General features: G+C 65.0%; 54 protein-coding genes (1 of these 54 cut by a window edge). 31 read left to right on the forward strand and 23 right to left on the reverse strand.

Annotated features, from left to right (window positions below):
• Positions 1–120: 120 nt before the first annotated feature.
• From GNZ21_RS00400 to GNZ21_RS00410, 3 genes are all read right to left on the reverse strand, one after another.
• Entirely contained in the window at positions 121–1275 is a 1155-nt protein-coding gene (locus tag GNZ21_RS00400) for a CaiB/BaiF CoA transferase family protein (RefSeq protein ID WP_157320305.1), read from the reverse strand.
• A gap of 76 nt (positions 1276–1351) precedes the next feature.
• Entirely contained in the window at positions 1352–2215 is an 864-nt protein-coding gene (locus GNZ21_RS00405) for an HpcH/HpaI aldolase/citrate lyase family protein (protein ID WP_157320307.1), read from the reverse strand.
• Between the two features lie 30 nt (positions 2216–2245).
• The gene (locus tag GNZ21_RS00410) at positions 2246–2980 is read right to left on the reverse strand and encodes a GntR family transcriptional regulator (protein WP_157320309.1); all 735 of its coding nucleotides are present in this window, start codon (positions 2978–2980) and stop codon (positions 2246–2248) included.
• Between the two features lie 145 nt (positions 2981–3125).
• On the opposite strand from GNZ21_RS00410, the gene GNZ21_RS00415 reads away from it, so the two are divergent.
• The 3 genes from GNZ21_RS00415 (at position 3126) to pth (ending at position 5982) form a co-directional block, all read left to right on the forward strand.
• Positions 3126–4478 carry a 2-hydroxycarboxylate transporter family protein gene (locus GNZ21_RS00415; protein ID WP_157320311.1) on the forward strand — a complete coding sequence of 451 codons (1353 nt, stop codon included), beginning with the start codon at positions 3126–3128 and terminating at the stop codon, positions 4476–4478.
• Positions 4479–4741: 263 nt separating this feature from the next.
• The gene (locus tag GNZ21_RS00420) at positions 4742–5380 is read left to right on the forward strand and encodes a 50S ribosomal protein L25/general stress protein Ctc (RefSeq protein WP_157320313.1); all 639 of its coding nucleotides are present in this window, start codon (positions 4742–4744) and stop codon (positions 5378–5380) included.
• A 23-nt stretch (positions 5381–5403) separates the two neighbouring features.
• Positions 5404–5982: an aminoacyl-tRNA hydrolase gene (pth, locus tag GNZ21_RS00425; protein WP_157320315.1), complete on the forward strand. Its 579-nt coding sequence runs from the start codon at positions 5404–5406 to the stop codon at positions 5980–5982.
• Between the two features lie 107 nt (positions 5983–6089).
• On the opposite strand, the gene GNZ21_RS00430 is transcribed toward pth, so the two are convergent.
• Entirely contained in the window at positions 6090–6593 is a 504-nt protein-coding gene (locus GNZ21_RS00430; protein ID WP_157320317.1) for a DUF2505 domain-containing protein, read from the reverse strand.
• A gap of 147 nt (positions 6594–6740) precedes the next feature.
• On the opposite strand from GNZ21_RS00430, the gene GNZ21_RS00435 reads away from it, so the two are divergent.
• Entirely contained in the window at positions 6741–7943 is a 1203-nt protein-coding gene (locus GNZ21_RS00435; protein ID WP_188503734.1) for a calcium/sodium antiporter, read from the forward strand.
• On the opposite strand, the gene GNZ21_RS00440 is transcribed toward GNZ21_RS00435, so the two are convergent.
• The gene (locus GNZ21_RS00440; protein WP_157320321.1) at positions 7940–8842 is read right to left on the reverse strand and encodes a DMT family transporter; all 903 of its coding nucleotides are present in this window, start codon (positions 8840–8842) and stop codon (positions 7940–7942) included. The genes GNZ21_RS00435 and GNZ21_RS00440 overlap by 4 nt on opposite strands.
• Positions 8843–8984: 142 nt before the next feature.
• Between GNZ21_RS00440 and GNZ21_RS00445 the strand changes: the two genes are divergently transcribed.
• Positions 8985–9653: a ClpP family protease gene (locus GNZ21_RS00445; protein WP_157320323.1), complete on the forward strand. Its 669-nt coding sequence runs from the start codon at positions 8985–8987 to the stop codon at positions 9651–9653.
• Positions 9650–10282, forward strand: a complete 633-nt coding sequence (locus GNZ21_RS00450; RefSeq protein WP_157320334.1) for a ClpP family protease — start codon at positions 9650–9652, stop codon at positions 10280–10282. The genes GNZ21_RS00445 and GNZ21_RS00450 overlap by 4 nt, the downstream gene beginning before the upstream one ends.
• Here the strand turns inward: GNZ21_RS00450 and GNZ21_RS00455 are convergent.
• Both GNZ21_RS00455 and GNZ21_RS00460 read right to left on the reverse strand, forming a co-directional pair.
• A complete protein-coding gene (locus GNZ21_RS00455; RefSeq protein ID WP_157320336.1) occupies positions 10261–10674 on the reverse strand; it encodes a helix-turn-helix domain-containing protein in 414 nt (137 codons plus the stop codon). The two genes, GNZ21_RS00450 and GNZ21_RS00455, sit on opposite strands and share 22 nt — an antisense overlap.
• Positions 10675–10735: 61 nt before the next feature.
• Positions 10736–11464: a PIG-L deacetylase family protein gene (locus GNZ21_RS00460; protein ID WP_157320338.1), complete on the reverse strand. Its 729-nt coding sequence runs from the start codon at positions 11462–11464 to the stop codon at positions 10736–10738.
• A 182-nt stretch (positions 11465–11646) separates the two neighbouring features.
• Here GNZ21_RS00460 and GNZ21_RS00465 point away from each other — a divergent pair, with 182 nt between their 5' ends.
• Entirely contained in the window at positions 11647–11955 is a 309-nt protein-coding gene (locus tag GNZ21_RS00465) for an MTH1187 family thiamine-binding protein (protein WP_157320340.1), read from the forward strand.
• On the opposite strand, the gene GNZ21_RS00470 is transcribed toward GNZ21_RS00465, so the two are convergent.
• The gene (locus GNZ21_RS00470; protein ID WP_157320342.1) at positions 11952–12683 is read right to left on the reverse strand and encodes an aminoglycoside 3'-phosphotransferase; all 732 of its coding nucleotides are present in this window, start codon (positions 12681–12683) and stop codon (positions 11952–11954) included. The genes GNZ21_RS00465 and GNZ21_RS00470 overlap by 4 nt on opposite strands.
• Positions 12680–12973 carry a DUF1905 domain-containing protein gene (locus tag GNZ21_RS00475; protein ID WP_157320344.1) on the reverse strand — a complete coding sequence of 98 codons (294 nt, stop codon included), beginning with the start codon at positions 12971–12973 and terminating at the stop codon, positions 12680–12682. Before GNZ21_RS00475 ends, GNZ21_RS00470 begins: the two co-directional genes overlap by 4 nt.
• A gap of 304 nt (positions 12974–13277) precedes the next feature.
• On the opposite strand from GNZ21_RS00475, the gene GNZ21_RS00480 reads away from it, so the two are divergent.
• Entirely contained in the window at positions 13278–14888 is a 1611-nt protein-coding gene (locus GNZ21_RS00480; RefSeq protein WP_157320346.1) for an HNH endonuclease signature motif containing protein, read from the forward strand.
• 142 nt (positions 14889–15030) lie between these two features.
• On the opposite strand, the gene GNZ21_RS00485 is transcribed toward GNZ21_RS00480, so the two are convergent.
• Together GNZ21_RS00485 and GNZ21_RS16125 are read right to left on the reverse strand one after the other, a co-directional pair.
• On the reverse strand, positions 15031–15744 hold the full coding sequence (locus tag GNZ21_RS00485; RefSeq protein WP_157320348.1) for a maleylpyruvate isomerase family mycothiol-dependent enzyme: 714 nt from the start codon (positions 15742–15744) through the stop codon (positions 15031–15033).
• Between the two features lie 46 nt (positions 15745–15790).
• Positions 15791–16009, reverse strand: a complete 219-nt coding sequence (locus tag GNZ21_RS16125) for a DUF1266 domain-containing protein (RefSeq protein WP_157320350.1) — start codon at positions 16007–16009, stop codon at positions 15791–15793.
• Positions 16010–16169: 160 nt separating this feature from the next.
• On the opposite strand from GNZ21_RS16125, the gene mfd reads away from it, so the two are divergent.
• Positions 16170–19775, forward strand: coding sequence for a transcription-repair coupling factor (mfd, locus tag GNZ21_RS00495; RefSeq protein WP_188503733.1), 3606 nt, complete (start codon positions 16170–16172; stop codon positions 19773–19775).
• A gap of 9 nt (positions 19776–19784) precedes the next feature.
• Here mfd and GNZ21_RS00500 read toward each other — a convergent pair whose 3' ends face one another.
• From GNZ21_RS00500 to GNZ21_RS00525, 6 genes are all read right to left on the reverse strand, one after another.
• Entirely contained in the window at positions 19785–20120 is a 336-nt protein-coding gene (locus GNZ21_RS00500) for a hypothetical protein (protein ID WP_157320351.1), read from the reverse strand.
• Between the two features lie 45 nt (positions 20121–20165).
• The gene (gene deoC / locus GNZ21_RS00505) at positions 20166–20861 is read right to left on the reverse strand and encodes a deoxyribose-phosphate aldolase (protein ID WP_229659545.1); all 696 of its coding nucleotides are present in this window, start codon (positions 20859–20861) and stop codon (positions 20166–20168) included.
• A gap of 83 nt (positions 20862–20944) precedes the next feature.
• Positions 20945–22807, reverse strand: a complete 1863-nt coding sequence (locus tag GNZ21_RS00510) for a phospho-sugar mutase (protein ID WP_229659544.1) — start codon at positions 22805–22807, stop codon at positions 20945–20947.
• Between the two features lie 2 nt (positions 22808–22809).
• Positions 22810–23649 (reverse strand): purine-nucleoside phosphorylase, encoded by an 840-nt coding sequence (locus GNZ21_RS00515; RefSeq protein WP_157320354.1) that lies wholly within the window; start codon positions 23647–23649, stop codon positions 22810–22812.
• Positions 23650–23666: 17 nt separating this feature from the next.
• Positions 23667–25337: a DUF885 domain-containing protein gene (locus tag GNZ21_RS00520; RefSeq protein WP_157320356.1), complete on the reverse strand. Its 1671-nt coding sequence runs from the start codon at positions 25335–25337 to the stop codon at positions 23667–23669.
• Between the two features lie 9 nt (positions 25338–25346).
• Entirely contained in the window at positions 25347–26804 is a 1458-nt protein-coding gene (locus GNZ21_RS00525; protein WP_157320358.1) for an NAD(P)H-quinone dehydrogenase, read from the reverse strand.
• A gap of 154 nt (positions 26805–26958) precedes the next feature.
• Here GNZ21_RS00525 and GNZ21_RS00530 point away from each other — a divergent pair, with 154 nt between their 5' ends.
• Together GNZ21_RS00530 and GNZ21_RS00535 are read left to right on the forward strand one after the other, a co-directional pair.
• On the forward strand, positions 26959–28074 hold the full coding sequence (locus GNZ21_RS00530) for a hypothetical protein (protein ID WP_157320359.1): 1116 nt from the start codon (positions 26959–26961) through the stop codon (positions 28072–28074).
• A gap of 13 nt (positions 28075–28087) precedes the next feature.
• The gene (locus GNZ21_RS00535) at positions 28088–29353 is read left to right on the forward strand and encodes an aminoglycoside phosphotransferase family protein (RefSeq protein WP_157320361.1); all 1266 of its coding nucleotides are present in this window, start codon (positions 28088–28090) and stop codon (positions 29351–29353) included.
• On the opposite strand, the gene GNZ21_RS00540 is transcribed toward GNZ21_RS00535, so the two are convergent.
• Positions 29307–31097, reverse strand: coding sequence for a hypothetical protein (locus GNZ21_RS00540; protein ID WP_157320363.1), 1791 nt, complete (start codon positions 31095–31097; stop codon positions 29307–29309). The two genes, GNZ21_RS00535 and GNZ21_RS00540, sit on opposite strands and share 47 nt — an antisense overlap.
• A 79-nt stretch (positions 31098–31176) precedes the next feature.
• Here GNZ21_RS00540 and GNZ21_RS00545 point away from each other — a divergent pair, with 79 nt between their 5' ends.
• From GNZ21_RS00545 to GNZ21_RS00555, 3 genes are read left to right on the forward strand one after another with little or no spacing between them, the layout of a single operon-like run.
• Positions 31177–32229 (forward strand): type 2 periplasmic-binding domain-containing protein, encoded by a 1053-nt coding sequence (locus GNZ21_RS00545; protein ID WP_198345930.1) that lies wholly within the window; start codon positions 31177–31179, stop codon positions 32227–32229.
• 54 nt (positions 32230–32283) lie between these two features.
• Positions 32284–33537 (forward strand): pyridoxal phosphate-dependent aminotransferase, encoded by a 1254-nt coding sequence (locus tag GNZ21_RS00550; RefSeq protein ID WP_157320367.1) that lies wholly within the window; start codon positions 32284–32286, stop codon positions 33535–33537.
• 19 nt (positions 33538–33556) lie between these two features.
• Positions 33557–34795: a pyridoxal phosphate-dependent aminotransferase gene (locus GNZ21_RS00555; protein WP_157320369.1), complete on the forward strand. Its 1239-nt coding sequence runs from the start codon at positions 33557–33559 to the stop codon at positions 34793–34795.
• Here the strand turns inward: GNZ21_RS00555 and GNZ21_RS00560 are convergent.
• Both GNZ21_RS00560 and xseA read right to left on the reverse strand, forming a co-directional pair.
• Positions 34792–35052, reverse strand: a complete 261-nt coding sequence (locus tag GNZ21_RS00560; RefSeq protein ID WP_229659543.1) for an exodeoxyribonuclease VII small subunit — start codon at positions 35050–35052, stop codon at positions 34792–34794. The two genes, GNZ21_RS00555 and GNZ21_RS00560, sit on opposite strands and share 4 nt — an antisense overlap.
• Positions 35045–36328 carry an exodeoxyribonuclease VII large subunit gene (xseA, locus tag GNZ21_RS00565; protein ID WP_157320373.1) on the reverse strand — a complete coding sequence of 428 codons (1284 nt, stop codon included), beginning with the start codon at positions 36326–36328 and terminating at the stop codon, positions 35045–35047. The genes GNZ21_RS00560 and xseA overlap by 8 nt, the downstream gene beginning before the upstream one ends.
• A 61-nt stretch (positions 36329–36389) precedes the next feature.
• Between xseA and GNZ21_RS00570 the strand changes: the two genes are divergently transcribed.
• The 5 genes from GNZ21_RS00570 (at position 36390) to GNZ21_RS00590 (ending at position 42273) form a co-directional block, all read left to right on the forward strand.
• On the forward strand, positions 36390–37301 hold the full coding sequence (locus GNZ21_RS00570; RefSeq protein ID WP_157320374.1) for a hypothetical protein: 912 nt from the start codon (positions 36390–36392) through the stop codon (positions 37299–37301).
• Positions 37302–37383: 82 nt separating this feature from the next.
• Entirely contained in the window at positions 37384–38505 is a 1122-nt protein-coding gene (locus GNZ21_RS00575) for a 4-hydroxy-3-methylbut-2-enyl diphosphate reductase (protein ID WP_157320376.1), read from the forward strand.
• On the forward strand, positions 38490–39680 hold the full coding sequence (locus tag GNZ21_RS00580) for an MFS transporter (protein ID WP_188503731.1): 1191 nt from the start codon (positions 38490–38492) through the stop codon (positions 39678–39680). Before GNZ21_RS00575 ends, GNZ21_RS00580 begins: the two co-directional genes overlap by 16 nt.
• A 35-nt stretch (positions 39681–39715) precedes the next feature.
• Positions 39716–40486 (forward strand): sulfite exporter TauE/SafE family protein, encoded by a 771-nt coding sequence (locus tag GNZ21_RS00585; protein WP_188503730.1) that lies wholly within the window; start codon positions 39716–39718, stop codon positions 40484–40486.
• A gap of 92 nt (positions 40487–40578) precedes the next feature.
• Positions 40579–42273 carry an SLC13 family permease gene (locus tag GNZ21_RS00590; protein ID WP_157320378.1) on the forward strand — a complete coding sequence of 565 codons (1695 nt, stop codon included), beginning with the start codon at positions 40579–40581 and terminating at the stop codon, positions 42271–42273.
• Here GNZ21_RS00590 and GNZ21_RS00595 read toward each other — a convergent pair.
• Complete coding sequence (locus tag GNZ21_RS00595) at positions 42263–43444, reverse strand: DNA recombination protein RmuC (RefSeq protein WP_157320380.1); 1182 nt, start codon at positions 43442–43444, stop codon at positions 42263–42265. The genes GNZ21_RS00590 and GNZ21_RS00595 overlap by 11 nt on opposite strands.
• A 110-nt stretch (positions 43445–43554) precedes the next feature.
• On the opposite strand from GNZ21_RS00595, the gene GNZ21_RS00600 reads away from it, so the two are divergent.
• Complete coding sequence (locus GNZ21_RS00600) at positions 43555–44601, forward strand: PPK2 family polyphosphate kinase (protein ID WP_157320382.1); 1047 nt, start codon at positions 43555–43557, stop codon at positions 44599–44601.
• Positions 44602–44684: 83 nt separating this feature from the next.
• Here GNZ21_RS00600 and GNZ21_RS00605 read toward each other — a convergent pair whose 3' ends face one another.
• Positions 44685–45473 (reverse strand): alpha/beta fold hydrolase, encoded by a 789-nt coding sequence (locus GNZ21_RS00605; RefSeq protein ID WP_188503729.1) that lies wholly within the window; start codon positions 45471–45473, stop codon positions 44685–44687.
• 9 nt (positions 45474–45482) lie between these two features.
• The gene (locus GNZ21_RS00610; RefSeq protein ID WP_157320384.1) at positions 45483–47948 is read right to left on the reverse strand and encodes an ATP-dependent DNA ligase; all 2466 of its coding nucleotides are present in this window, start codon (positions 47946–47948) and stop codon (positions 45483–45485) included.
• A gap of 105 nt (positions 47949–48053) precedes the next feature.
• Here GNZ21_RS00610 and ku point away from each other — a divergent pair, with 105 nt between their 5' ends.
• The 11 genes from ku to GNZ21_RS00665 form a co-directional block, all read left to right on the forward strand.
• On the forward strand, positions 48054–48884 hold the full coding sequence (ku, locus tag GNZ21_RS00615; RefSeq protein ID WP_157320385.1) for a non-homologous end joining protein Ku: 831 nt from the start codon (positions 48054–48056) through the stop codon (positions 48882–48884).
• Positions 48885–49015: 131 nt separating this feature from the next.
• Entirely contained in the window at positions 49016–49354 is a 339-nt protein-coding gene (locus GNZ21_RS00620) for a hypothetical protein (RefSeq protein WP_157320387.1), read from the forward strand.
• Between the two features lie 69 nt (positions 49355–49423).
• The gene (locus GNZ21_RS00625; protein ID WP_157320389.1) at positions 49424–50188 is read left to right on the forward strand and encodes a histidine phosphatase family protein; all 765 of its coding nucleotides are present in this window, start codon (positions 49424–49426) and stop codon (positions 50186–50188) included.
• Positions 50189–50298: 110 nt separating this feature from the next.
• Positions 50299–51294, forward strand: a complete 996-nt coding sequence (locus GNZ21_RS00630) for an ABC transporter ATP-binding protein (RefSeq protein ID WP_157320397.1) — start codon at positions 50299–50301, stop codon at positions 51292–51294.
• Positions 51291–52061, forward strand: coding sequence for an ABC transporter permease (locus tag GNZ21_RS00635; protein WP_157320399.1), 771 nt, complete (start codon positions 51291–51293; stop codon positions 52059–52061). The genes GNZ21_RS00630 and GNZ21_RS00635 overlap by 4 nt, the downstream gene beginning before the upstream one ends.
• A gap of 108 nt (positions 52062–52169) precedes the next feature.
• Positions 52170–53399, forward strand: coding sequence for a sensor histidine kinase (locus GNZ21_RS16130; RefSeq protein WP_157320401.1), 1230 nt, complete (start codon positions 52170–52172; stop codon positions 53397–53399).
• Positions 53396–54010 carry a response regulator transcription factor gene (locus GNZ21_RS00645; protein WP_157320403.1) on the forward strand — a complete coding sequence of 205 codons (615 nt, stop codon included), beginning with the start codon at positions 53396–53398 and terminating at the stop codon, positions 54008–54010. Before GNZ21_RS16130 ends, GNZ21_RS00645 begins: the two co-directional genes overlap by 4 nt.
• A gap of 2 nt (positions 54011–54012) precedes the next feature.
• The gene (locus tag GNZ21_RS00650; protein WP_157320405.1) at positions 54013–54396 is read left to right on the forward strand and encodes a YidH family protein; all 384 of its coding nucleotides are present in this window, start codon (positions 54013–54015) and stop codon (positions 54394–54396) included.
• Between the two features lie 19 nt (positions 54397–54415).
• On the forward strand, positions 54416–54736 hold the full coding sequence (locus GNZ21_RS00655; RefSeq protein WP_157320407.1) for a DUF202 domain-containing protein: 321 nt from the start codon (positions 54416–54418) through the stop codon (positions 54734–54736).
• A gap of 25 nt (positions 54737–54761) precedes the next feature.
• Positions 54762–55841 carry a redox-regulated ATPase YchF gene (gene ychF, locus GNZ21_RS00660; RefSeq protein ID WP_188503728.1) on the forward strand — a complete coding sequence of 360 codons (1080 nt, stop codon included), beginning with the start codon at positions 54762–54764 and terminating at the stop codon, positions 55839–55841.
• 409 nt (positions 55842–56250) lie between these two features.
• On the forward strand, positions 56251–56863 hold the 5' portion of the coding sequence (locus GNZ21_RS00665; protein ID WP_157320409.1) for a hypothetical protein. The gene runs 5 nt beyond the window's last position; the window shows 613 of its 618 coding nt (coding positions 1–613); it begins with the start codon at positions 56251–56253; its stop codon lies beyond the right edge, outside the window.

Genomic DNA, 56863 nt, shown 5'->3' on the forward strand with positions numbered 1-56863 from the left:
TGAGCCGCCACATCCCTTAGGAGTCAGACCAACCGGTCCACACCATCAATAGTGAAGAGCCCAATTGAGGGCCACACTTCCCACATTGAATCGTGCTGAGGTGCAGCGCTCCGACCGTCCCTACTTTCCCAGTCGAGCCATATAGTCTTCAACCTCATCGGGGTTATTTACTTCGGAAATTACCTCTCGCGTATGCTGACCGAGGGTAGGCGCGGGGCGATAGATCTTTCCCGGTGCAGTTTGAAGTCGAGGGACAATATTGTGCATAACGTTCTCCCCCTCGCCGACAAGGATCTCTCGACTTTCGAAGTACTCCGAGGAGGCTAGCTCACCGATATTAGAAACAGGACCAACTGTGACACCTTCATTCATGAGGTGGTTCAAGGCCTCTTCGCGTTCGTGTTCGGAAAAGTACTGAGAGATATAGTCATCCAACTCCTCGACGTTCTTCACACGGTCACTATTAGTTGCGAACCTCGGATCTTCGATGAGGGAATCTTGGCCAATGGCCCTGAAGAGCCGCTCTGTCATCGCCTGAGTTGAGCCGGACAGTGCAACCCATTTTCCGTCCTTACATTGGTATACATTGCGCGGAGCTGTGGAGTTGAGGCGGCTTCCCAGGCGCCTCGGAGCCTCCCCCGTCAAAGCGTAGTCAGCTGCTTGAGGGCCCATGATGGCAAAAAGTGGCTCGAAAAGCGATAGGTCAATGACTTCGCCATGATCTGCTGACCGTCCATATAGCGCGGCTGCCACTGCGAAGGCTCCAAAGGTGCCTGCCACCATATCTGCGAATGCGCCGGGAGGAAGTTGGGGCGGCCCATCAGGGTCTCCGGTGCGATCCGCCATACCTGACGCAGCTTCGATCAGCGTTCCGAATCCAGGCATAGTGGCGCGCGAACCAGTGCGACCCCACCCAGAGATATGAACAATGATGAGCGAAGGATTAATTTCTCGCAACACACTGTCCGAAAGTCCGAATTTATCCATATCTCCAGGTTTGAAACTGTCGATAATGACGTCTGCGACTGTGACCAGCTTCTTAAGGGTATCTAAGTGTCTATCATCCTTTAAATTCACCTCGATGCTTCGCTTGTTGCGTGCGTATGTCTTCCAGTAGGTCTCTACTCCCAGGGTTCTCCAATTCCGCAGGGTGTCTCCACTTCCTTGGGCCTCAGCCTTAATCACGTCGGCTCCAAAATCAGCAAGAAGGAGACTCAGCTGATTTCCTGCAACGAGGCGGGAAAGGTCAAGAACCCGAACGCCTTCCAAGATCATGTATTCCCCAATCTGTAGTCTAAGAACGGCGACGCCGCGTTCTTAGGTATGTCGTAGTTGGACTTAAATATTGGACTCACCGAGCGTGAAAAGCGTCATATGAGGCGATATGTTTTTTAGCCCTTTGATAGACCGGGTAGTCTATAAAACTACCATCTATAAGTCGAATAGAAGCAACGCCCTCTGCTTCGGCTTTCTCGAAGGCGTCGATCAGGGTGCAAAGGCGGGAGTACTCTTGATCTGTGGGGAGGAATGCCCGCCTCACAGTCGCCACTTGGTCAGGATGTATGCAGAGTTTGCCCTTCATGCCGTTCCGGACGATGGCTGGCATCCTCTGCGCAAGACCCTCTCGATCACGGACATTCATATGGGGTGTGTCGAGCGGACCATTGAGGCCGGCAGCGCGAGAGGCAATCACCAGTTTCTGCCGGGGGTAGTCGAATTCCACGGCACCAGGTGTTGGCTCGATCTCCCATTCGTTGGACAAGTCTGCTGCGCCGAGAGCTAGCCTTCTGACGGTGGGGTGTTCGGCGATTTCAGCAGCATTGATGAGACCTCGACTCGACTCAATGAGGGCGAGTATCGGGAGTTTATCGGGAGGGGTCCCGAGCTTATCATCCAGACTTTGAAGGCAATCGGGACCCTGAACTTCTGGCAGGACTACGAAGTCTAGAAGATCCTGCAACTCAGCGGCGAGCTCTGCATCGGCCGGAAAGTGCTCTGCAGCAACACTGTTGATGCGAAGACCTACAGGTACCGCGCCGGTGTGAATACTAGGTAGCTGCTGCCGGAGTAGGTTCCGAGCTGTCGCTTTCTCGGATTTGGCAACAGCATCCTCAAGGTCAATGATGATGGCATCGGCGCCGCTCACGCATGCTTTGCTTATGCGATCTGGGCGGGTAGCTGGCACAAACAGGGGGGCAGTGAGTTGGTCAAGCATTAGTTCTCCTTTGGGGCTGCAGCGGGCTCACTAAGCAAGCGGGTTGGTCTCTGGTAAACCGGCCCCGCTCGGGAGGTCTTCCGGTTGCGGGGTTTCTGTGCTCGGAGCGCGGCCTGCATCGTCACTCGCTTTTCGGGCGTTAAGCACATCGTCCCGCGCACCGAGGATATGGTCGCTCATACGTTTCTGCGCTGATTCCGGATTATGCGTGATGATCGCCTCCAGGATCATTGAGTGCTCCTGAATCGATGCATTTGCTCCGCTCGGAAGTAGTAGTACGCGGTATGGAGGGATCCCGGTCCAGAGTTGGTTGGCGATCGAGTAGAGTCTGGCGCTCTCTGCCGCCTCCCAAACTGCTCGATGAAAGATCTCGTTGGCACGTACCAGAGCGGAAGCGTCCGTCGAGTTCATGAGTTGCTCACCGATTAGATGCGCGTCCTGCAGTTCTTGTGGATCCTTCAGATTTTCGGCTGCACGGCGGGCCAGTGCGCCCTCGACGAGCGCTCGGACCTCATAGTGATCCTTCAGGTCTCCGTCCGACACTCCTGCCACGACTGCTCTACGGTTCGGCTTCATTACCAAGAATCCATCTCGCTCAAGCAGCTGTAGTGCTTCGCGAACAGGGATTCGGGAGATGCCGTGCTGTTTCGCTAGTGCTTCCTGGCGAATCTCTGTGCCTGGTGGGAGTTCGCCGTCAAGGATTGCCTTGCGCAAGATCTCCGCGAGGCGCTCCCCTATTGGTCGGTTCCTCAACTGCATGTGCATGACTTCCTCCCCCTTCTGTCTACTGTATACCGTATGCTACGTTAAGTGTGCTGCAGGTCACAATTCGGCGCTAGTGGCGTCTGGTGAGAACTGAAGTAGCAGGTCAGGGTTCCCTCAGGGGATAACGCGAGGAAGGAGAGGCATTATGTCTCAGCAGGAGAATCGTCCGGAGCAGAGTGGCAGATCTGACACGGCGCTACGTGAGGATGAAGTGCCCTCGCGCATTCTCGGGATGAGACTCCCGTGGTTTTTACTGTTACTCGCTGCCATCGTTGCGGCTTCGCTATTGGACGCCATGCCGAATGAGATCATCTCAGGCTTCACTGTTGTTATGGTGCTCGGGGCTCTGTTGTGGTGGATGGGGGAGCGAGTTCCTGTAATTAAGAAGTATGGGCTCCCCACGGTCCTGTGCATCATCGTGCCATCGGTGCTCATTTACTTTGGTCTGATGCCGCAGTCGATGGAAGATGTAATTCAGACATTTACTTCGGAGTCTGGATTTATAAATTTTTACATTGCTGCTCTGATTTCTGGGAGCATACTGGGAATGCCTCGCCAGATACTTATCAAGGCAGGGGTTAGATACGCAGTACCACTGGTGGGTACGGTTATTGTCGTGTTCCTGGTGATTGGGGGTCTAGCAACGCTGATTGGGTTTGGTCTGCGAGATGGCATACTCCTCCTAGCTGGACCGATATTGGGGGGTGGTATCGGCGCGGGCGCAGTGCCGATGTCAGAGATGTATGCTCAGCAGCTCGGCGGTGAAGCTGGTGACTACCTTTCCCAGATAGTTCCGGCGATTGTTGTGGCGAACGTGCTTGCGATTGTCGTGGCAGGTATCTACAACGGCATGGCCCAGAGTGGGAAGACGTGGTTCGTCGGCTTCAACGGCAATGGAAACCTGATCAAGGTCGAAGGCGACCCCAAGGACTTTGAGCTGCGTGGGCGAGAGAGTTCGGGGACTTTTCGTATGTTGTCAGTTGGCTTGGTGATATCTGGGGTATTGTTTATTCTCGGCGCCATAATAGCTTCGTTTACGCCTGCTATTCACTCCTATGCCTGGACTATTTTATTGGCAGCGTTCATCAAAATCTTTGGACTTCTCCCTCAAGCGTTCGAAGAAGCTGTGGTCCGCTGGTACAGTTTCGTCGCCAGTACACTCACTGCTGCCTTGTTGGTTGGAGTTGGCGTAGCGTACCTGGATATCGCTGAACTGTTGGTGCTGTTCGGTGACGTGACGTATTTGATTCTGGTGGTTGTGACGGTTGTAGTTGCAGCCGTGGCTTCAGGATTCTTGGGTCGTCTGGTGAAGATGTACTACCTGGAGTCCTCTGTTTCCATTGGGCTGGGAATGACTGATATGGGTGGCACCGGGGACGTGGCTGTTCTCAGTGCCGCAAATCGACTAGAGCTTATGCCATTCCTGCAGATATCCAGTCGGCTGGGTGGCGCGTTCATGCTTTTGGTCATGTCGTTCCTTCTGCCATTCCTGGGCTGATTGGGTTGGCTCGTCCCGGTCGCGAACGCGAGGCTCCCGATATACTTCAGCTTGAGGAGGAAGGCGTCAGAGCGGCAAGTCGCTCTAGCGATGTAGATGAGGTAAAGTGACTAGCTGTGCCCAGGCGAGGGGGCGGCGTCGTCATCTGACACCAGCCCCGTGATCGACAAGGCGAGCTTCTCACACGGCTGTATCTGGTGCCGTAGTGATCTTCTCTCCTTCTGATCAGCCTGGCGAAGACAATCCGCTGAAGAAGGAAAATTATGGCTGACAAGATTCAGATCTCCGCTGAGACTCGCACCGAGTTCGGCAAGGGCTCCGCCCGCCGCGCTCGCCGCGAGGACAAGATCCCCGCCGTCATCTACGGCCACGGCGACGACCCGCGCCACGTGCTGCTGCCCGGGCACGAGACCGCTCTGGCCGTGCGCAACCCCAACGCCCTGATCACCCTGGACATTGAGGGTGACGAGCAGATGGTGGTGCCTAAGGACATTCAGCGCGACCCCATCAAGCCCTGGATCGTGCACCTGGACCTGCTGGCCGTGCGCAAGGGTGAGAAGATCGTCGTCGATGTGCCCGTGGAGGTTATCGGTGAGCCCGCCGATGGTTACGAGTACATGCTCGACCAGCCCAGCGTCCCGGTGGAGGCCGATGCACTGAGCCTGCCCGACTCCGTCAGCATCGACATCACCGGCCGCAACGAGAACGCGCTGCCCGATGCGCTGATCCTGCCCGAGGGCACCGAGCTTGCCCTGGGCGACCTCGAGTCCCCGGTGGTTTCCATCTATGAGCCGCAGGAGCAGCCGCTGGAGGATGAGGACGCCGAGGCAGCCGAGGGTGGCAGCCCTGAGGCTGAGGGCGAGCAGTCCGGCGACTCCGAGGGCGACTCGGACGCAGAGTGATCTCTGCTGGGTAGGCTAGGCCTATGGCAGACAATGCATGGCTGATAGCGGGTCTCGGCAATCCCGGGGCCCGCTATCAGCACACCCGGCACAATATCGGCCAGATGGTGCTTGACGAGCTGCTGGACCGGATGGGTGCCAGCTACCAGCGCACCAAGGTCGGCGCCAAGGCAGTCGGCGCGCAGCTGGGCCAGGGCGGGCCCAAAGCGGTCTTTGCGATCTCCGAGGGCTACATGAACACCTCAGGAGAGCCCTTCCGCAAGGTCATGGACTACTTCTCCGTGCCGCCGGAGCAGCTGCTGGTGGTCCACGACGAGCTGGATATCGACTTCGGCCGGCTCAAGCTCAAGCGCGGCGGCTCCGAGGGTGGGCACAACGGGCTGAAGTCGATCACCCAGCACCTGGGCGGGGACCGCAACTACATCCGGGTGCGGCTGGGCATCGGTCGCCCGCCCGGGCAGATGTCCAGCGCGGACTACGTGCTGCAGAAGTTCTCGGCCGCGGAGCAGAAGGAACTCCCGGAGTTCATCAGCAGAGCAGCCGACGCCGTGGAATCAGTCCTCCAGGAGGACCTCACCACTGCGCAGAATCGTTTCCACTGAACGCCCATCGGTGAAAATCAGGAGGTTATCGGAAAATCAGGCCTCCATGGAGTGCTGAAATTCCGATAGGTCCCTGATAAACCAGCGGAGCCGGTCTGGGCCGCGGGTCAGCCCCGGCTCTCGATAAACTTGCTGACCTCTTTGGCCTGCAGCTCCACAAACTTGGCGATATAAGGCTCAGCCTGGGTCTTGAGCTTCTTGCCGATCAGTGGGACCTTCACATCCACATCACCGCGCACCGTGGAGAGCGTCTCAGTCTCCCCGCGGGCATGCAGGTTCTGCGAGGCCACGGCCTTCACCGGCGCTCCGGAGATGGTCACATCAGTATCAGAGCGGCGGGATCCGGATGAGTCAGGGGCGCTCCAGGTGTCGGTGATGTTCACCGTCACATTGCCCTTGAACACTTTCTGGGCCAGGGAGGGCAGCTTATCGGCGGGCATCTGCTGCACCGAGCTGATGACGAACCCGCCGTCAGCAGACCTGGTCACCTCAAAGCTCTTCAGCTCGGAGCCGACCTTGCCGGCGAGGTGGTTGTGGAAAGCCTCACTGGAGTAGGCCTCCACGATCTTCTCCACAGAGTGCGGAATCACTTTCTCAGCTTCAATGGCCATAGTGGCTCCTCATAGGTAGGGCAGGTCTTAGGTAGGGCAGGCATATACGGTCCCTCAGGTCCACCGCATATCCTACCGCCCGCTGGGCCCGCATAAGTGGGGGACAGCCCTTCTGCATGGCGCTGACCTGCGGGTATCATAAGCATGGTGACGGTCTCAAGCCTTATTCTGCTGATCAGCGGCCTTGTCCTTCTTGTGATGGGCGGCGAGGCGCTGGTCCGCGGGGCCGCCTCCCTGGGCAAGACCATAGGTATGTCCTCGCTAATCATCGGGCTGACCGTCGTGGCTTTCGCCACCTCCGCTCCTGAGCTTGCCGTCAGCGTGGGAGCAGCCTTCACCGGCTCCCCGGGACTGGCTGTGGGCAATGTGGTGGGTTCCAATATCGCCAATATCCTCTTCGTGATGGGCCTGACCGCGATCTTCGGCGCCCTGCTGGTCAAAGTGCAGCTGATCAAAGCCGATATCCCGATCATGATCGGCTTCTCCGTACTGGCCCTGGCCCTGGCCGCAGACGGTGGGTTCTCGCTGCTGGACGGCATCATCCTCTTCGGCCTGCTGCTGGCCTATCTCGTGGGCACCATTTGGTTCGCACGCCGGCAGACCAGGCGCGGTATTGATCCGCAGCTGGCAGTGGAGGAGGTGCTCAGTGAGGGCGCAGGCAGGCTCACCGCCAAGCTGCGGGCCACCAAGCTGCGCTCCACCACCGTGGACCTCGCCCTAGTGGGCCTGGGCGTGGCCATGCTGGTGCTCGGCGCTCAGTTCCTGGTCAGCTCCGCCACTTCCATCGCCTCGGCACTGGGCGTCAGCGACCTGATCATCGGGCTGACCATCGTGGCCATCGGCACCTCGCTGCCGGAGCTGGCCACCTCCGTCATCGCAGCCGTGCGCGGTGAGCGCGATATGGCAGTGGGCAACTTGGTGGGCTCAAACATCTTCAACATCGGAGCAGTGATCGGGCTGACCAGCATGATCGCCCCGGATGGAGTGGCGGTGGAGACCGCGGCGATCAACTTCGACCTGCCGGTGATGATCGCAGTGGCCCTGGTGCTGCTGCCGCTGGCCTTCACCGGTCAGGCCATCGTCCGCTGGGAGGGCTTCCTGATGACTGCCATGTACGTGGCCTATGTGATCTACCTGGTGCTGGCAGCAGCGGAGCACCAGGTGCTGCGCCCGTTCAGCGCAGCCATGCTCGGCTTCGTGCTGCCCATCACTGCCCTCTGGATTGCCGCGGTGGCCGGCTACGAGCTGGGCCGGAGACGAGCCAAAAAGACACAGCGGGAGACCAGGAACGACGACGCCGCCCCACCTCCTGAACTCGCAGGGCCCGCCCCCGAGACCAGAGTCACCTAGCGGCGGAGCCGGAACTGGGCTGCCGCCACACCGGCCAGTGCGATGGCCCCGCCGATGATCGCCAGCAGCGGTGGGACCTCGTTCAGCGTCACCGCCGACATCAGAACCACCACGGCAGGCACCGCCAGAGTCGCGGAGGCCACCCTACCGGTGGGGAAATGATTCATCGCATAGCCCCAGAACCAGAAGCCCAGGGCGGAGGGGCCGATTCCCATGTACACCGCGCCGGCCAGAGTGCCGGCCGAGAGCTCGGGGAGTTCGCCGAGCGTCTGGGGAAGGAATGGGAGCAGGGCCAGGGTGCCCGCCGCACAGCCCAGCCAAGTGGCGGTCAGCGCGTCCACGCTGCGCAGGGCCAGCTTCTGCAGCAGCATGCCTCCGGCGTAGAGCAGCGCAGCGGCGAAGGCGATCAGCAGTCCCACCATCGCCAGCTGACCCGTGGACCCGGCCACAGTGATCAGGCCGATGCCGAGCAGCGAGATGAGCATGCCCAGGAACAGCCGTCGGCTGAAAGCCTCCTTGAAGAAGACCACCGCACCGATCCCCACCAGCAGCGGGGCGAAATTGACCACCATCGCTACGGTCCCGGCGTCGAGATAGTGCCCAGCCCAGTTGAAGACCACTGTATAGACGGCGAACCAGCTGACTCCGAACGCCAGGGTCAGCCAGAGGGGCCTGCCGCGTGGGATCCGGAACCGGCCGCGGCGCATCAGGCCGATGAGCAGCGTAAGCGTCAGGGAGCCCGCCGTCAGCCGGATCAGCGCCAGCGGACCGGGGGAGATCTCCGGGGCAGCGGCACGCATGATCACAAACGTGGAGGCCCACATCAGTACGGTGGTGAGGATTGCTGCCGCCGGGAGAAGGGTGCGGGTGCCAGCCACAGTGCTGGCTGGAGAGGTCATCGCCGCTGCCTGAGGTCATGGATCACATCATGCTCAACTCGCCTTCGGCGGCGTCGATTCCCGGCCGGGCTGCTGCTGAGGGCAGAACTGCCCGCAGCAGAGAAACCGCGTGCGGAAGGCATCCCGCGGGCAGGCTGGGGATATGAGCGAAGAGAACACCGGCCGGCAGTTGACCGGCCAGATGCGGGAGGAGCTGGCCCACCGCCGTGTGCTGGTGCTGGACTCCGCCCTAGAAGATGACAACGCCGCCTGGCTGATGGCCAAACTGCTGACCATCGCCGCAGACCAGCCCGGGCACGGCATCTGGCTGTGGATCAACTCACCGGGTGGCTCAGTGCCGGCCATGCTGGCCATCCGCGACATTATGCGGAGCATCCCCAATCAGGTCTCCACCCTGGCGCTGGGCATGGCCGCCAGCGCCGGACAGTTCCTGCTCTCCGCAGGGGCGCCGGGGCGCCGATTCGCCCTGCCGCATGCCAAGATCTTGCTGCACCAAGGCTCCTCCGGCATCGGCGGGAGCGCGGCCGATGTGGAGCTGGCGGCCGAGGAGCTGCGCGATACGCGAGACACGGTGCTGGGCATCATCGCCTCCGACACCGGCCAGCCGGTGCAGCGGGTTTTTGAAGACTCGCTGCGTGACCGCTGGTACACCGCAGCCCAGGCCAGGGACTACGGATTCATCGACCAGATCGTCACCGACTTCGGCGCGATCGCGCCGGTGGCCGGCCGGCACCCGCTGGGCCTGACCGCGGCAGTGGAGCAGGCGGCCTCGTACCCGTGTCCGCAGTCCTGGCAGGGAGGCTGGTCATGAGCAGTTACACCATTCCGCATGTGGTGACCCGCGATGCCCGGGGCGAACGAGTGATGGACGTCTACTCGCAGCTGCTGGCCGAGCGGATCATCTACCTGGGCACAGCCATCGACTCCGGGGTGGCCAATGCAGTGATCGCCCAGCTGCTGCACTTGGAGGCCGAATCGGCCGAGGCCCCGGTGAATCTCTATATCCACTGCGAGGGCGGAGACCCTTCGGCGATGATGGCCATCTACGACACGATGCAGTACATCGGCTCACCGGTGGCCACCACGTGTGTGGGTCAGGCCTTTGCCGCCGGGGCGGTGCTGCTGGCCGGGGGAGCCCCGGGCAGCCGGGCGGTGCTGCCGCATACCAGGATCGTGCTGCACCAGCCTGCCATCAATACCGGACGGGCGCCGATCCCGGATCTGATTCTGCACGCTGATGAGCTGGTGAGGGTGCGCGGGGAGATTGAGCAGGTCCTTGCTGAGCACACAGGGCAGCCTGCCGAGCTGCTGCGCCGGGACACCGCCCGGGACCGGGTCTTCACTGCGGAGGCGGCAGTGGCCTATGGACTGGCCGATGAGGTGCTGCGCGGCAGGCCGGAGCTGCTGGGCGGAAGGCCTCAGGCCACCAGGGACAGCTGAGGGGTGCCGGCGGTGCTCAGCTGCGGCAGCGAGGTGGAGACGGCGGGGCTCTGGGTGGAGGACAGCGGCGCGGAGAGCCGGCTGCTGAACGAGGTCCGCTGCAGCTCATCGGCTACGTGGGAGGTCAGCTGAATCAGGGTCAGCCCCAGGGCCCCGGTGATGGCGGCGATCATCTCGGAGGAGGGCTCCTTGCGGCCGCGCTCGACCTCCGAGAGGTACTGGGCCGAGACCCCGGATCTGGCGGCCAGCTCGGTCAGGGTGAGTCCGCGCTGTTTGCGCAGCCGGCGGAGCCGGGCTCCCAGCACCTCGCGCCACAGCGGCTGAGCAAGCCGGGGGTCCAGCGGGGCCTGGCACCGCGTCCGGCTGCCTCTGCGCTGTGCGAGCTCATCCATGAGGCTCAGGCTACCGAGTCCCTCCGCGCAGGGGACAGGGCTTCTGCCCACAGCAGAGGGGTCACATCCGGTAGGCCGCCACGCCCAGGGCGTGGCTGGCAGCAGCATCCGCACTGTGTTGGGCGGCAGCGCTGGTCATCCCCTCGATCATCTCGCGCGGATCGGGGTGGTCGCCGAGCCCGGCCAGATAGGCCTCATGGGCCTGCAGGGAGCGGATCGCCGGCTCCGCAGGCTCCCCTGAGACATCGATCAGGTGGCTGGGTTCGGCATTGGCCACCAGCAGCCAGTCGGTGCCCCAGGGTTCGAGGCCCTCATCCTCCAGCAGCTCGCGGAAGACCCAGGGATTATCAGCGTCGCGCACAGCATCCACCGTGGCCAGCCCGGCAGCCCGATGATCGGCGTGGTTGAGCCCCCATCCCATCTGCAGCTCCCAGGGTTGGGTAAGGACGAGATCAGGGCGGGTCTTCCTGATCTGCCGGGCAATGTGCCTCCGTGTCTCCAGGTCCGGCTGAAGCATGCCGTCGGGGAGGCCGAGCACCGTCAGGTCCTGCACACCGACCTCCTGGCAGGCAGCGCGCTGCTCCTGGGTGAGCAGTGGCGCCACCTCCTCAGGGCTCAGGCTGCGCATTCCTGCCTCGCCAGCGGTCAGCAGCAGGTAGGAGACACTGATGCCCTGCGCCGTCCAGCGGGCCACAGCGGCAGAGGCGCCGTACTCCATATCGTCAGGATGGGCTACTACGCACAGCACGCGGCGGATCTCGCTGTCGTCGAAGAATGGAAGAGTGCCCATGGGCCCAGCCTATGTCGGCTCCACTCTCCCGGCCAGAGCTGTTCACATTAGAGGTGGTCACGCGTAGCCTGGATTCAGAGAGCCAGAGCGAAACCCAGAGCGAAACGAGAGCCCTGGATGCGGGCCCCGCGCAAATGTGCAGCATTTGTGTAGGCCATGACAGGGCGGGAAGCGAGTACACGATGTTAGTTGCATTCTCCGTTGCCCCCACCACCACTGAGAACGACGACGCCTCCGTCACCAAGGCTGTGGCAGAGGCTGTCAAAGTCGTCAGAGACTCCGGACTGCCATATGAGCTGAACTCTATGTTCACCATTGTCGAGGGGGAGTGGGACGAGGTCTTTGGCGTCATCAAGCGTGCTACTGACGTGGTTGCTGAGACCTCCCCGCGCACCTCGCTGGTGATCAAAGCCGACATCCGGCCAGGTCACACCGGTCAGCTCACCGAGAAGGTGCGGCGGATCGAGGAGGAGCTGGGCGGGCTGGACTAGCTGACGTCCCAGAGCCTCCGGTAGAACGTCAGGCGCTTTTCATCCGGCTCCACCCCGTAGGTGGCGAAGAACAGCTCGTCGTAGCTCCGCGCAAAATTGACCTGCCAGCTGATGCTGTATGAGGCGATCGCCAGATCAGCCCACCGGTCGGCCACGCCGAGCTGGCCCAGGTCCACATGAGCGGCGAATTGCCCCTCAGCACTGATCAGGGTGTTCGGCACGCAGGGGTCGCCGTGGCAGACCACCAGGCTATCCGGTTCCGGCAGCTGGGCACCTGTGGCCTCTGCCCAGCCGCCCAGGAACGGGCAGGCATCCACCGGCAGCGCTTCGTGCAGGTGCCGCAGCCCGGTGGCGATGGCGCGCACTGCGGTCTCAGGCTCCTGCCTCCAGCGCCGGTGGAGAGCCGGCAGTCCCCGTATCCCGGCGGTGAGCAGCCAGGCGGCGTCGTCGTTCTCTCCGGCTTCTAACACCTGGGGCACCGATGTGTACTCTCCTGCCCAGGTCAGACGCTCGGCCTCGGCGCGCAGATTCACGTGGCTACGAGCCAGCGGGCCCAGTTCCGAATAGTCCTGCCACTTCAGGTAGCGGGTGGTCTCACCGCCTGAGAGCCTGAAGGTGATGCCGCCGAGCTCATTGCGCCATACTGGGTCGACGGCGTCCCCGCCAGCTAGCTCCCGAACAACGGCGGGCAGTTCGACCGGTGCCTGCGGAACACCGGCCATACTCATGGCAGGTCCTCGGGCAAGCGCACTTTCCCGGTGAGGCAGTCCCCGAGGCTGATCCCCTCAGCGCGGCGGACCGCTGCTTTCAGCGGCAGCAGAAAGTGTCCATCCTTGGGCCACATCGCAGTGTTGAACTCAGTGCTGCCGATGGTGGCGATTACCGGGAGCTGCCCCCAGTACATGAGGTGCCGGCCGGCTTCTTTGAGCTCGGCCGAGAGCTGCTTAGGCAGCGGCGCGAAGAGGTAGGGAGCAGGCCCGCGCCACTCGACGACCTCCGCCTCGAACTGCCATTCCATGGTCCTACTGTATGCCGGTGCTGTGGTGGCCCGAGTGGTGGTGGGCTGCGGTGGTGACTGGTGAGGTGGTGACTGGTGCTGCAGTGATCAGTAAGGCGGCGGGCTGCGGTGGTGACTGGTGCGGCGGCCGGAGGTGGACTGGCCGCGTAGGGACTGGCCGGATGGGGATTGGGGCGATTCATGGGCCCGGGAGCTTGGGTATGGGCTGTTCGAGCTAGTTGAGCGGAGTGCCCCGGGGGATCGGGAGCATCTCCGACCCCCTCTGTAATGTGGATCACAGATAGGAGTACAGGAGGAAGCGAACATGCCACCACCCTCAGCCCCCGCAGTCTGGGTGGCTCCGACATCAGACGGAGCCGGGACCCCTGCGGGTTCCAGCCGGACTGTTGAGGACGCCCGGGAGGCGCCTGCGCTGGCCGCCGCGGGTGTCGAGGACTGTGCGGAGCCGCCGGTCCTGCCGGCTGGGTACGAGCGCCTGGAGAAGCAGCCTGAGTTGATGGCGGCATGGCACGCTGAAGTCAGCAGCCGCCGGGCCGAGGCTCAAAGGACGGTTCATCTTCTGGACTACCGGGACCGGCGGGTCGCTGAGGAGGAACAGTCTGCGCCACATACCTTTAGGCAGCAGGCCGTGCTGAAGACTGTGCACCATGAGGCGGCGGTGCTGCTCGGAATGACTGATCATGACGTGCGCCGAGTACTCAGCGTGGCACAGACCGCCCGGGAATGGCTGCCCCAGGTATGGGAGCAGTACTGCCTGGGCAGGCTCGACTTTACCCGGATGCGAAAACTAGTCGCCGGTGCCGGTGACCTCATCGAGACCAACAGTGGGAACTCCGCAGCTCAGAAAGCCCTCACCGAGGCCCTGGACACGCAGTTCTGCTCAGCAGCAACAGGTGAGAACAAGAACACCCTCGATCAGCAGGTCCGTGACTTCGTGGCGGAGCAGGACCCGGCAGGGCACCAGCGGCGCTATGAGCGGGCCGGCAGTCAGCGCCATGTGGCTATCACCCATCACCACAACGGCATGTCCACGCTCAGGGCCTACTTACCGACGCTGTTTCTGGCTGACCTTGAGACCAGGCTGCACAGCACAGCCCGCAGGGCGCCACGGAGACAGGGGGTCGCAGGTGGGTTGAAGCCTCAGCCGGCCCTGGGTCCGGAGGCTCCCCAGGATCCCGCCCAAGAGCAGAGCACGTTCTCCCAGCGTACGGCTGACCTCCTAGCTCAGTGGCTGAGGATCGGAGCCGGCAGTGGAAGGGGCGATGCTCAGGGCGCGGTTGCTGTCCGGCAGGAATCCACCATCAACATCACGGTCCCCCTAGGCACGCTGACCGGTGACAGCGAGGCCCCAGCCATCAGCAGCGACGGCCGGTACACACTCCCCGCCGGAGAAGCTCGCCGCCTGGTCAATAGCCCAACAGCCCGGAACAGCTATTACCTCACTGGTCTCACAACCGGGCCGGACGGCACAGAGCAGGTCGAGAGGATCGTGAAACTTGGCCGCAGGAATCCGATGCGGGGGCTGTCTGGGGGTGCAGCGACTCCAGACAGTGCTGAGGATTCGCGCTGGACGCTTCATGCCGATCTGGTCCAGCAGATCCGTTCCCGGCCCAACCTCCTGAAGACTTCATCTGCTGCACGGTTTGTCACGGGAAACCTCCGAGCAGCAGTGATGCTGCGGGATAAGCAGTGCCAGGTGCACGGGTGCACGGAGCCGGCATCTACTGCAGAGATAGACCACAGAACCTCACATGATACCGGAGGCGAAACCAGTGGTGAGAACTCCTGGGTGCTCTGTCACCATCACCACGAGGTGAAGAGCCACGGCCTGCTGCCGAGACTGCACACCGGCAGCGACCCTCCCGGGGGATCAACAGATCCGCCGCCGAGCTGGGCCACCGGGACAGCAGACTGAGCATGCGTACGGCGCTCCCGTTGCAGCAACGGGCGCATACAGGGCGTGCCGACAAGTTCCGGCCGGACCTATGAGCCCTCTGCCGCGGCAGGCATGGGCGTGTTGCTTGACAACTTCATAGTGGAGCAGGGGACATAGTGGATCAGGGGACAAGGGACTGGCTGATCAGCTCTTGTGCCTCCGGGGCGCCGTACTGCGGGCTGCAGGGGATGCGCTGCCACACCAGCAGCAGGAGCTTCCCGGCAGGGGCACGGACGGCCAGAGTCTCTCCAGCATCGCCGATCCTCACCGGCTCAGCGCTGAGATCGGTGGCGGTGAGGACAAGCTGCTTCGGCAGCGGCTGCACCCGCTGGGCCCGCAGCATCCGCGGGTACATCACCTCAGCGACCTCGGCCACTCCGTCGTAGGCAAGTGCCGGAGTGATCTCGGTGGACCTGCCCAGGGCGTGGTGTGCGTCCCAGAGGTGCACCACGGTCTCATGGACCTGGCGGCGCTGCCAGAACAGTGCATTGCGTTGCTCCTTCACCAGAGTCCAGCAGGGCTTGTCCGGGCCCGCCTCAGCCAGGGCTTTGCGGATCCTCTCTGCGGTGCGGCCGTACCAGGCGGGCAGAGGCTCTTCTGGGGCGGGCTCGTCCTGTGGGCGATTGCGGGGGTCGGCGCCGTCCAGAATCTGGGCAGCCCACAGATGGGTCCGGCCGAGGTGCACCGCGAGATCCCGCAGATCCCAGCCCGGGCAGGCCGCCACGGAGGAGGCGAGGGCCTCCTGGTCGTGCTCAGCTGCGGCGATGACGGCTCTGAACTGTTCAGTGGCGGCGGCAAGCTCATCCAGCCACGGCCTTCCAGTGGGAGAGATCACAGTCTGGAGCATACCGGAGTGGGCGCCACGACTGGCGGCGTCTGAGCTACTCCGGGCGCAGGGGCAGCTGGTTCCAGGGAGAATCGGGGTCGGCCAAGCAGACCCGGCTGGCTGAGGCCCAGGTGTCGGCGACCTCGCGGATATGGTCCAGCGGTTCATCCGACATCCACAGCAGCCGTCCGGCCAGATAGCTGGCGGCCAGCGCCGCCCAGTCCGGAGCTATCGCCTGAGCAGTCTGAAGCGCGGTGGCGAGGTGCCCGCCCACCTCTGGAGTGGGCGATCCGGGGCGGCCAGCTGGGCCAGCAGTGATGACTCCCTCGATGATGAGGAGCGCGCTGAGGAAATCGACCGCATCCTGTCCTGACCCAGCACGGTACTGTAGGGGAGGTCTTTTTCTCCCCTGAATCTCTGGTGAGGTGTTTGGCGTGTCTCTGAAGGGTCTGCGCACTGCGCTGTCTGCGGCGTCGTCGTACTCTCGAGTGGTCTCCGCGGCCGGCCATCCGGCCGCTGAGCGCACTGAGGAGCTGCAGATCGCGGCCACCTCCGGGCTCAGAGCGGCGCTGATCGCCGAGGTCGCCGAGGGGCTGAGGAAGAACCACAGTGCTGCGGTGGTCCTGGCTGTCACCGCCACCGACCGGGAGGCCGATGAGCTGGAGTCCGCGCTGAGCTGCTTCGCCCCCGAAGCCAAGGTGGGGCACTTCCCCTCCTGGGAGACCCTGCCGCATGAGCGGCTCTCCCCGCGCTCCGATACGGTGGGCCGCCGGCTGGGCATTCTGCGCCAGCTGGCCCACCCTGAGAGTACCGGCGGGCTCGATGTAGTGGTGGCCCCGATCCGCGCGGTGATTCAGCCGATTGTTGCCGGCCTGGGCGATCTGCAGCCGGTCACGCTGACTGCCGGCGAGTTCTACGCGTTCGATGAGGTGGTCGCCAGCCTGGCCGCGGCCGCCTACTCCCGGGTGGACATGGTCACCCGGCGCGGGGAGTTCGCCGTGAGGGGCGGCATCCTGGACGTTTTTCCGCCCAATGACACCCACCCGGTGCGCGTGGAGTTCTTCGGCGATGAGGTCGAGCAGCTGCGGCACTTCTCGGTGGCCGACCAGCTCTCCATCGAATCCGAGGATGCGCCCACCACAGTCCACGCTGTGCCCTGCCGGGAGCTGCTGATCACTGACCAGATCGCTGTCCGGGCCAAAGACCTGATGTCCAGCATGCCGCACGCAGTGGACATGCTTGAGAAGATCAGCCAGCACCAGGCCGTTGAAGGTATGGAGTCGCTGACCCCCGTGTTGGTCGAGCGTATGGTGCCTTTCGTCTCCGAACTGCCGGAAGGGTCCCTGACCGTAGTGGTGGAGCCGGAGAAGGTCCGTGCCCGCGCCCATGATCTGGCTGCCACCAACGAGGAGTTCCTGGCCGCAGCCTGGCAGGCCAGCTCCGATGGCGCCTCCGCTCCCATTGACATCACAGCCCAGGAACAGTCCTCCCTGGAGAGCGGAGCCTTCGCATCACTGACCGAGACCCGTGAAGCCTCCTTGGCGCACGGTGCCGGCTGGTGGTCGATCACCTCCCTGGGTCTGGATGAGGAACTGGAGCAGGACAGCGACCTGGTCAGCATCGACTCCCGGGAACCGATCGGCTACCGAGGCTCGGTGGAGCAGGTGATGGAGTTCCTGGCCGGCCGCGCCAAGGATCAATGGTCCGTGGTAGTCACGACTGGCGGCTCCGGCTCGGCGGCACGAGTTGCTGAGCTGCTGGCAGAGCATTCGGTGCCCCACAGACAAGCCGAAACCCTCGAGGCCGCCCCGCCGCCCGGGCAGATCACCGTTACCACAGCGAACCTGGCCGAAGGCTTCGCGGTGGACGCACTGCAGCTGGCCCTGCTCACCGAGTCCGAGATGCTCGGCCGTTCCATCCGGCAGGACTCACGGGCCGGGAAGAAGCGTGCCACCCGCCGCAAGAAGAACCCAGTGGACCCACTCTCACTGACTAAGGGTGACTTTGTGGTCCACGAGCAGCACGGCATCGGACAGTTTGTGGAGCTCATTCAGCGCCCGGTGGGCTCACCACAGGCCATCCGCGCCGGCACCGCCGGTATGCGCGAGTACATGGTGCTCGAGTACGCCTCCTCTAAGCGCGGGGCCCCCAAAGACCGGCTGATGGTGCCAACTGACCAGCTCGACCAAGTCTCCCAGTACGTGGGCGGGGATGTCCCGGCGCTTTCGAAGATGGGCGGCTCTGATTGGGCAGCCACCAAACGTAAGGCCCGCCGGGCGGTCAAGGAGATCGCCGCCGAACTGATCCGGCTCTACGCGGCTCGGATGGCCTCACGGGGCCACGCCTTCAGCGCTGATACCCCCTGGCAGGCGGAGCTGGAGGATGCATTCCCGTATGTGGAGACCCCCGACCAGCTCAGTGCGATGGAAGAGGTCAAGCGCGATATGGAGGCCGAGGTCCCCATGGACCGGCTGATCTCCGGGGATGTGGGTTTCGGCAAGACTGAGATCGCCATTCGCGCCGCTTTCAAAGCAGTGCAGGACGGTAAGCAGGTGGCAGTGCTGGTGCCCACCACCCTGCTGGTCTCCCAGCACTACGAAACCTTTACCGAGCGCTACGCCGGCTTCCCGGTGCGGGTCCGTGCGCTCTCCCGGTTCCAGACCGGCAAAGAGTCCAAAGAGGTGATGAACGGGCTGAAGGAGGGTGCGGTCGATATTGTCATCGGCACCCACCGGCTGCTGGGCAAGGAGGTTCAGTTCAAGGACTTGGGCCTGGTGATCATCGATGAGGAGCAGCGCTTCGGTGTGGAGCACAAGGAGCAGCTGAAGAAGCTGCGCACCAATGTTGATGTGCTGGCCATGACCGCCACCCCCATCCCGCGCACCCTGGAGATGTCCCTGGCCGGGATCCGAGAGACCTCCGAGCTGAACACCCCGCCTGAGGAGCGCCACCCGGTGCTCACCTATGTGGGGCCCTACACCGATAAGCAGGTCTCAGCCGCCATCCGCCGTGAGCTGATGCGTGAAGGTCAGGTCTTCTACGTGCATAATCGGGTGGCCGATATCGATAAGGTCGCCGCCCGGGTGCGTGAACTGGTGCCTGAGGCCCGGGTGGAGGTGGCCCACGGGCAGATGGGTGAGTCCCAGCTGGAACGGATTGTGCAGGACTTCTGGGAGCGCCGGTTCGACGTGCTGGTCTCCACCACCATCATCGAGACCGGTTTGGACATCTCCAATGCCAACACTCTGCTGGTGGACCGGGCCTCCGCATTCGGGCTGAGCCAGCTGCACCAGCTGCGCGGCCGGGTGGGGCGTTCCCGGGAGCGGGCCTACGCCTATTTCCTCTACCCGGCGGAGAAACCGTTGGGCGAGGACGCCTTGGAGCGGCTGAAAGCAGTGGCGGCCCATAATGAGCTCGGCGCAGGGTTCCAGCTGGCCAAGAAAGACCTGCAGCTGCGCGGGGCCGGCAACCTCTTGGGCGGGGAGCAGTCCGGGCACATTGAAGGAGTGGGCTTCGATCTCTACCTGCGCATGGTGGGCGAGGCCGTGGCCGACTATCGGGGTGAGGAGGACGCCCACCCCGAGGAAGTCAAGATCGAGCTGCCCATCAACGCCCACCTGCCCGCAGACTATGTGCCCAGCGAGCCGCTGCGCCTGGAGGGCTACCGCAAGCTGGCCGCTGCGGACACCGAGGAAAAGGTCGACGCCGTGGTGGCAGAGTGGACCGACCGCTACGGGGAACTGCCCCAGCCGGCGCAGAACCTAGTGGAGGTCTCCCGCTTCCGCAATCGGATGCGTGCGGTGGGCATCACCGACGTGGGAGCGCAGGGCAAGTTCATCCGATTCAGCCCCGTGGAGGAGCTGGCCGAGTCACGGCAGCTGCGGATGGAACGGATGTTCTCCGGCCAGCACAAGACGTCACTGAAGCAGGTGCTGCTGGCCAAACCGACCACCGCACCGGTCGGTGGCGAGGACCTCACCGACGGAGCCCTGCTCGACTGGCTGCACCAGGTCTACGAGGCCCTGTTCAAGGCCCAGTAGCGCGGAGAACTACCGCGACTGGGCAGGGGCTTTGCGCTCGCCGCGTGGCGCGTTGGACTCTGCCTGACGGGAAGCCATGGCGTCCAGAGGCTCGCCGTGCTCACCGTGGAGATCCTGCTGTTCCAGGGTGTCGGAGCGTCCGATGACTTCCTTGGCGACCAGGAAGGAACCGGCGTAGAGGGCCAGGAACCCCAGCCCCGGCCACCAGGCGTTGTCCAGGTCCCAGAAGTTCAGGATGACCATAGATCCCAGCAGCAGGCCGAACACAAACAGGAAGGCAACCAGGTTGCCCACCAACCGTCCCTGCCCAGAATAGGCCTTCACATTGCCCTGCGCGTCAATCATGGGATCCCTCTGCTGTAGTTGTTGAGACCACCGGCGAGGCCGCCACTAGTAGCCGTCACCGGTGCTTGTTTTTCCTGCCCCCACAATATCAAGAGAGGAGCTGGCACCGATGCGTGTGGCACCGGCAGCAACTACCGCTGCGGCGTCCTCGTAGCTGCGCACCCCACCAGAGGCCTTGATGCCCAACCTGCCGCCGACCTCGCGGTGCATCAGGGCGATATCCTCCACTGTGGCACCGCCGCCGCCGAACCCGGTGGAGGTCTTCACAAAATCAGCCCCTGCAGCCTCTGCTGCGCGGCAGACCAGCACCTTGGCATCCTCGGTGAGCAGTGCGGTCTCCAGGATCACCTTCAGGATGGCGCCGCCTGAGTGAGCGGCGGCAGCCACCGCTGCGATCTGGGCCCGCACCGCCTCGCCGGCCCCGGCGTTGGCATCAGCGATGTCCACCACCATGTCGATTTCCTCAGCACCATTGGCTACCGCCTCCTGGGCCTCTGCCACCTTCTGGGCTGTGGTGGTGGCACCGAGCGGGAAACCTACTACGGTGCAGGTCTTCACCCCGGTGCCGGCCAGGGCAGCCGCGGTCAGCTCCACCCACTTGGGGTTGATGCACACCGAGGCGAACCCGTGCTCCACCGCCTCAGCGATCACCCGGCGCACCGTGGTCTCGCCAGTGTCCGGTTTGAGTACGGTGTGATCAATCAGCGGTGCCAGCTCTTGGGGTGTAGGAGACGTGCTCACGTGGCTGCTCACTTCCTTTAGGTGTGAAGGCCGGTGCCGCTGCAACCGGCCGAGAGCCGAGCGGGGTTTCCCCGCCGGCGGAACTAACTCAGAATCTGTTCCATCGAGCTGCGCAGCTGCTGCAGCTGCGCTTCTGCGTTCTGCCGGGCGGCGGTGACCGCCTGGGGGGCGCTGGAATCGGGCGAGGCGACCGCTTCCAGATAGCACTTGACCTTGGGCTCAGTGCCGGAGGGGCGCACGATCACCCGGTGCCCGCCGGCAGTGAGATAGATCAGTGCGTCAGTGGACTTGGCCTCGGTGAACTCCTTGCCCGGCAGCGGGTGCTCTCTGAGGTCCAGGGATTCCACCACGGGATCCCCGGCAATCTCAGCAGGCGGGTTCCTCCGCAGCGCGGCCGTGACCTCACCCAGCTGGGAGAGATCCTCCACCCGGATGGTCACCTGACCGGTGATATGCACACCGGCCTCCGCGGCGATCTCGTCCAAGGCGCTCAGCGCGGTCTGGCCCTTGGCCTTCAGGTCTGCGATGAGCTCGCTGAAGATCAGTGCGGCTGATACGCCGTCCTTGTCCCGCACGTGGACCGGGTCCACATCGAAGCCGATGGCCTCCTCGTAGCCGAAGACAAGATTGGGCACCCGGGCCAGCCATTTGAACCCGGTGAGGGTTTCCTCATGGGCTGCGCCGCGGCCGAGGGCCAGTTTGCCCAGCAGGCGGGAGGAGACCACCGAGTTGCCGATGGTGGGGGTGCTTTCAGCAGGCCCTGTGCTCGCTTGGCTCGCTGGAGTCTGCCAGCCTGTGCGCAGCGGGCCGCGCTCCAGGATGTGCCGGCCCAGCAGGGCGCCGATCTCATCACCGGAGAGCTGCCGCCAGGATTCGGCGGCCGCGTCATAGACGGCAGCCGAGAGTCGGTCCGCATCGGGATCATTGGCCAGCACCAAGTCCGCACTGTGCTCCGCGGCAGCCTTCAGTGCCAGGTCCAGTGCCCCGGCCTCCTCCGGGTTGGGGAAGTCCGCAGTGGGGAAAGCCGGGTCCGGCTCGAACTGCTCCTGGACCGGAATCACATCAGCGAACCCGGCGGCGTAGAGCAGATCTGTCACTGCCTGGCCGCCGACCCCGTGCATGGCGGTGTAGACGATGGTGATGTCCCGGTGCGGATAGCTTTCCGGGTCCAACAGCTGCAGGGCCTCCCGTTGGTAGGAGTCACGGGCCTGCTGACCGATCCAGTGCACGCCGGCGGGGGCGGGGACATCCGGGGAGAGCTGAGCTTCCGGAGTGGCGGAGTCCACAGCGAAGTCTGCGGCCACCACCTCGGCGATCGTCGCGGCGATCTCCCGGTCCACCGGGGATACGATCTGGGCGCCTACCCCGAGGCCGTCCGGCTCCAGATAGCGGGAGAGTTCCCCGCCCAGGTATACCTTGTAGCCGTTGTCCTGGGGCGGATTATGGCTGGCGGTGACCATCACCCCCACCTCGGCGTCGGCGACCAGCACCTGCCGGGCCAGCAGGGGAGTGGGGCCCGGCCTGTCGAACAGGTGCACCTCCCAGCCGGCGTCACGGAAGATCTCCGCGGTCTCGAAGGCGAACTCATCGGACTGGTAGCGGGCGTCGTAGCCGATCACGATACGGTGCGCCTTAGTGCCCTCCACATCATGGGGGTTATCCACCCTGCCGTGGGCGGCGGCCAATACGGCATCGGCATATTTGAGCAGACCGGCAGCGGTCTGCCGGACCACCAGTCGGTTCATTCGCAGCGGCCCGGGGCCCAGCTCCGCACGCAGCCCGGCGGTTCCGAAGGCCAGCCGGCCTGCGAAGAGGCGCTCCAGGGTGTCATAGGCCACCTGGTCGCCGCTCTCGGCATCATCGAGCAGCTCGGTGAGCTCGGTGCGGGTGCTGGGATCGGGGTCCAGCGCGATCCAGCGCTTGGCGGTGCTCAGCAGTTCGGCCACGGTCAGCTCTCCTCAAGAGTTGTGGTGATGATCTGGGCCAGCAGGCTCGCAATTCTGGGGGCTGCGGCGGCTCCGGCCTCGATGACTTCCTGATGGCTCAGCGGTTCGTCCGAGATTCCAGCAGCCAGGTTGGTGACCAAGGAGATGCCGAAGACCTCCATCCCGGCGGCCCGCGCGGCGATCGCCTCAAGCGCGGTTGACATCCCCACCAGGTCCGCGCCGATAGTGCGCAGATAGCTGATCTCGGCGGGTGTCTCATAGTGCGGCCCCGGCAGCTGCGCGTAGACCCCCTCGCCCAGCGAAGGATCCACCCGCTGAGCGATGCCCCGGATGCGCAGGGAGTACAGATCGGTGAGGTCCACAAAATGTGCGCCCTGCAGCGGTGAGGTGCCGGTGAGGTTCAGATGGTCACGGATCAGCACCGGAGTGCCCGGGGACCAGGAGGGATTGAGCCCGCCGCAGCCGTTGGTGAGGACGACGACGCCCGCCCCGGCTGCCGCGGCGGTGCGCACCCCGTGTGCCACTGCCTCCACCCCATGGCCCTCGTAGTAGTGGGTGCGGGCCCCGATGACCAGCACATGTTTGGGACCAGCCAGCCCGGCCTGGGTTCTGATGACTTTCAGGGAGCCGCTGTGCCCGGGGACTCCGGAGATGTGGAAGCCTGGGAGATCCTCGGCGCTGATCTCAGCGATCTGTTCGCCGAGCTGTCCGGCAGCCTCGCCCCAGCCTGAGCCCAGGGTGCAGGCCAGATCGATGCTCTCCACCCCTGCTGCCTGCAGCAGAGCTTCGGCGGCCTGCTGCGCATGCTGGTTGGCCTCACTGCGGGGATCATTGGTGCTCATATCCCTAACCTATCTGCTCAGGAGCGTCCGCTGAGCGCCCAGCGCAGCGTGTCCAGTCCCAGGCTGCCCAGCTGCAGCAGCTCCGTGTGGAAAGCCTTCAAGTCGAAGTCTGCGCCCTGGGCGGCCTCGCGATCAGCTCTCAGCTGTTGGAAGACCCGCTGGCCCACCTTGTAGCTGGGGGCTTGGCCCGGCCAGCCCAGGTACCGGGTCAGCTCAAACTCCAGCTGTCCTTCGGAAATCGGCAGGTGCTCACTGAGGAAGGCTCGCCCACTGACCGGGTTCCACACGGCCGAGCCCCATTCGGCCGGGGCGCGGAACCCGCAGTGCAGTCCGATGTCGAACACCACCCGGGCCGCCCGCATCCGCTGCATGTCCAGCATCCCCATCATGTCGCCGGGATCCTCCAGATAGCCCAGCTCAGCCATCAGGTCCTCGGCGTAGAGTGCCCATCCCTCGGCGTAGCCGGAGGTGAAGCAGCCGTTGCGCCGCCAGGAGTTCAGCCGGTCTTTGACCAGCACTGCGGTGGCTATCTGCAGGTGATGGCCCGGTACACCCTCGTGGTAGACGGTGGTGGTTTCTGCCCAGGTGGTGAACTCGGTGTCCTGTGGGGGCACCGACCACCACATCCGCCCGGGCCGGGAGAAGTCATCGGAGGGCCCGGTGTAGTAGACCCCGCCGTCAGTGGTCGGGGCGATCCGGCACTCCAGCTGGTCCATAGGGGAGGGGATGTCGAAGTGGGTATCCCGCAGATCGGCGATGGCCTGGTCGCTCAGCTGCTGCATCCACTGCTGGAGGGCATCGGTGCCGTGCAGCTTCCGGGCCGGATCACTGTTGAGGACCTCCTTGGCCTCGGCAATGCTCGCCCCGGGCCGGATCGCCTCAGCCACCTGCTTCTGGGCCTCGACCAGTCTGGCCAGTTCCTCCAGGCCCCATTGGTAGGTCTCCTCGAGGTCCAGCCGCGTGCCGGTGAAACTCTGGGAGGCCAGTCGGTAATAGTCGGCACCCACTGCATCCTGGGCAGGGGCGGCCGGGAGTAGCCGCTCGGTGAGCCGTTGGGAGAGCAGCAGGTACGCCTCAGCAGCAGCCTGTACGCCGTTGCGGACATCATCGACGACGCCGTCGCTCACCTGGGCAGCCTCAGCGGCAGTCACCAGCTGCCTCAGCGCACCCTCCTCTGCCGCGTAGCTGGCGAACTGCCCGGCTGCGGCCTGCACCTGACGGGCTGCGGAGACCTGCCCAGTTTCCCTCGCGGCCACCAAGGACTCCCACCAGCCCTGCAGAGCGGCAGGGAGGTTGCGCAGACGCCCGGCAATATGAGCGAAGTCCTGATCAGTGGACTGCGGCATCAGGTCCAGGATCTGGCGGGCCTCGTGGGCGGCGGTGGCGATGTTGTTGACATCTTCACGGCCGGCCTCGTGCAGAGCCGCAGCCAGGCCCAGCCGCTCGCGCATAGCGTGCAGGGTGACCTCATCGGTGCTGTCTGCGGGAGTCAGCTTCTCCAGGTCCCGCAGGGCGGCGGCGTCGTGGGCTGCCCGCTCCGCCTTGCCCGCCGGGGAGTAGTCGCCATAGTCAGTCTCGTACCCGGGGATGCCCAGATAGGCGGCCTCGGTGGGGTTCAGCTCCAGGTACTTGGCGAAATAGACTTCAGCGAACTCGTCGACGGCAGTAGGTGTGCGCGGCTCAGTCATGCCCTAAGCCTATGCGACCTGTTCTGCGGGCTCCATCACATGCAGGTGCAGGCGCCGTGCAGCCTCGGCCAGCGATCCGGTCAGTGAAGGGTAGACGGTGAATGTGGAGGCCACGTCATCCACATGCAGCTTATGGGTCACCGCCAGGGCCAGCGGGTAGATCAGCTCCGAGGCGCGGGGGGCCACCACCACGGCCCCAATCACCGTGCCGGAGCCCCGCCGGGCGAAGATCTTCACAAACCCGTCCCGGATGTTCATCATCTTGGCCCGAGGATTGGTGGTCAGATCCAACTTGACCACATCAGCCTGGTACTTGCCGGAGTCCACCTGCGCCTGGGTCACGCCTACAGTGGCGATCTCCGGGGAGGTGAACACATTGGAGGCCACCCGGTGCAGCTGCAGCGGCTTGACCGCACCGCCCTGCATATGGGCCACTGCGATCCGCCCCTGCATGGCCGCCACGGAGGCCAGCGGGAACAGTCCGGTGCAGTCCCCGGCGGCGTAGATATTGGTGGCGGTAGTCCGGGAGACAGTGTCCACCCGAATATGCCCGGAGCTGATGGTCTCCACCCCACACTCGTCCAGGCCCAGGTCAGCGGTGTTGGGGATCCCGCCCACTGCCATCAAGCAGTGCGAACCCTCCAGCACACGGCCGTCGTTGAGGGTGACCCGCACCCCGTTCTCGGTCCGCTCAGCGGACTCCGCCCGAGCCCGGGCAGCCACCTTGACCCCCACCCGTTTGAAGGCGTTCTCCAATACGGTGGCCGCATCGGGATCCTCACCGGGCAGCACCTGGTCGCGTGAGGAGACCAGGGTGACCTCAGCGCCGAGCCGGCGATAGGCCGAGGCGAATTCGGCTCCGGTCACCCCGGAGCCCACCACGATCATGTGCTCAGGAACCTCGGTGAGGTTATACGCCTGGGTCCAGTTCAGGATGCGCTCGCCGTCGGGCACTGCGCTGGGCAGCTCCCGGGGGTGTGCGCCGGTGGCCAGGATCACCGCATCAGCCTGCACCACCTGGGTCTCACCGGTAGGGGCGGTGACCTGGACATCATGCGGGGGCACCAGCCTGCCCCGGCCGGGAAGGATCCGCACGCCGGCGGACTCCAGGGAGGCATGGATGTCCCGGGACTGAGTCTCGGCCAGCTTCAGCAGACGCTCATTGACCTTGGAGAAGTCCGCCCAGGCCTCGGTCTCGTAGAAGTCATCCCCTGCGGAGCCGCCGAACCGGACCCCGAATGCTGTGGAGGCGTTGACCCGGCGCATCGCATCAGCAGTGGCGATAAGGGTCTTGGAGGGCACCACATCGGTGAGCACCGCAGAGCCGCCCATGCCCTTGTCCTCAATGATCGTCACCTCCGCGCCGGCGTCTGCGGCCACCATGGCCGCCTCATAGCCACCGGGGCCGCCGCCGATGATGGCGACGCGATCAGGGGCAAAACGCTTGGCTGGGTTCGCAGGAGTCATACCGCCATTGTTGCCCACGTGGTGCGGTGCTGTCATAGAGGTTCGTGTTTATGTCAAAGGTTTCGCCCCGCCATCCGTTACCCTGGATCAATCAGCGGCACCCCCGCCGCACCAGAGCTGAACTGACCGAATTCAGGGCAGGTGGAGACCACTTATGATGCTGGGCCTCCGGCTGACACCAGCTGGAATCATCGAGATGATCCCGAGTCTGCCCATTCACTCGTCAGTGCTCATCCCTCTGGTCGCCGGGCTCTTCCTGGCGGCGCTGGTACTCCGGGCCCAACGGCTGCCTCGGCAGCAGTTACCGCAGAATCCGGGGCTGACCACGCGTCAGGCCCGGGCCGCACGCAGGTATGTGCAGCGTAGCCGCACCCGGCGCGCAGCACCTCCTGCAGCGGAGCACACAGAGACTAGAGGGGCACAGATGACCGCCAGGAACGATGTGAACAACGACGGCTCCCGATCGAGCCGAGAGAAGACCGGTGCTCGCATCGAGTCTTCCGAGGCGATTGAGGGCGTGAGCGCCGGAGGCGCGAACGCCGCCAGCACCAGCGCAGGCTTCACCATCCACTGGGGCCGCACCCTCCTGGCCCTGGTCGGAGCCCTGGCGCTGCTGGGCATGCTCGGCACCGGGCTGCTGGCCCCCTTCACCGCCGCAGTGACCTGGGCCGCCCCTGCACTCTGCGCTGCGGTGCTGGTGCTGAGCCTGATCAGCCTGCAGGTCACCGCAGCGGCACGCCGGCGGAGCAAGCGCCGGGCACGTGTGGAGCAGGCCATGGCCGAGGCAATGAACGCCTCCCCAGAGGTCGCCGCCGAGGTGGCGCAGCGCCAGCGCAGTGCTGCAGCAGCCGCCGCCGGACTCGGTATCGAGCCCGCCCGCCCGGGGCAGCTCTTCGACGCACTCAGCGCAGCCGGCGGCAAGGGTGGCCCCGATTCGCTGATCAACCATGACGCCGACGGCCTGCCGGACAGCGCCGAACGGCTCTTCGGGGACAAGAAACCCACGGCAGATCCGGTGTTCTTCGACCAGTCCGCCGCTGAGCCCTGGGAGCTCCGGGAGGTGCCGGCAGCCAAATACATGGTCGCGGAGAAGGCTGAGCGCCCCGAGCCGGAGGAGCTGGAGCAGCCCGAGCCTGCCCCAGCCAGCAGCGTGAAACTCAAACAGCCGGCCGCCGCGAGCCCGCAGCAGCCCAGCGAGCAGACCGGAGAGCAGACCACAGCCAAGCAGCAGCTGAACCTGGACTCTGTGCTGGCTCGCCGCCGCGCCTGAGCTTCGGCATTCGATGTCTTCCCTGAACGGGCCGCCCGCAGCGCCGCGTGCCGCCCCGGCCCTGGGCCGGACCCAGCAGGAGATCGCCCAGCTGGACTTCCTGCAGTCCGACCAGGTGCACCCGATCATTGCCGCGGCGGTGCTGCCGCAGGATCTGGGCACTCCCCAGATCACCATGGAGGCCCTACAGCACCGTCCCGGCGCCGGGGTCACCGGCATCTACCGGGTGCTGGGCCGAGAGGACCTCTACGCCGGGGTCTCCACCGAACGCATCGGCAACGATCCCGCCCAGGTTCACCGTGCCGAGACCGAGCACGGGCCGCTGAGCATCTGGGTGCACCCCCAGGACCCAGCCCTGCCGGGCCTGCCGCTGGCCACCGACCCCACTCGGGTGGCCGCCACCTGGGGGCGCGGCGCGCAGCTGACCAGCCTGGAGACCATCAGCTACCGTCCGCTGCGCCGGGCCGTGATCGCCGCTGACTTCTCCGATGGGCGCAGGCTCTACCTCAAAGTGCTGCGCGGCTCACGTGCGGCAGACCTCTACGCCCGGCACCGACTGCTGCTCGATGCCGGACTGCCGGCTCCGGTGCCGGTCTCCGAACCCATCCACGACGTCGTCGCCCTCCAGCAGGGGACCGGATACTCATTGGCCGAGCACTTCCTGGCCGATGGGGCGGCCGCAGTCCGGCCCCAGGACTTCCTGGAGCTGCTCGATGCGATGCCCGCTGAGGTGATGGCCCTGCCCGCACGCGATGCCTGGACCGACAGGCTCTCTGCCTACGCCTCGGCAGCAGTCTCCGCCCTGCCCGAGGCAGAGCACCGGATCCGGCGCCTGGAGGAGGAAGTGCTGGCTGCGCTGCCCGCCACCGACCGCGGTGCTGTGGTGCCCACCCACGGGGACTTCTACGAGGCGAACCTGCTGATGGACGGACCGCGGATCTCATGCCTGCTGGATGTGGACTCCCTGGGCCCCGGGCACCGGGTGGACGATCTGGCCTGCTTCCTGGGACATCTGGCGGTGCTGCCCGCAGTGGACTCCCGATACCTGCATGCCCCGGCCGCCTTTGACCGGTTCACCCGGGCCTTCGCCGGCGGCGTTGATCCGGAGGGTCTGCGCATCCGCAGCGCCTCGGTGGCGCTCTCCCTGGTCTCCGGAGCCCGCGATGCCCGCCGGCCCGGCTGGCAGGCTCAGGCCGATCACCGGCTGCGCTGCGCCGAGGTGCTGCTGGGCCTCACTCCGGCCGCTGGTGATCTTCCGAGTTGGCCAGCTGCGCTCTGAGCCGCTCCAGTTCGGCACCCACTAGGGCGGCGTCGTCGTCCCTGCCCATCTCCCGCAGCGCCTCGACCCTGCCCTCCAATGAGGTCACCAGCAGCGGGTCGGAGATCTCCCGCTCGTCAGCGGCCATCCGGAACAGCGCCTCGGCCTCCTGAGCCTGGTTCATCTGCAGCAGCACAGTGGCTGCGAAGATCTCTGCATCAGCGGCAGCCTCCTCATCTCCGGAAGCAGCGAAACCGTCGGCAGCCTCCAGGGCAGCAGCCACCGCCTCGTTGCCGCGGCCCAGGGCGGTCAGCGAACGGGCCTTGGTATCGGTGATATCGGCTCGCTGCCAGTCGGTGCCGTGCTCGGCCACGATCTGCATAGCCCGGTCCAGGTACTGCAGACCAGCCTCCTCCTCATGCCTGCACAGCAGATGGCCCAGCGAGTGCAGGGCCTGCAGCAGCATCAGCGGATCGGTCTCCTCGCCCTGATCAGCCAATTTCAGCCCCTGCTCATAGTGGGTGCGGGCAGCCTCAACCCGGTCCAGGGAGGCCGCCAATGCCCCAGCGGCCAGATGGGCGCGGGCTGCCTCGTCCACCTCCTGGGCGGCAATGAACTGCTTGGCCGCCTCGTTCCAGTGGGCCATGGCCTCCAAGGGGCGCTTCTGCTGGGTCACCGCATGGCCCAGACCCATCAGCGCCCGGCCCCGAGTCGAATGGTCACTGTCCGCTCCGGTGAGCCGGAGGCTGAGCGCATCGAGTACCTTCTCAGCCTCGGCATGGTGGTCCATCTCCAGCAGCTGCTGGCCCAGGGCCAGGCTGAGCATCCGCGACTCGGCGAACTCGCCCAGCTCAGCCTGCTGCACCGCGACCCGCCAAGCCAGCACAGCGGTCTCATCCTGATCGGTGCCCGAGGTGATTCCGGCCAGCAGTGCCGCCGCCGAGGCCGCCCCCTTACGCACCCCACAGGCGGCGTAGAGCTCCACGGCGGTGATCGCATCCGCAGCAGCCTCAGCCATCCGCTCGGCCTGATAGTGCACAGTGGCGCGCAGCATAGCCATCGCCCCGCGCACTGCTCGGTTTGCCGGAGCCGCCAGAACCTTCTGGGCGGTCTGCAGCGCAGCCTCGGAATCCTCGCAGAGCAGCTGGGCGTGGGCCAGGAACATCCGCGCCCCGGCCAGGGCCTGGTCCCGGTCCAGGGCCTGCAGAATCTCGCAGGCCTCGGTCACCAGCGGCAGAGCCGCCTCGGGGCCCTCATCGTGCAGGCTGCGCACCGCCAGCGAGCTGAGCACATCGGCACGCTCCACACTGGGCCCGGTGCCATCATCAAGCTCCTCGGCCATCCGGCGCAGAATCTCGGCCTCCACCCGGTCCGGCTCGCGCAGCAGCATCGGACCCAGCTGAGCCTCCACATCGGCCTGCCGGGTGCGTCCCAAGCTGCGCAGCAGTTCAATCCGCTCCCGCAGGAACGGAGCAGACAACCCGGACTCCCCGCGCATCTCGTGGACTCCGGAGAGGATCCGCAGCAGCATCAGCCGGTTCTCCGGATTCTGGGAGCCGGGAGCGCTGAGCCCCCGCTCGGCAGCCTCAGCGGCGGCAGCATACCGTTCCCCATAGGCGGCCTCATAGGCCAGATCCACCCAGCCGCGGGCGGTCTGTGCCTCATCCGGGGCCCCGGGTGGGTGCTGCAGCAAGCTGTGCAGACGGGTGCTCAGCGGGGCCGAGCCGGGAATCTCGACGGGCAGGTCAACAGATTCGCCTCTCATCTTCCCCAGGATAAACCCGCTCTGCGGCAGACGTAGAATATCCACCATGACGTTGAAGCACAGGTCCGAGCCTTCGCCTGTGCACCGAAGCACCCCCCGGCACTCCCTCGCAGCCGCCCTGACCGCCGGGCTGCTGCTGGCAGGCTGTTCCGAGCCGCCGCCGCCTGCACCTGAGCCCACCGGTGAGGATCTGGAACGGGCCTGGCGGGTAGCCGTGGGTGAGGACGCACTCGATCAGACCATCGCCTATATCTATGCCATGGCGCTGAACTCCCATGAGGTCCCCACTGTGGTGGTGGAGTATGAGGATGCCACCGCCGCTGAGCTGGCCAGCTCACTGGGTGAGCCTGCCACTGAGCCGCAGCCTACCGAGGCGGCGACCGGGGCCCCGGAGGAGGGCGCTGACGAGATCATCGATGACCGCTATGAGCTGGTGCTCGCCCGCACCATGCCGCTGGCCCAGGAGCTGGACCCCGCCGGCTACGCGGAGCTGACCACCCCGGAAGCAGGCAGCGGCCTGGGCCCGGCCGCCGAGCCCGCAGAGCTGATCGAGCTGGTGGAGACTGGGCTGGCTGAGGCCGAGCTGCTGGAACCCACCAGTGCGGTGCTGCGCAGCAGCCTGCTCATCACCTCCATCACCGCCACCAGTTATGAGGTCGACGGCACCGAGGACTCTGATCTGGATACCCTGGCGGAGACCTGCTCCGAGCTGAGCATCGGAGTCACCGCCGAGCTGCCGGAGGCCGGCCCGCTGCTGGAGAGCACCTACGGCTGCCTGCCCGAGGAGATCCGCACCGGCGCTGAGGATGAGCTGCTTGAGCTGCTGATCACCGCAGAGCTCGACGCCGCCGTGATCACCACCAGCCACCCGGGCGCCCAGGAGCATGCGCTGATCTCCGTAGAGGATGCGCGCCGGGCCTTCCCGCAGGACCAATACGCCCCGGTAGCATCCTCCCGGATCGTTGACGATATCCCCCTAGTGGTGGAGGAGATCTCCGGGGCGCTCGACGAGGAGGCGCTGCTCACCCTGCGTCAGCTGATATACGGTGCAGAGGGCCTGACCTCGGAGGAGGCTGCCGTCTATTGGCTGGTCGAGGAAGGCTTCTTGGCTGAGCCGGAGGGCTGGGGCTAGGACCACTGCGTGTGAGATTCGTGGATTGTTGACAATGTGAGGCAGAATCTCATCATGGAGGAATTCGAGGACTTCACCCAGGCGCATAAGCTGCGCAATGTCCGCTACGACGTGCGCGGACCGATCGCCGAGGAGGCCGCTCGGCTGGAGCGGGCCGGGCACCGAATCACCAAGCTGAACATCGGCAATATGGCACCCTTCGGCTTCGAAGCCCCTGACGCGATCATGATGGACATGATCAAACACCTGCCCACCGCGCAGGGCTACTCCGACTCCGCCGGTATCTACTCGGCGCGCACTGCAGTAGCCCAGTACTACCAGACCAAAGGCATGAAAGACGCCCAGGTCGAGGACGTCTACCTGGGCAACGGGGTCTCAGAACTGATCACCATCACCCTCCAGGCCCTGATCAACCCCGGTGACGAGATCCTCATCCCCACCCCCGACTACCCCCTGTGGACCGGTCTGACGGCCCTCTACCAGGGCATTCCGGTCCACTACATCTGCAACGAGTCCAACCGCTGGTGGCCGGATCCGGAGGAGATTGAGTCCAAAGTCACCGACCGGACCAAGGCCCTGGTGCTGATCAACCCGAACAACCCCACCGGCGCGGTCTACCCCCGGGAGATCCTCGAGGCGATCGTCGACATCTGCCGCCGGCACAACCTGATGCTGCTGGCAGATGAGATCTACGAGAAGATCATCTACGACGGCGCCGAGATGATCAACGCCTGCACCCTCTCCGACGACGTCTTCACCATCACCTATTCAGGGCTCTCCAAGACCTGGCGGGTGGCCGGCTACCGCTCAGGATGGATGTACATCTCCGGGCCCAAACACCGGGCCAAGAACTACCTGGAGGGCCTGCAGCTGATGTCCAATCTGCGGATGTGCCCCAATGTGCCCGGCCAGCACGCGGTGCAGACCGCCCTGGGCGGCTACCAGTCCATCGAGGAGTTCATCACCCCGGGTGGGCGGCTCTACGAACAGCGCAACACCGCCTATAAGCTGCTTTCCGAGATTGAGGGGGTCCAGGTGACCCAGATGGATGGGGCCATGTACCTCTTTCCGCGGCTGGATCCGGAAATCTACCCCATTGAGAATGACGAGGCCTTCGTCATCGAGCTGCTGCGTCAACAGAGGATCCTGGTCTCTCACGGCAGAGCCTTCAACTGGATTGATGATCAGCACTTCCGGCTGGTCACGCTGCCCGCGGTGGAGGAGCTCGAAGAGGCCGTCAGCGGCATCGCACAGTTCCTGGCCGACTACCGCGACGCGTTTGCGAAACCTGCTCTGACAACTCGTTGATCTAGTGCATGATGTTGGGATGCAGCATTTCGCCGAGGAGTTTCGCCAGTCGCCCAAGCTCGCTGAGGTCCGTTATGACGTGCGGGGTCCGATTGCGCAGGAGGCCGCCCGGTTGGAGCGGGCCGGGCATTACATCACACGCCTGAATATCGGTAATCCGGCACCGTTTGGTTTCGAGGCCCCGGAAGCGGTGCTGCGGCATATGATTGCTGAGCTTCCCACCGCGCAGGGTTATTCGGACTCTCAGGGAATCTATTCGGCCAGACTGGCGGTGGCGCACTACTATCAGGCCCGTGGTCTGGCCGCCACGCCGGAGGATGTGTGGCTGGGCAACGGGGTCTCGGAGCTGATCTCGATGGTGCTGACCGCGCTGATCGCCCCCGGCGATGAGATCCTGATCCCGGCTCCGGACTACCCGTTGTGGACCGGAGCCACCAAGCTGGCCGGGGGCACACCGGTGCATTATGTCTGCGATGAGGACAATCACTGGTGGCCGGATCCGGAGGAGATCGAGTCCAAGGTCACCGACCGGACCAAGGCTTTGGTGCTGATTAACCCGAACAACCCCACCGGCGCGGTCTATCCCCGGGAGATCATCGAGGCGATGGCTGATATCTGCCGCCGGCACAACCTCATGCTGCTGGCCGATGAGATCTACGAGAACATCGTCTTCGACGGGGCGCAGATGGTCAACGCGGCGGCAGTGGCTGATGATGTGTTGACTGTGACGTTCTCGGGCCTGTCGAAGACGTGGCGGGTGGCTGGGTTCCGTTCGGGGTGGATCTATGTCTCCGGGCCCAGGCACCGGGCTAAGAATTATCTCGAAGGCCTGAACCTGCTGATGAACATGCGCATGTGTGCCAATGTTCCGGCTCAGCATGCGATCCAGGCGGCGCTGGGGGGCTTTCAGTCGATCGAGGAGCTGATCCTGCCCGGGGGCAGGCTCTATGAGCAGTCCCAGACTGCGCACCGGCTGCTGGCGGGGATTGAGGGGGTCACAGTGGAGAAGGCTGCCGGGGCTCTCTACCTGTTTCCGCGCCTGGATCCGGAGCTATATCCCATTGAGGATGATGAGGCGTTCGTCATCGAGCTGCTGCGGCAGAAGAAGATTCTGCTCTCACATGGCCGAGCCTTCAACTGGGAGGACACCCAGCACCTGCGTGTGGTGACCCTGCCCAGTGTGGAGGACCTGGAGACCGCCATCGGGCACATCGGCGACTTCCTCGCCGACTACCGCAGCACCGCAGCGGCCCGTTAGGCCTCAGACTCCAGGCTGGCGCGGACCTCCTCCAACCTGGCGTTGGCCCCGTCCAGCCACCGCTCGCAGCGGTCAGCCAGAGCCTCGCCGCGCTGCCAGAGCGCCAGGGACTCCTCCAACGGTGCACCGCCGGCCTCGAGCTTGGCGACCACGGCCACCAGTTCATCCCTGGCCTGCTCGTAGCTGAGCTGCTCAATATCATCGGTCTGGGCCTCGGAAAACTCGTTCACTGTGTCATTTCCTGCGGGCTCACTCATCATCGGACTCCTTCACATCGGTCACTTCAGCAGAGAACTCTCCTCGGGCCACCATCACCTGCACCGCCGTTCCCGGGGTGAGCTGGGCAGCCTCGCGCACGATAGTGCGCTGGTGCTGGACCACGGCGTAGCCACGGTCCAGGGTGGACTGCGGGGACAGGCCGGTCACCCGTGCGCGGGTGCCGTGGACCCAGTCACGGGCACGGTCCACTGCGGTCTGAGCGGAGATCAGGGCGCGGCGCCGCAGTCCCAGCAGCTCCTCAGCCCGCACCTGGATCATCGCCTCCGGCTGGGCGAGCACCGGCCGGGAGCGGACTGACTCCAACCATTCGGTCTCCCTGCCCAGCATCCGCTCAACCCCTTGGGCCAGACGGCTGCGCGCCTGGTCGATACGGGCCCGCTCATCGGCCTCATCAGGAACCAGCAGCTTGGCAGATCCGGTGGGTGTGGAGGCGCGTACATCTGCCACTTCATCCAGCAGCGGACGGTCAGCCTCATGTCCGATCGCCGAAACCACCGGGGTCCGCGCCGCCGCAACGGCACGCACCAGCCGCTCGTCGGAGAAGGGCAGCACCACCTCCTCCAGGGCGCCCCCGCCGCGGGCAATCACAATCACGTCCACCTCAGGCAGCGCATCCAGCTGCTCCAGGGCGGCAGCCACCTCAATGGGAGCCATCGGACCCTGGGTGGCCACCTCCTTGATCTCAAACTGTGCCGCCGCCCAGCGAGCGGTGACATTGCGCAGAATGTCCTTCTTGGCGTCCGAATCCCGCCCGGTGATGATCCCGATCCTGGTGGGCAGCACCGGCAGCGGCTTCTTCCGGGCGGCGTCGAAGAGGCCCTCGGCGGCCAACTGCTGCTTCATCCGCTCGATCCGGGCCAGCAGATCCCCCAGCCCCACCGGTTCCATCTGATGGGTGACCAGTGAGAGCCGTCCGGACTTCTCCCACAACGAGGGCTTGACCAAGGCCACCACCCTGGTGCCGGGCTCCAAGCCCTTGGCTGCGAGTCCGCCGGCCACATTGCGCCAAGCCACTGCCTGGAAGCTGATCTCCTGCTCCAGGTCCCGCAGAGTCATCCAGGCGGTGCCGTTGCGCAGGTTGAACTCCACCAGCTGACCCTCTACCCAGGTGGGGGTGACCCGGTCGATATGGGCGCGCAGCTTGCCGGAGAAGTGGCTCAGCGGCCAGGGAGTCTCCTCGCTGGTGTCCTGGGAATTGGCAGGCAGGGCGGCCAGCACGGGTCTGTCTTTGGCACTCGGTTCCTGGTAGCTCATACTCTGCCTAGGGTATCTGTTGTCACTGAGACGGCCCCGCCGACCCCAAGGAGTCACCCCAATGCGCAATGTGTTCAGCGTGCTCTGCCTGCTGCTGGCCAGTCTGCTGGCCTTCGGGGGACTGGCCGGCTATCAGCTGAACCAGCTCCTGCGCAGCGAGGAACCGATCCGCGAGATTGCCGGGAGCCTGCCGCAGCAGCCGCAGTTCTCCCAGGCGGTGACCGAGATGCTCATTGAGGACCTCACCCACCGGCTTCCGGAGGACCTACAGTGGGCGGTGCCCGGCGGCATCGACCAGGTGCTCAACCCGTTGCTCGGCCAGGCGTTCAACAATGAGCGGACTCTGGCCGCCTGGGACGAGGTCCTGCAGCAGACGCGCACCGGCTACACCAGCCAGCTCGAGGACATCTTCTCCCAGGGCTCCACCGGGGATCCCAGCGAACTCGACATCGAGCTGGAGCTGACCCCGGTCACTGAGGCGATGACTGAGCCGTTGCGTGAAGGGCTCGCAGATATCGCCGGCTGGGTCCCCGGGGTGAACCTGGACAGTTTCGACTTCATCGCCCCCGAGATCGAGATCGACATCCAGACTGCCGCTGATTCCGAGGCTGATCCCTACACCTGGGCCACAGTTGCCGCAGCCAGCAGCTGGTGGCTGCTCTACGGTCTCGCCGCCGGGGTGCTGACGGTGGCCGGTCTATTCCTGGGCACCGGCCGCATTCGCTGGTACGCGCTGGCCGGGGCCGCTGTGCTGGCCGGCCTGCTGGGTCTGTGGATGGCCACCGGCATCGCCTCCCCGGATCTGGAGCACCCGCCCGGAGTGCCTGAGGCCGGGGCAGTGATCCTGGACCATGTCCAGACCCGCTTCACCGGCTGGGCGCAGCCGCCCTGGTGGGTGTTCAGCGCAGTATCCGGGGCTGTGGTGATCATCGGCGTAGCGGGGGCCATGCTCACCCCGTCCCGCCGCCGTTAAGCTGGCGCCGGTAGACTCTGAGACAACGAGCCGGGGACCCGGTTCAGCGTGAAACGATGAAGTGGGAAGCGAACGAACGATGATGACGACGACGCCGGAAGCCCCCACGGCGCCCCGCAGGCATATCTCTGTGCCCACCCCCCAGGTGCCGCGTAAACGCCGCAGCCCCGAGGAGATCGCTGCTGCGCAGAGCTTCAGCGGTGAAAAACGCGTGCTGCTGGCCGCTCCACGCGGCTACTGCGCAGGAGTGGACCGCGCTGTTGTGGCCGTGGAGAAGGCCCTGGAGCAGTACGGACCCCCGGTGTATGTCCGCAAGGAGATCGTGCACAACCGGCATGTGGTGGACACGCTCACCGAGAAGGGCGTGATCTTTGTGGAGGAGACCCAGGAGGTGCCCGAGGGTGCGCTGCTCGTCTTCTCCGCCCACGGCGTGTCTCCTGCAGTGAAGTCCGCAGCCGCCGAACGCAGCCTGCAGACCATCGACGCCACCTGCCCGCTGGTGACCAAAGTGCACCGTGAGGCGGTGCGCTTCACCACCAAAGATGATTTCCACATCCTGCTGATCGGCCACGACGGGCACGAGGAGGTAGAGGGAACCTATGGCCACGCCCCGGAGAGCACCACGATCGTCAACGGTCCGTGGGAGGTCGACCAGATCGAGGTTCCTGATCCGGACCGGCTCATCTGGCTTTCGCAGACCACACTTTCGGTGGACGAAACAATGGAGACGGTTCAGAAGCTCCGGGAACGGTTCCCGAACCTCCAGGATCCTCCTTCGGATGACATCTGCTACGCCACGTCCAACCGTCAGGCGGCGATCAAGAAGATCGCCCCGGAATCAGACCTGGTGATTGTGGTCGGCTCAGCAAACTCCTCCAACTCGGTTCGGCTCAAGGAGGTGGCCGAGGAGTACGGCGCCACCCGGGCTGAACGGGTGGACTTCGCCAATCAGGTGGATGAGTCCTGGTTCGCCGAGGCTCAGACCGTAGGAGTGACCTCAGGGGCCTCCGTGCCCGAGGTGCTGGTCCAGGACGTGCTGCGGCTGCTGGCCGAGTACGGCTACGGCGAACCGGAGGAGATCGTCACCGCGGAGGAGGACATCGTCTTCTCCCTGCCCAAGGAGATCCGCAAGGCGCTGCAGGAGGCCGGGCACGACGACGTCGGCCGCGGGGGACGCAAACGCAGCAAGTGCAGCACGAGCTAGAGGGTCTGCAGCCCGGAACGCCAGCATACCGGCGGCTGCTGGTGGCCCTGTTCTTCATCGGGGTGGCCACCTTCGCTCAGCTGTACTCGCCGCAGGGGCTGCTGCCCCTGATCGCGGTGGACCTAGGGGTCTCCCCGGATCAGTCCGCGTTGATGATCTCCTCTGCCACTCTGGGCCTGGCCCTAGGGGTGATCCCGTGGTCCTATATCGGCGACGCCGCCGGCCGTAAGCAGGCCATGCTGGTGGCGATCAGCTTAGCCTGTGCCTTCGCGGTGCTCACCGTGATCATGCCTACATTCTGGCTGGCCCTGGGCATGCGGTTCATCGAGGGTTTCATGCTCGGCGGGGTCCCGGCCCTGGCGGTGGCCTATCTCAACGAGGAGGTCGGCGCCAAAGCAGCTGCGGTGGCGGCGGGCACCTATATCTCCGGGACCACTATCGGCGGGTTCTCCGGGCGGATCATCGCCGCACCCATCGGAGATCAACTCGGTTGGAAGACCGGAATGCTGGTGGTCACCGGAATCGCGGTGGCCTGCGTGCTGATCTTCCTGCGCACAGCACCAGCCGCCCGGCATTTCGTCCCCCGGCGCAGCAGATTCACAGAAGCAGCAGGCCAGCTCTTTGGAAACCTGCGCTCACCGGCCCTATGGGTGATCTACCTGCAGGGGTTCCTGACCATGGGCGGCTTCGTGGCTATGTACAACTATCTGGCCTTCCACCTGGTGGAGCCGCCGTTCCTGATGCCGCTGTGGCTGACCAGCTTCATCTTCCTGGCATATCTGGCCGGGACCCTCTCCTCCCCGCGGGCCGGGGCCCTGGCCTCGAAACTGGGCCGGAAACCGGTGCTGATCACCGGCAACCTGGTGATGTTGGGCGGCGTCGTGCTCACTCTGGTGCCTCAGCTGTGGGTGATCATCCTAGGGGTGGTGGTGATGACTGCAGGATTCTTCGCCGCCCATGCAGTAGCCTCCGGGTGGGCCGGAGCCTCGGCAGTGGCCGGGCGCTCCCAATCAGCCTCGCTGTACAACCTGGGCTACTACGGGGGCTCCTCGGTCTTCGGGTACCTGGGCGGCAGCTTCCTCCACTGGGCCGGCTGGTCCGGGACGGTGGGCATGGTTGCCGCGTTGGCAGTACTGGCCACCGTGCTGGTGATCGCCGTCCTTCCCAAGAACTGAGTTGGTCCCGGAGGTCCCGGCGATACGATGTGCGGGTGGGCATTGTGGGCACTCTGGCAGTCATCGCGCTGGCAGTCCTGGTGGGCACAATCCTGCAGCGGCTCTCCGGAACCGGAGTCGGGCTCGTCGTCGCCCCGGTACTCTCCCTGCTGCTGGGGCCGGCCTTCGGCGTACTGGTCACCAATATGACCACAGTGGTCTCCGGGTTCCTGATCATGCTCAGCGTCTGGAGCGCGATCAACTGGCGGCAGTTCTGGTTGATCATCCCGGCCGCAGTCATCGGCGCCTGGCCCGGCGCCTGGCTGGTGGGGATGCTGCCGGCCGGCTGGCTCTCGATCATCCTGGGCTCGATCGTGGTAGCTGCTCTGCTGGTCACCGTGACCCTGCGCAGACTTCCGGAGTGGACCTCCCGACTGCCGGCGGTGCTGGCTGGGCTCATCGGCGGATTCTTCAACACCACCAGTGGAGTGGCGGCCCCCGTGATGGTCATCTACTCCCGGCTCTCCCGCTGGGAGCAGCGTTCCTTCGCCGCCACACTGCAGCCGATCTTCATGACCATGGGAGCAGCCTCGGTGCTCTCCAAGCTGGCCCTGGGTTCAGTGAGCACAGACGGCGGAGTGGGAGTGCCATTCGGCTGGCTCTTCGCAGGCATCGTGCTCACAGTGGTGGTGGGCATCCTCATCGCCACCCAGCTGGCCAAGGCAGTCTCGTCCTCCGCAGCCCGAACCTTGGCGATGACCCTGGCCGGACTCGGCGGAGCAGGGGCTATCCTCCGCGGAATCCTGGACGTGGTCTCGGCCGGCTGACCAGGGCGAACCCCGCAATATTCAGCGGAAACCCAGGGTTCGGTGCTTATCATCGGCCGTGATACACACCATAACGTAGAGGAGTACGTCCGATGACACCTCCCCGGTCCAAGGTAGAAGGGGCACACCTACAGCAGTACGATCCCAAGGAACAGTCCAAGCGTGAAGAGTCGGGCCTCTCCGCCGGACACCTGGCGGCGGGGTTCGATAAGCCCACTCTGATGCGCCGCCTGATCGGGCTCTTCGGCGGTCTGGCCGCCGCCCTGCTGGTCTATGTGGTGATGCCGGGGGACCTGGAGGTCTGGCTCCGGCTCACCGCGGCCACCGCGGTCCTGATGGCTGTGTGGTGGATGACCGAGGCGATTCCCATCCCGGCCACAGCCCTGCTGCCGCTGATCATCTTCCCGGTACTTGTCCCGGAGGGGGAATACGGCTCCGGGGATGAACCAGCCGGCGGCGTCAGCGTCGATGACATCGGTGCCTCCTACGGCAACAACATCATCTTCATCTTCATGGGCGGGTTCATGCTGGCCTTGGCGATGCAGCGCTGGAACCTCCACCGGCGCATCGCGCTGCTGACGCTGCGGCTGATGGGCTCCAAGCCCGCAGCGCTGATCGGCGGATTCATGATCGCCACCGGATTCCTGTCCATGTGGGTCTCCAATACTGCTACCGCAGTGATGATGCTGCCCATCGGACTCTCGGTGCTGATGCTGGTGCGCAAGATCTTGGCTGGAGAGGACCCCGCCTCGGCCGAGCCCGAGACTGAGGAGGAGCAGGAGGAGGGCAAGAAGGAGGCGATCAAGTCCAACTTCGGCACCGCGCTGATGCTCGGCATCGCCTATGCCGCCTCCATCGGCTCACTGGGCACCATCATCGGCACCCCGCCGAATACCTTCCTGATCGGCTACATGGGCAGTGAGCACGACGTCCACATCAACTTCGGCCAGTGGATGTTGGTGGGTGTGCCGATCTCGATCATCATGATGATCCTCACCTGGTTCCTGCTCACCAAGGTGGTCTTCCGCCCTGAGATCGACAACATTCCCGGCGGGGCCGAGCTGATCAAGGGAGAGTTGGAGAAGCTGGGCCGGATGAGCCAGGGCGAACTGCGTGTGCTGCTGATCTTTGTGCTGGCCGCCTGCGCCTGGGTGTTCATCCCGCTGGGCACCGATCTGCTGGCAGAGTTCGGGGTGCTCTCCGAGGACGCGGAGCCGTTCATCGATGACGCCGGTATCGCCATGTCCATCGCGGCCCTGCTGTTTCTGCTGCCGGCTGGGGGTGAGGCGAAGAAGGGGGTGCGTCTGCTGGACTGGGAGTCCGCGGTCAAACTGCCCTGGGGCATCCTGTTGCTCTTCGGCGGTGGCCTGGCCCTCTCCGGCCAGTTCGGGGCCTCGGGCCTCTCAGCCTGGCTGGGTGAGCAGATGGAGGCCCTGGACGGCATCCCGGTGTGGGTGCTGGTGGCCGTGGCCGCCCTCGGCGTGCTGATCCTCACCGAGATGACCTCCAACACCGCCACTGCGACCATCTTTGTGCCAGTTGCAGCCGGTGTGGCCATGGGCACCGGAGTCGACCCCCTGGTGCTCGCCGCGCCGGTGGCACTGGCAGCCACCTGCGCTTTCATGCTGCCGGTTGCCACCCCGCCCAACGCCATCGCCTACGGCTCGGGATATGTGACCATCGGTCAGATGATCAAGGGCGGGCTCTGGCTGAACATCGCCGGGGTCATTGTGATCACCATTGCGAGCATGACCCTGCTGCTGTGGGTCTTCGGCCTCAGTCTGTGAGGCGAGGGCCGAGCGGATTAGCCTCAGCGCTGATCTGCTCGGCCCGCAGCGACTCACCCAGATCCTCCAGTGCCTCGCGTTCCGGTTCGCCGACCTCCAGCCGGCCCAGCGCCTCAGCCTGGGGCAGCACCCGGCGCTCGATACTGCCGATCAGCTTGTTGTAGGCAGCCACTGCCTGGGTCAGTCGCTGACCGGTCTCCGAGAGATGCCCACTCATCGAGGCCAGCCGCCGGTAGAGCTCCCGGGAATGATCCACCACCGCTTTGATATTGGCTGCCAAATGCTCCTGCCGCCAGGCAGTCTCCACCGCCTTCAGCGCTGCCAGCAGCGAACCGGGGGAGACCAGGGTAACGCCCCTGCTCAAGGCCCAATCCAGCAGGGCCGGATCAGCCTCCAGGGCGGCAGAGAGCAGCGACTCAGCCGGCACAAAGCAGAACACCACATCCGGGGAGAGCTCCACAGCCTGCCAGTACCGTTTCTTGGCCAGCTCATCCACCCGGGCGCGCAGGGCGCGGGCCTGCAGCATTGAATCATCAGGATGAAGCGGGGCCTTGGCGTCCAGAACCAGCTGCCGGCCCCCGGGCAAGTGCACCACCATATCCGGGCGCAAAGTCTCCCCTTCGGCTCCGAGACCGGAGTGCTGCTCTGTGAAGTCCACATGGGGTCGCATCCCGGCAGCCTCCACCACCCGGCGCAGCTGCACCTCACCCCAGTGCCCGCGGGCAGAGGTGGAGTGCAGAGAGCCCAGCAGCGCCTGGGTGGACTCAATGATCCGGGCATCAGTGGCTGCGGCCGCGGCCAGCTGCTGACTGAGTTTGGAGTGCTGGGCCGAGCGCTCCAGCTCCAGCTCCTGAATCCTGCGCTGCAGCTCGGTGACCCCCTGCCGCACCGGGTGCAGCATCTCCACCAATGACTCCCGCTCGGCAGCCGACTCCGCCTCCTCAGTGCGCCGGCGTTCGATCTCCTCCAGCCGTCCCCGGGCAGCAGCCAGCTGCTGCTGGGCCTGGGCCAGCTCACTGTTCAGCTGCCCCTCACGCTCCTGGCACTCTGTCAGCTGAGTGCGCAGTGTGCTTGAGCCGGCGGCGTCGTACTTTCTCAGCAGCGCCCAGGCAGCCAGGGCACCCAGCAGCAGGCCGGCGAAGACGCCGAGCAGAATCTGTGTCCATTCCATACCCACCACTGTGCCACCACCCCCGGAGATGCTCCGGGACCTGAAGTGCGTCTGGTTGGATGGAGGGAAGGTTTCCTACCCGGATAGCTAGACATAAGGAGTTCATGACGATGAGCACAGCGCAGCAGCCACTGAGGGTGAAGCTCACCGGAGTGCCCGGCCCAGCCAATGAGGGCGCGCCTTTCGAGGGGGACCCCAGCAGCCTCTGGCGGGTGAATCAGTACAGTTCTCCACTGGACCTGACCGAGGTGCCCACCCGGGGCAGCACCGGCTTCTCAGGAAGCAAGAAGGCCGGCCAGAAGGCCTTGGCCCGGCGAGCCGAGGTGCTGGCGGAGCTGCAGGAGCTGCTCTGGGCCCATGTTGCCGCCGCCCCCGCGGAGGAGCGCAACGCGGTGCTGAAGGCGCTGGCGGCCCGGGCTCCGCAGCGGGATGCTGAGGAAGACGCCCGCCGCAGGAAGCTTTTCGGGTCCCGGGTGGAGAAGCGGCTGGCCGGGTTGGAGCCGGGACCGCGGGTGCTGCTGGTGCTGCAGGGAATGGATACCTCCGGCAAGGGCGGCATGGTGAAGTCTGTGGTGGGGGCCATGGATCCGCTGGGCGTGGAGGTGGCGGCCTTCGGCAAACCCACCGCGGAGGAACTGCGCCAGCACTATCTGGAGCGGGTGATCAGCAGGCTTCCCACCCCCGGGCATGTGGGGGTCTTTGACCGCTCGCACTACGAGGATGTGCTGGTGCCCACCGTCACCGGAACTCATGATGAGGATGAGTTGACCGGCCGGGTGGAGGCCCTGCAGCTCTTTGAGCGGGAGTTGGTCCGCCGCGGGTTTGTGATCGTCAAAGTGATGCTGCACATCTCGCCCAAGGAGCAGCTGAAACGCCTGGTCGCCCGCCTGGACCGTGAGCATAAGCACTGGAAGTACGATCCCTCTGATGCTGATGCCCGTGCCGAGTTCGGCAGCTTCCAGACGGTCTATTCCGGACTGCTGGAGGCCACAGATGCTGATTATGCGCCCTGGCATGTGATCGCTGCTGACCGCAAATGGTACTCCCGGCTGGCGGTGCAGGAGCTGCTGATCACCGCGCTGGCCGATCTGAACCTGCGCTGGCCGGCGGCCGACTATGACGTAGCGAGGGAACGACGCCGCCTGCTCGCCTCCTGACCGGCTCAGGTCTCAGAGTCGCTCGTGGCTGCTTCCGGGCTGCCCAGTCCGGCACAGCGCAGCGGGCACGTGCGGTGGTGCCGCTAGGAGCTGAGGAAGGTCTTCAGCACTGAGGTGAAGACCTGGGGCTGTTCGGAGTGCACCCAGTGCCCGGCGTCCTTGATCCGGATCAGCCGGGCCCGGGGGAACAGCCGGCGCATCGCCGGCGCGTCCGCTTCAGTGATGTAGTCGGAGTCAGCACCGGCGATCCACAGCACCGGTATCTCCACGGCGGCCTCCTCACTGATATCGGGAAAGTCCCCGATCTCCGGAAGGGAGTCGCGCAGCAGACGCAGATTGGGCCGCCACAGGAACTCATCGCCGCTGCGCACCAACGACTGCAGCAGGAAGCCGCGCACCATGTCCTCGGGGATCGGGCCCTGCAGCTGCTCGTCTGCCTCCCCGCGTGAGCTGAGCTGCTCGAGGTCTAGTCCCAGCAGAGCGTCCAGCAGGTGCTCGAACTCGCCCATATCGGCCCGCTGGGTCGGGGAGATATCGGCCACCACCAGCCGCTGCACCAGCTCCGGATGGCGCAGGGTCAGCACCATGGCCACCTTCCCGCCCATCGAGTGGCCTACCAGGTGGACCGGACCATCAGCCGCCACGGTGGTGCGCAGGTGCTCGGCCACCAGATCGGCCATCTCGGGATAGCTGAACGATGAGGTCCAGTCCGAGGCACCGTGATTGGGCAGGTCTACCAGCACGGAGCTGAACTCAGGCTCCAGCCCCTTGGCGATCTGAGAGAAGTTCCTGCCCTGCCCGAACAGGCCCGGCAGGAAGACGACGACGCCGCCGGCCTCACCTACGGTCTGGGTATGGATGGAGAAGCTCACCCCGCCAGCCTACCGGTCAGGCTCAAGGAGCCGGCGCCAGCTGGGCTGGCGCAGCCGGTGATCCCGGGTGATGCCGGCGTGCCGCACCTCTGCCTGAAGCTTCGGAGTCACCCAGACCGCATCGGAGGCATCCCCATCCGGGACATCATCCACCGGGGGAGTCTTGCGGGTGATGGTGTCCAACTGCCTGCGCAGTTCGGTCAGATCCGCCTCCGAGAAGCCGGTGCCCACCCGGCCCGCATAGCTGAGCTCACCGTCCTGCGGGGTGATGCCCAGCAGCAGTGAGCCGAAGGTGCCGGCGCGGCTGCCTTTGCCCCGGCGATATCCGATGATGACCACATCGGCGTGGTGATCATGTTTGATCTTGATCCAGTCATCCGAGCGCCGCTGAGGCCGGTATGGGCTCTCTGCGCGTTTAGCGATGATGCCCTCGAGCTTTAGCTCTTCGCTGACCTCCAGAGCGTGCTCCAGCTTCTGACCCAGGTCATCGGGCACCTGCACCCGGGTGCCCGAGCCGAGCAGATCGGAGAGAATCTCCCGCCGTTTGCGGTAGGGCAGCTCGGTCAGGTCCCCATGCTCGGCAGTGTGCAGCACATCGAAGACCATATAGTGCACCGGGCTGCGCTCCGCGGCGCGTTCGGCCTCCCGCTTCTTGGTCAGCCGGCCGCGCTGCTGGAGGCGGCCGAAATCGGGCCGGTGCGCAGCGTTCAGCGCCACCACCTCACCGTCCAGCACCGTGCCCTCAGGTGCCAGCTGGGCCAGTTCGGCCAACTCGTGAAAGACCCCCGTATAGTCTTTGCCGTTGCGGCTGCGCAGCTCCACCCGGTTCTGGGCATGGACTGCGGAGATCATCCGGTAGCCGTCCCATTTGGCCTCGAACACCCAGCCCTTTCCCCGAATGTCCTTCTCCTGACCCAGGGTCGCCAGCATCGGCGCAGGCAGGGGATCGGGCAGCGGGGCCGGTTCGGGGCTCGTCTTCTGCGTTCCTGCCGGCTTGGGCGCGGAGTTCTTCTTGGGCGCGGAGTTCTTCGCAGCGCGGGGCTGATCCTTGGTCAGTCGGATCAGCCAGTCCTTACCCTGATCGTCGGTCTGCACTAGGGCATAGCGCCGGGGTTTGCCGCCCAGCCCGCCCTCTGGCTGGCCGTGCAGCACGCAAACCACCTTGCCCTGCTCCCACTTCTCAATCTCGGCGGTGCCGTGGTCCCAGATGCTCACCTCACCTGCACCGTACTCGCCCTTGGGGATGCTGCCTTCGAATTCGGCATACTCCACCGGGTGGTCCTCGGTCTGCACCGCCAGCCGCTGTGCGCCCTGCCGCAGCGGAGGGCCCTTCGGCACCGCCCAGGAGACCAGCACCCCGTCGCGCTCGAGACGGGTGTCATAGTGCAGGCGGGAGGCATGATGCTCCTGGATCACAAAGATCGGCACCTCCTCCCGTGCCGTCGGGGCGGCGGCGGGAACCGGTTCCGGCGTCTTGGCAGCATCACGCATGGAGCGGTACCGGGTGAGCGCATCGGCACTGGGGGAGGGGGCGGCGTCGTCGTTGGTTCCGAAATTCTTCAGCGGATCGATATCGCTGTCCAGGCGGTCCATCACCTCACGGAAGCTCAGCTGAGCAAGCTCCGGATCCGCCAGCTCCTCCCAGGTGCGCGGGGCGGCGATCCAGGGCTGCGGGCGCCCGCGCAGTGAATACGGTGCCACTGTGGTCTTATTGGCATTGTTCTGGGACCAGTCGATGAACACCTTGCCCTTCCGGGCCGTCTTCTTCATCCGGCTCACCACCTGCTGGGGGTGGTCCTCCTCCAGGGAGCGGGCCAGCTCCTTGGCCACCTGGGAGACCTGCTCCGAGCTGTAGCTGCCGTCCAATGCGGCATAGAGGTGGATTCCCTTGGATCCGGAGGTCACCGGAATGCTGGGCAGGCCCATATCGTCGAGGACCTCCCGGCACCAGCGGGCCACCTGCGCGCAGTCAGTCAGCCCGGTGCCCGGCCCGGGATCCAGGTCCAGCACCAGCCGGTCAGGATTCTGCTGCTCGACAACCGGGGGTTCACCCTTGCTCTGGGCAGGCAGGAAGGGGGCGACGCCGCCGGCGAACCTCCACTGCGGCACGTGCAGCTCCAGTGCCGCGACCTGGCCGAACCAGGCCAGCACCGCCTCGCTGTCGGCCAGCGGGTAAATGTTCACATGGTCGGAGTGCTGCATCCCCAGCCGGGGTACCCAGTCCGGGGCGGAGTCCTCGAGGTTCTTTCGGAAGAACGCATCCTTGGGCTCATCCGTGGTGCCCGGGCCGTCCGGCCAGCGCTTGCGGGTCACCGGTCTGCCGCGCAGATGGGGCAGCATCGCCGGTGCCACGGTCTGCAGATACTCGATCACCTCGGCCTTGGTGGTGCCGGTTTCCGGGAAGAGGACCTTGTCCAGATTGGTCAGCTTCAACCGCCGGCCACCTACGGTCACCGTCTGCTGGCTGCGCGCCATTGCCACCCTCCAAGGCCATGTTCACCGTGTTTTCGCCGAACCTGCAGGTCAGTATGGAATGCTGACCTTGAACTGCCCTGACAGCAGGCTCCACAGGAGGGAATAATGCGCGCCATCTGGTCCGGGGAGGTCAGCTTCGGGTTGGTCTCCGTTCCGGTGAAGCTCTACTCGGCCACTGCAAGCCATGATGTGAGCCTGCACCAGGTCCACGATGCCGACGGCGGGCGCATCCGCTACCAGCGCCGCTGTGAGGTCTGCGACAAGGTCATTGACTATAAGAACATCGACCGCGCATACGAGGACGGCGAATCCTCGGTGATCATCACCAAGGAAGAGTTGAAGGACCTCCCGGCAGATGAGTCCAAGGAGATCGCCGTGGAGCAGTTTGTGCCCTCGGACCAGATCGACGCCATGGTGCTGGAGAAGTCTTACTACTTGGAGCCGGCCAGCAAGTCCGCAAAGTCCTATGTGCTGCTGCGCCGCACCCTGGAGGAGGCCGAGCGAGTGGCCATCGTCACCTTCACCCTGCGCTCAAAGACCCGGTTGGGCGTGCTGCGGGTCCGCGAGGACGTCATCGTGCTGCAGGGCCTGCGCTGGGCGGATGAGCTGCGTGAGCCGGAGTTCGATATCCCCAACTCGCGGGTCTCCAAGAAGGAGCAGGAGATGGCAGCCAGCCTGGTGGAGTCCTACAGTGAAGACTTCGAGCCGGAGCGGTTCAGCGACGAGTACCAGGAGCAGCTGCAGACCCTCATCGAGGAGAAGCTGGAGAACGGCGAGGAGATCGACACCGAGGCTACCTTCGGCGAGACCGATGACGATGCGGATCAGGGCAATGTGGTGGATCTCATGGAGGCCCTGAAGAAGTCTGTGGACCAGCGGCGGAAGAAGTCCAAGAAGTCCGGCTCCTCAAAGGATACCCAGCGCAAGTCTGCATGAAACAAGGGGCCCGGCCGGGTTCAGCATTGTCTCTTTACAGAGAGCTTTCAGCGGCAGTCCCGAACTTATGTAGTGTGCTGGCCTATCGTCATCACAGAATCTCGGACATGCAGACCGAACGGAGAACGTACATGAGCACCACCTGGGACACCCATAGGAGGTCCCTGGCGGTCTTCAGCAGCGCCTCCCTGCTGGGCCTGCTGGCGGCCTGCGGCAGCGATGAGCCACAGGTAGAGACCCACCATCCTGCTGAGGTGGAGCGGGAGCTGATGGAGGAGGCGGCCGCGCAGCAGGAGGCAGCGGAGGACGCAGGACTCGATGCCCACAACGGGCCCGAAGAGGGCAGGGATGCGGAGGAATCCGAGTCCGACCACGACTCAGGTGCTGATGCGGACCCGGCTGCTCAGTTCGCCGAGCTGCTCGAGGAGGTCTTCGACCAGCTGGCCGGCACTGCGGTAGATGATTCCTGACTCTGCTGATTCCCCGATGGCATAGGGTGGTGGGGCGGAGCGCCGCACAGACATCAAGGGGGGAACGGAATGATCCGAGCACTTCTGGTCCGGCACGGGCAGACACCGTGGAATGCTGCCGGACGAATGCAGGGCCGCACAGATATTCCACTCTCCGAGGCAGGAGTTCAACAGGCCCGCATCGCTGGCGGCCTGATCCGCGCCCAACATCCGCAGCAGGCGCATGTCTCCACCCTGATACGCACCCAGCAGACCTTTGAGCAGTTCGGCCTAGGGTTCGAACCCACCGCATGGGATGAGCTGTGCGAGATCGGCTTCGGCGAATGGGAAGGCGAGTACGGCGCCCAGCTGGTGGACAAATACCCCGAGGAGTTCGCCCAGATGCGCGCCGGAACATTCCGGCCCGCCGGGGCGGAGACCAATGCGGAGGTCACCGAGCGGATGCGCCGGGCCTTCTTCGAGATCGTGCGGGCCACGGCCCAGGCCGAGCCCACACCCTCCGCCGATCTGGGATTCGATGTGCGCACCACCGTTATCGTCTCCCACGGCACCTCGCTGCGGCTGCTGCTGGAATCCCTGGGTCTGGTGGATAGGCGCCGGTGGGTTCCGCTGACCAACTGCTCCACCACTATTGTGGAGATCCCGCTGGTGCCCGGCCCGGTCTCATCCACCCTGCCCCGGGCCGGACTGGACGCTGATACCGACAGTGCTGCAGAATCCCGGCAGATCGCTGCGCTGAGCGATGAACAGATCCAGTCCAGCGCACGGCTGCGTCTGCTCAACCTCTCACCCGAACTACTCCACCCGGCCACTGAGTCCGTGGCCATCGGCTGAACAGGACATGTTCCCGCCGGAACCCGCCGGGACCAGCACTGACAAATGTCATAGCTGATTCGTGACACCTGCTCTAGGTCTGCACTGCCGCCAGCCGGGATGCTGGAGGAATGAAGACACAGAGAACGGATATCAACACACAGCGTGAGCCGGATGGTGTCAATGCGCCGGCGATCACCGTCCGTGACGTGGTCCGCAGCTTCCCCGATGGTGAGGGCGGCCGGATCCGCGCTGTTGACGGGGTGAGCCTGAGCTTCGACCGGGGCGAAGTCACCGCCATCCTGGGGCCCAACGGAGCCGGTAAGACCACGCTGATCGACATGATCCTGGGACTGAACCACCCCGAGTCCGGAAGCATCGAGGTATTCGGCACCACTCCCAAGAGAGCCGCACAGGGTGGAAGAGTCGGCGCCCTGCTGCAGACCGGGGGGCTGCTGCCGGACCTCACGGTGAAAGAGACCGTGCAGATCATCGCCGCCCTGCACAAGGATCACCTGCCGGTGGCGGAGGTCATGGAGACCGCCGGGATCACCGGGATTGCCTCGCGGACGGTGGGCAAGTGTTCCGGTGGCCAGCAGCAGCGCCTCCGGTTTGCCCTGGCCATGCTGCCCAAACCAGAGATCATCATTCTGGACGAGCCCACTGCCGGGATGGATGTGGCAGCCCGGCACGAGTTCTGGGACCGGATGGCCGAGACCGCAGCCACCGGCACCACCATCCTGTTCGCCACCCACTACCTGGAGGAGGCAGAGCAGTTCGCCCGCCGCACTGTGCTGATGCACAGCGGCTCGGTGATCGCCGACGGCCCCACTGAGCAGGTGCGGCAGCAGGCTGGGGCGGCCCACGTGACCGTGACCTGGGCGGCGTGCTCGGCTGAAATCAACCAGCTGCCCCATGTGATCGATCACGAGGTGCGCGGCTCCACCATCACGTTCCGCACCGATGACGCCGATGCGCTGGCCCGGCACCTGCTGACCCAGACTGAGGCTCACGGGATCACCGTGCGCCCGGCCAGCCTGGAGGAGGCATTCATGCAGCTGACCTCACATGCGGCAACTGCAGATCGTGGCGCGGCCACCGCTGAGACTGAGGGGGTCACCCGATGAGCCTGACCACATATATCCTGATGGACTTCTGGCGGAACCTGCGGAACTTCGCCAACAGCTTCTTCATCATTGTGCTGCCGGGTGTGCTGTTCCTGATCTTCGGGGTCAGCACCGACTGGAACGAGTTTCCGCTGCCCACCGGCCACGGCAATGTCAGCGCATACACCCTGGTGGGCATCGCCGTCTATGGGGCGGCCACCGCCACCACCTCCCTGGCTGGGGCCGCTGCCGTAGAGCTGCAGCAAGGCTGGGGTCGGCAACTGGCGCTTACCGCGATGCCGCACTCAGTGTTCATCATGGCAAAATCAATCATCGCGCTGGCCATGGCGATACTGCCGGTAGTGGTGATCAACCTGGTGGGACTGTTCACCGTCACCGAGATGGACACCGGGCGCTGGTTCGCCACTGCAACCCTGACCGTGGTGGCCTCACTGCCCTTTGCGCTCTACGGGCTGCTGGCAGGATTGGCCTTCCGTTCCGATGCCGCCGTGGGCGCAGCCTCGGGGGTCCTGGTGATCCTGGGCTTCATGGGCAACAACTTCTTCCCACTGGAGGGCATCCTGCTGGAGATCGGCCGGTTCACCCCCATGTATGGGGTCACCGCTCTGGCCCGTTACCCCATCACTGAAGGTGATCTTCTGACCACTGGGGAGGGCACTATCGGCACCGACCCGCTGTGGATGATCCTGCTGAACATCCTGGTCTGGTCCGCGGTCTTCGCCGCCGGCTGCTATCTGCTGCGGGGACGGGCCACGGCCCGCCGCTGACAGCCCGGGGGCAGATGTCCACAGCCCGTGCAGAGTTCCATAGTGCTATCGGCAGTGGAAGGCCGAACATACCGCGGAGGAGCACCAAGGGGTGACATGATGAGAACTGTGAGTACGACGCCGCCGCCGACCTCTGTGCCCCGGAGCGGCACTGCACCGAACGCGGCACCGGACACGGTACTGGGCACAGCTGCTCACACTGGGCTGGGCACGGTTCCGAACACAGTGCCGAGCACGGTGCGGGGCAGGCCGGAGCAGCCGCGCCCGCAGCATGTGGCTGGGTTCCTCTACGCGGGCATCTGGGTCTTGTTCCTCGCGGTGCCGCTGGTCGCCGCTTGGTTCTCCACTGCGGAGACACACTGGCGGATCATCGCGGTGGCCGCCACGCTGGCCTTTGGGGTGGTCTACCTCTGGTTTGCCTGGCACTTCTTCTCCTGCCCCGAGCAGATCGCCACCAGGCGGCTGTTTCTGGCCTGTTCCGCGCTTGGAGTGATTGCAGCGTTAAGCATCCCCGGTATTGGTCCCTGGTTCGGCGCGTTCACCACCTTTATTGCCGCGCTGGTGATCTACACCCGCCCGCCGCTGGTGGGAATCCCCATCGGTGTGCTCATCTGGGCTGCTCCCACGGTCACGGGTTACCTGCTCGCCGCCGAGCCGGTGTTCTGGATCATTGGCGGGCCCGGGATCGGGATGCTGTTCGTCATCATCTTCCGGATCACCGAGTACTACGACGAACGTGACCGGGAGCAGGCGGAATCGCTGCGCCACGCTGAGGAGCGGGACCGGATAGCCCGGGACGTCCACGATGTCCTGGGGCATTCCCTGACCGTGCTGACCGTCAAAGCGCAGCTGGCACGCCGTCTGATCGATGCGGACCAGGACAAGGCCCGGGCAGAGCTGGCGGAGATCGAGCAGATCTCCCGCCAGGCGCTGGGCGAAGTGCGCTCCACAGTCACCAGGCTGAAGTCCCCGCATCTGCCCATGGAGCTCGACGTCGCCCGGGACACCCTGGAATCGGCGGGAATCACCCCGGTGCTCCAGGCTTCCGAGGACGCTGCGGACTCACCCGTGCTGGCCTGGGCGCTGCGGGAGGCGGTGACCAATGTGGTCCGGCACTCGCAGGCCTCCCGGTGTGAGATCGTCCTGACCCCACAGCTGCTGAGGGTGGCTGATGACGGGGTGGGGGTGGGTAGCAGCCGTGAGGGCAACGGGCTGCGCGGGCTCCGCGAGCGGGCAAAGACTGCTGGTGCCGGCGTCGTCGTTGGCCGCGCCTATCCCGAGCTGGAGGGCACTAGTCCTGAGCGGCCCGGCACACAGATCGAGGTGCGCCTGCCATGAGCAGACCCATCCGCCTGCTGCTGGCCGATGACCAGGACCTGGTCCGCGGCGGCCTATCAGCGCTGCTGAGCCTCGAGCCGGATATCGAGGTGGTGGCCCAGGTGGGCAGGGGAGATGAGATTGTGAAGGCGCTGCGGCAGCACAGTCCCGATGTGGCCCTGATAGACATTGAGATGCCCGGAATGGACGGGATCGAGGCTGTCCGGCAGGCAGTGGAGGCCAGGCTCTCCACTCGCTGTCTGATCGTCACCACCTTCGGCCGGCCCGGGTATCTGCGCCGAGCCATGGACGCCGGTGCCGCCGGGTTCGTGGTCAAGGACACCCCGGCCGAGCAGCTCGCCGCTATGGTGCGCAGAGTCGCGCAGGGTCAGCGAGTGGTAGACCCTGCCCTGGCGGCCGATTCGCTGGCCTCCGGGCTCAATCCGCTCACCGAGCGAGAGCAGCAGGTGCTGCGAGCTGCAGCTGAGGGTGGTTCCATCAAACAGATCGCCGCGGAGCTGCATCTCTCGGCCGGTACCGTGCGCAACCACCTCTCCGCAGCGATCGGCAAAACCGGCGCCGAGAACAGGCACGACGCCGCCCGGCAGGCCGCCTCCCGTGGTTGGATATAGGAATGATCTCTCAGGATGGCGGCCCGCCCCGGGGCTGGCGTGCGCGGGTACTCGGCGGAGGCACCGAGCCGGATCCCCGCTTTACCTTGGCCAATGAACGCACTTTCCTGTCCTGGATCCGCACCTCGCTGGCGCTGCTGGCCGGCGGGGTGGCGGTGGAGGCGCTGACTCAGCAGATATTCGAGCCCTTTGTGCGGACCCTGCTGGCGGTAGTGCTGCTGGTGCTGGGTACCCTTTTAGCCGCCGGGGCCTTTGTCCGGTGGTTGCGGATCGAGCGCAGTCTGCGGCACTCCCGGCCGCTTCCGCTGCCGCTGATCGCCCCGATGCTCGGCCTGGGGGCCGCAATAATCTCGGTGGTGCTGATCATCGCCATCGTGCAGGGATAGGCACTGGCTGGTGGGCAGTGTGACCGTTACGCATCAGGATCCCGGAGTTCAGCCGGAGCGGACTCTGCTGTCCTGGACTCGGACCTCCCTGCTGCTGGTGGTCGTGGCGGGCTTCACAATCCGTTGGGCGCCCCACCATGGGGCCGCGGTGCTGATCCTGTTTGTGGCTGCGCTGGTGACAGCCGGGGGCATCACCGTGACTCACCGGCGGCGCCTGAACAGCGCGGTGCAGGGAATCGCCCAGGAGCGCTATCGGCCGGCGGTGGGCAGTGTGGCCGCACTGGCCGCGGCAGTGGCGGGCCTCGGCGTCGCCGCGTTGGTGTTACTTTCAGTGACGTAGTCTCCGCGCGGTAGGCTGTACTCCCGTGGCACTGACTATTGGAATCGTGGGGCTGCCCAATGTGGGCAAGTCGACCCTCTTCAACGCACTGACCCGGCAGACGATCCTGGCGGCGAACTACCCGTTCGCCACCATTGAGCCCAACGTGGGGGTGGTCAATCTCCCCGACGAGCGGCTGGACAAGCTGGCAGAGATCTTCGGTTCGGCAAAGATTCTCCCGGCCACAGTCTCCTTTGTGGACATCGCCGGGATCGTTAAGGGGGCCTCGGAGGGGGAGGGGCTGGGCAACCAGTTCCTGGCCAATATCCGTGAAGCCCATGCGATTGCGCAGGTAGTCAGGGTCTTCGAGGACGAGAATGTGGTCCATGTCGATGGCCGGGTGGATCCCGCCTCTGACCGGGAGACCATCAACACTGAGCTGATCCTGGCGGATATGCAGACCCTGGAGAACGCAATCCCCAAGTTGGCGAAGCAGGTCTCTGGGAAGAAGGCGGATAAAGCCACCCTTGATGCCTATCTTGAGGCGCAGAAGGTTCTGGAGGAGGGCAATACGGTCTTCTCCGCGGCGTCGTCCCTGGATATGGAGCAGTTGGCCGGACTGAACCTACTCACCGCAAAGCCCCAGATCTACGTCTTCAACGCCGACGAGGGCGTACTGGGCTCCCCGGAGAAACAGGCAGAGCTGGCAGCTCTGGTAGCCCCCGCGCAAGCGGTGTTCCTGGATGCCAAGATGGAGTCTGAGCTGGTGGAGCTCTCCGAGGAGGAGGCCCGCGAGATGCTGGAGCTCAACGGACTGGAGGAATCCGGTCTGGACCAGCTGGCTCGGGTGGGCTTCCAGACCTTGGGCCTGCAGACCTATCTCACGGCCGGGCCCAAGGAGGCCCGGGCCTGGACAGTTCCGCAGGGTGCGACGGCGCCCGAGGCTGCCGGGGTGATCCACACCGACTTCCAGCGTGGCTTCATCAAGGCCGAGATCGTCAGCTTTGAGGCACTGGTGGCCGCAGGGTCGATGAACGAGGCCAAGTCCGCCGGCAAGGTCCGCATGGAGGGCAAGGACTACGTGATGAAAGACGGAGACGTGGTGGAGTTCCGGTTTGCGGTCTAACATCTGCCAGCGCTGGTGGGCGGTCAGGTAGATTGCCTGTATGGAGCAACCTGGCGAAGTCAGCGGGACAATCGGCCATTGGCTCGAGAGCGCGCTACGAGAATCTGACGGACCCTCCCACTTTGCGAGCCCCTACCTTTCGTACGACGTCTGTCGCGTTATGGCTGAGGCAGCTATGCAGCGGCGGCAGCCGTTTGTCCTGTTGACGGCGCTTGACCCTAGCGCCGTTGCGAACGGCTACCTGTCGGTACAGGGATTGAGGAGATTGGTCAGCAGCGGGGTTTTCGTTCGTCATGTCGACAGACTTCACGCGAAGTGTTTCATCGTTGGGCCGAATGGTGCGTTGGGGTCGGCTAATCTCACTGGCTCGGGACTTGGATCTTCTGTGAGCCCCAATAAGGAGCTCTGTGTGGTCCTCAATTCTGAGCAGGTGGAGTCGGCACGACGACTCATGCTCGATTGGCCCTCGCGACCCATCGACGCTATAGCTCTAGATGTCCTTGAAGAGGCCGCCGCCCGTTTGGGTAAACAGCACAAGTCGCAGCACGATACGCTCGACGCCGACTCTGCTCTGCAATTAGCCGAATCGCTTCTTGCTGATGCGCGCGACGGAGAACGCGGCTTCTGGTTGAAACTAGAGTATGGGCAACCTGCCCTTGATAGTTGGCGAGCGGAATCATGGTTCGCGAGCCCGAAGAAGGGAAAGCCCGGATTCCGCGCTGGGGACTTCGTTTTCATTTGCGCTAAGGACACCAAAGACTGTTATGCCGTTGTGGAAGTGAAGGGTGAGTCAGAGTTCCAAGCCCCCTTTTATGAGTCGTGGACCGAGTCGCACGACCCCGAAGCGTTCTCGCGGTGGCCGTGGACCACGTCGACGATCCCTCGCTTTGTCCCAAATCGACTCCTCGAGTTAAAGCTCTCGGAGCTGGGCGTCAGCGGGCAAGCCCTTCAAAACGGGCACGTGCGCTTGAGGCTGGATCAGTTCACTGCCGGAGTCAGAGCGCTCGCGAGGTTGTCCACGG

The organism is Nesterenkonia alkaliphila (assembly GCF_009758175.1).
In the GTDB taxonomy this organism is placed as follows: Bacteria; Actinomycetota; Actinomycetes; order Actinomycetales; family Micrococcaceae; genus Nesterenkonia; species Nesterenkonia alkaliphila.

Coding starts and splice junctions, on each gene's coding strand:
- GNZ21_RS00400 (WP_157320305.1), bottom strand. CDS start 1,275: ATGATCTTGGAAGGCGTTCGGGTTCTTGACCTTTCCCGCCTCGTTGCA.
- GNZ21_RS00405 (WP_157320307.1), bottom strand. CDS start 2,215: ATGCTTGACCAACTCACTGCCCCCCTGTTTGTGCCAGCTACCCGCCCA.
- GNZ21_RS00410 (WP_157320309.1), bottom strand. CDS start 2,980: ATGCACATGCAGTTGAGGAACCGACCAATAGGGGAGCGCCTCGCGGAG.
- GNZ21_RS00415 (WP_157320311.1), top strand. CDS start 3,126: ATGTCTCAGCAGGAGAATCGTCCGGAGCAGAGTGGCAGATCTGACACG.
- GNZ21_RS00420 (WP_157320313.1), top strand. CDS start 4,742: ATGGCTGACAAGATTCAGATCTCCGCTGAGACTCGCACCGAGTTCGGC.
- pth (WP_157320315.1), top strand. CDS start 5,404: ATGGCAGACAATGCATGGCTGATAGCGGGTCTCGGCAATCCCGGGGCC.
- GNZ21_RS00430 (WP_157320317.1), bottom strand. CDS start 6,593: ATGGCCATTGAAGCTGAGAAAGTGATTCCGCACTCTGTGGAGAAGATC.
- GNZ21_RS00440 (WP_157320321.1), bottom strand. CDS start 8,842: ATGACCTCTCCAGCCAGCACTGTGGCTGGCACCCGCACCCTTCTCCCG.
- GNZ21_RS00445 (WP_157320323.1), top strand. CDS start 8,985: ATGAGCGAAGAGAACACCGGCCGGCAGTTGACCGGCCAGATGCGGGAG.
- GNZ21_RS00450 (WP_157320334.1), top strand. CDS start 9,650: ATGAGCAGTTACACCATTCCGCATGTGGTGACCCGCGATGCCCGGGGC.
- GNZ21_RS00455 (WP_157320336.1), bottom strand. CDS start 10,674: ATGGATGAGCTCGCACAGCGCAGAGGCAGCCGGACGCGGTGCCAGGCC.
- GNZ21_RS00460 (WP_157320338.1), bottom strand. CDS start 11,464: ATGGGCACTCTTCCATTCTTCGACGACAGCGAGATCCGCCGCGTGCTG.
- GNZ21_RS00465 (WP_157320340.1), top strand. CDS start 11,647: ATGTTAGTTGCATTCTCCGTTGCCCCCACCACCACTGAGAACGACGAC.
- GNZ21_RS00470 (WP_157320342.1), bottom strand. CDS start 12,683: ATGAGTATGGCCGGTGTTCCGCAGGCACCGGTCGAACTGCCCGCCGTT.
- GNZ21_RS00475 (WP_157320344.1), bottom strand. CDS start 12,973: ATGGAATGGCAGTTCGAGGCGGAGGTCGTCGAGTGGCGCGGGCCTGCT.
- GNZ21_RS00480 (WP_157320346.1), top strand. CDS start 13,278: ATGCCACCACCCTCAGCCCCCGCAGTCTGGGTGGCTCCGACATCAGAC.
- GNZ21_RS00500 (WP_157320351.1), bottom strand. CDS start 20,120: ATGATTGACGCGCAGGGCAATGTGAAGGCCTATTCTGGGCAGGGACGG.
- GNZ21_RS00515 (WP_157320354.1), bottom strand. CDS start 23,649: ATGAGCACCAATGATCCCCGCAGTGAGGCCAACCAGCATGCGCAGCAG.
- GNZ21_RS00520 (WP_157320356.1), bottom strand. CDS start 25,337: ATGACTGAGCCGCGCACACCTACTGCCGTCGACGAGTTCGCTGAAGTC.
- GNZ21_RS00525 (WP_157320358.1), bottom strand. CDS start 26,804: ATGACTCCTGCGAACCCAGCCAAGCGTTTTGCCCCTGATCGCGTCGCC.
- GNZ21_RS00530 (WP_157320359.1), top strand. CDS start 26,959: ATGATGCTGGGCCTCCGGCTGACACCAGCTGGAATCATCGAGATGATC.
- GNZ21_RS00535 (WP_157320361.1), top strand. CDS start 28,088: ATGTCTTCCCTGAACGGGCCGCCCGCAGCGCCGCGTGCCGCCCCGGCC.
- GNZ21_RS00540 (WP_157320363.1), bottom strand. CDS start 31,097: ATGAGAGGCGAATCTGTTGACCTGCCCGTCGAGATTCCCGGCTCGGCC.
- GNZ21_RS00550 (WP_157320367.1), top strand. CDS start 32,284: ATGGAGGAATTCGAGGACTTCACCCAGGCGCATAAGCTGCGCAATGTC.
- GNZ21_RS00555 (WP_157320369.1), top strand. CDS start 33,557: ATGCAGCATTTCGCCGAGGAGTTTCGCCAGTCGCCCAAGCTCGCTGAG.
- GNZ21_RS00560 (WP_229659543.1), bottom strand. CDS start 35,052: ATGAGTGAGCCCGCAGGAAATGACACAGTGAACGAGTTTTCCGAGGCC.
- xseA (WP_157320373.1), bottom strand. CDS start 36,328: ATGAGCTACCAGGAACCGAGTGCCAAAGACAGACCCGTGCTGGCCGCC.
- GNZ21_RS00570 (WP_157320374.1), top strand. CDS start 36,390: ATGCGCAATGTGTTCAGCGTGCTCTGCCTGCTGCTGGCCAGTCTGCTG.
- GNZ21_RS00575 (WP_157320376.1), top strand. CDS start 37,384: ATGACGACGACGCCGGAAGCCCCCACGGCGCCCCGCAGGCATATCTCT.
- GNZ21_RS00590 (WP_157320378.1), top strand. CDS start 40,579: ATGACACCTCCCCGGTCCAAGGTAGAAGGGGCACACCTACAGCAGTAC.
- GNZ21_RS00595 (WP_157320380.1), bottom strand. CDS start 43,444: ATGGAATGGACACAGATTCTGCTCGGCGTCTTCGCCGGCCTGCTGCTG.
- GNZ21_RS00600 (WP_157320382.1), top strand. CDS start 43,555: ATGAGCACAGCGCAGCAGCCACTGAGGGTGAAGCTCACCGGAGTGCCC.
- GNZ21_RS00610 (WP_157320384.1), bottom strand. CDS start 47,948: ATGGCGCGCAGCCAGCAGACGGTGACCGTAGGTGGCCGGCGGTTGAAG.
- ku (WP_157320385.1), top strand. CDS start 48,054: ATGCGCGCCATCTGGTCCGGGGAGGTCAGCTTCGGGTTGGTCTCCGTT.
- GNZ21_RS00620 (WP_157320387.1), top strand. CDS start 49,016: ATGAGCACCACCTGGGACACCCATAGGAGGTCCCTGGCGGTCTTCAGC.
- GNZ21_RS00625 (WP_157320389.1), top strand. CDS start 49,424: ATGATCCGAGCACTTCTGGTCCGGCACGGGCAGACACCGTGGAATGCT.
- GNZ21_RS00630 (WP_157320397.1), top strand. CDS start 50,299: ATGAAGACACAGAGAACGGATATCAACACACAGCGTGAGCCGGATGGT.
- GNZ21_RS00635 (WP_157320399.1), top strand. CDS start 51,291: ATGAGCCTGACCACATATATCCTGATGGACTTCTGGCGGAACCTGCGG.
- GNZ21_RS00645 (WP_157320403.1), top strand. CDS start 53,396: ATGAGCAGACCCATCCGCCTGCTGCTGGCCGATGACCAGGACCTGGTC.
- GNZ21_RS00650 (WP_157320405.1), top strand. CDS start 54,013: ATGATCTCTCAGGATGGCGGCCCGCCCCGGGGCTGGCGTGCGCGGGTA.